This window comes from Streptomyces sp. NPDC058637 (assembly GCF_042717325.1).
Taxonomy (GTDB): domain Bacteria; phylum Actinomycetota; class Actinomycetes; order Streptomycetales; family Streptomycetaceae; genus Streptomyces.
Genome location: NZ_JBHXRD010000004.1, coordinates 113,427 through 168,007, shown reverse-complemented (window position 1 = coordinate 168,007; position 54,581 = coordinate 113,427). Strand labels below are relative to the sequence as shown.

The following is a 54,581-nucleotide window of genomic DNA, read 5'->3' as shown; positions in this document are numbered from 1 at the left end:
GGGGGCGCCCCGCCCCCCGGGGGGCCCCCGGCCCGCCCGCCCCCCGGGGGGGTGCCCCCCCGGGGGCCCGCGGTCCGCCACACCGCGGAGCCTGCGGCGAAGTACCAGGAGCCCTCCTGTTCGTACACGGCGGACTCGTCGTCCAGTCCCGCGTCCGTGAGGCGCACGGCTGCGGCCGACGGGTCCTCGTAGGGGATTTCCATGCTGCTCGTACATCGGAGCTCGGGTACGGATCTCCCCCATTCCTCCCAGTCGTACGCTGAGCCTGTCGTCATGCCGGTGTGCCTTTCCAGTGGTGTTCCGCTTGTCCGCAGGGCGCGGGCGGTGGTCATCGCGTCGTCTCCAGCCGCCAGCCGTGGGCCTGGGTGCGCTGTTCCCAGAAGGAGGCGTAGGTGCCGCCCGCTGTGACCAGCTCGCTGTGGGTGCCGCGCTCGGTGATCCCGCCGTCCTCCAGCACCAGGATCTGATCAGCGGTGACGACCGTGCTGAGCCGGTGGGCGATGACCAGCAGGGTCTTCTCGGCGGCGAGCATGCGGACCGTCTCGGCGAGCAGGGCCTCGTTCTCCTGGTCGAGCGCGGCGGTGGCCTCGTCGAGGATGAGGATCGGGGTGTCCCTGAGGAGGGCACGGGCGATGGACACGCGCTGGCGCTGACCGCCGGAGAGCGCGATGCCGCCCTCCCCCACCCTGGTGGCCCAGCCATCGGGCAGTTCCTCGATCACACGGTCGAGCCCGGAGAGCCTTGCGGCCCTGGCCAACCGCTCGTAGTCGGCGTCCGGGGCGCCGATCCGGACGTTGTCCTCGATCGTGCCCTCGAACAGATAGACGTCCTGGAAGACCAGGGAGACATGAGCGGCGAGCACCTCGGGGGCGATCTGCCGTACGTCGACTCCCCCGATCCGGACGGTGCCGCCCGTGGTGTCCCAGAAGCGGGCAAGCAGCCTGGCGACTGTGGTCTTGCCTGCCCCGGAGGGACCGACGAGAGCGGTCATGCTGCGTGCCGGAAGCCGGAAGCTCACACCGCCGAGCACGGGGCGCGTGGTTCGCGCCTGTTCCCGGGTCGCATCCTTCTCCGCGTAACGGAACTCGACCCCCTCGAAGTCCACCTCGGCCCCGTGGGGTACCTGCGGCTCGGCTGGCTGCGGGAACGGCCGCTCGTCCAGGACTGCGCCGAGCCGCTCCAGGCTGTTACGGGCGATCCGCATCCCGGCGCCCACGTCTGCCGCCCCGGAAAGGCTGTCGATCAGCCGGACCGTCAGGACCAGGAGCGCCAGCAGGGTGGGGACCGTCAGTGAACCGTCCAGGTGCCAGGACACGCCCAGTGCCAGCAGCAGGGCGAACACCAGCCGGGCGGCGAAGGCGAAGGAGACCAGGCCGGGCAGGCCGCGGACGATCAGTCGGCGGTCGGCCCGCGATTCCGCGACCAGGGCGTCGTCCAACGCCCCGTAGCCCTCGGTGGTCCGGCCGAAGGCCCGCAGGACGGGCTGGTTCTGCGCGAACTCCAGGACACGGTCCGAGGCTTCGCCGATCGCACCGTCCCGGCCCTCGTCCAGGCGGCGCATGACGGCGGTGCTCGCCGTGTGTACGGCCAGCAGCACGGGGGCGCAGACGAGCAGCACGAGCGCCGTCCGCCGGTCGAAGAAGAAGGTCGCTGTCACCAGGGTGACCGGGGTCAGCAGCGAGCTGACGAAGGGCCTCAGCAGGTGGGCGGGCATGTTCATCACCTGGATGACGTTCTGCCCGGCGAGGCGGCTGAACTCGGCGGCCCGTCCCGCGGTGAACCAGCCGAGGGGCAGGTCCAGTGCCCGCGTCGCGAGGCGACGGTGCAGGACCCGGGAGAGCTGCGAACCGACGGTGAAGCCACCCCTGAGGGCGGCGCCCTGCAGGGCCGCGTAGCCGAGAGAGATGACGACGAGGGCGGTCAGCCATGGCCACACACCGTCCGGGCGGTCGCCCAGCAGAGCACGCAGCGTGGGCACCAGCAGGGCGAAGGCGACGCCTTGGAGGACGGCCGCGGCACCGAGGAGGACGAGCAGGGCGTTCAGGGGACGGGAGCCCTCACGCCCCAGGACCTTGTACAGCTGGCGGATCATCGTGAGCTTCCCTCTCGGATGTCGTCCTGGGTTCCGTCCGTGCGCGGCACGGCGGCGATCCGGCCGGGTGCGGCGGACTGTGGCTCCTCCCGCTGGGCTTCCCACAGCCGGGCGTACCGGCCGCCCATGGTCACCAGGTCCTCATGGCGGCCCTGCTCGGTGATGCGTCCGCCTTCCAGGACCACGATCCGGTCGGCGGTGCGGACCGTTTCCAGCCGGTGTGCGATGACCAGCAGCGTGCGGCCTCGCGCCAGTTCGGACAGCGCGTCCTGGATCAGCGCCTCGGAGTGCGGATCGGCGTAGGCGGTGGCCTCGTCCAGGACGAGGACGGGGGCGTCGGCGAGCAGTGCCCGTGCGATGGACAGGCGTTGGGCCTCTCCACCGGAGAAGATGACGTCCGTGCCGGCCTCGGTGGCGTACCCGTCGGGCAGGGCCATGATCCGGTCGTGGATGCGTGCGGAGCGGGCGCACCGCTCGACCTCCTCGTCGGTGGCGCCGGGCCGGCCGAGGCGGATGTTGTCGGCGACGCTCGCCCGGAGCAGTCGCACGTCCTGGAGGACGAAGCCGATACGGCGGTAGAGCTCACCGGCGGGGATGTCCCGGATGTCGGCGCCGCCGATGGAGACCGTGCCTGCCGTGACGTCGTGGAAGCGGGGCAGCAGCGAAGCCAGGGTCGACTTGCCGGACCCGGAGGGGCCGACGAGCGCGGTGACGGTGCCAGGGGCGAGATCCAGGTGGATGTCGCTGAGCGCGTCGGTGCGGCCGTCGTAGGAGAAGGACACTCCGCGCAGGGAGACACCGTTGTGCTCGGGCACGCTCGGCGTCCCCGGGTCGGGCAGGACGGGCGTGTCCAGCAGGGCGGAGATGCGGACGGCTGCCGCCTGGCCGGCCCGGATCTGCTGGATGCGGGGGCCGACCACGCCCATGGGGGCGGCGACGGCCGGGCCGAGCAGCAGGAAGGGCACGAGTTCGGCACCGGTCGTCCAGCCGTTGGTCACGGACACCGCGCCCGCCACGGCCAGCAGGAGGAGCACCACGGCCGGGGAGACGACGAGCAGCGCGGCGGTCGAGGTGGCGAGCGTCGCGCGGACCCACCGGGAGAAGAAGTCGGCGAAGCCGTCGGTCGCGCCCAGGAAGCGTTCGTACGCTGTGCGCCCGCGGCCGAACGTCTTGAGGACGGCGATGCCACCGGCGAACTCGACGGCCGCGGAGGAGATGCGGCTCAGCGCGGCTCCGTACTCGGCCATCTGCGCCCCCGCTCCGGACATGGCCCTGCTGAACAGGAACACGCCGAGGGCCAGCGGCAGGACGCTGATCAGGGCCAGGCTCGGGTCAATGGTGAACAGGTAGACCAGGGCGAGCACCGGGGCGGTGAGGACGCCGACGACATCGAGGAGTGTGTGGGCCACCAGGGTGTGCAGGGCCCGTACGTCGTCCTGGACCGCCTGCTTGACCTGGCCGGTTCCCCTCGTGGTGATCCAGCCGAGGGGCAGTCGCCCGATGTGCTGCGCGAGGCGTCGGCGGAGTGCGAGCTGGAGGTCGTTGTCCGCGAGGTGGCTGACGGCGCCGGCCGCCGAACCGCACAGCAGGGCGAGCAGACCCGCCGCGCAGGCGAGTGCGACCAGCGGCCAGAGGTCGTCGCCGCCGACCTGGGAGCCGTCGGTGAGACGGTCCGCGATGCGGGAGACGGCGATGAACGGGACGACTCCGGCGAGGGAGGCGACCGTCTGGAGGCCGACTGCGAGGGCGAGGCGCCCCCGGGCACCGCTCAGCAGGGTACGCAGCGCGGGCTGCGGGGTGGAGGGAGGTGCGGGGTCCGGACCGTGGCCGGACGGGTGCGGCTTCACTTGACGAGGACTCCGATCTCGGGGATGGCCTGTCCGCCGGCCTCGGTGATGCGGCGGCTGGTCATGCCCGCCTCGGCGGCGAGCCGGGCGACGTCGAAGGTGTGCCAGACGTAGCTGTCGGTCACCTCGCGCACGGTGCGGCCGTCGGACAGGACCTTCCAGGTGGTGGTGAACCGCATCGCGTCGCCCTCGGTGGGCTCGCCGCCGATCCACCACTCGTACGTCTGGCGGCCGATGGTCTCCCTGAGGGACATCACCGGCGGGATGACGCGTGGGGAGGAGACGCCCATCAGTTCCACGACGATGGGTGCTCCGTCCGGCAGGCAGGCGGCGAGCCGCTTCCAGAGGGCCACCCGCTCGGGGACCGTGAGGTGGCCCGCGACGCCGAAGATGACCACGGCCGACAGTTTCTCGGGCAGGGGCAGGTCCTGGGCCGCTCCGTCCACCACGGTGACACGGCGGCGCAGATCGGGATTGCGGGCGACCCGTGAGGTGAGCATGGCGCGCATCGTTGCGGAAGGCTCCGCCACGATGATCTCCGCCTGCGGCAGTGCTGATGCGATGACCTCGGTCACGCGTCCGGTCCCCCCGCCGATCTCCAGCACGGGGCCGTATGAGGTGTCGACACCTTCGAGGACACGCCTGAGCGGTGGTCCGCTGCTGGCGGTGTGCCGGGTGGCGACCATTTCGTAGAACTCGGCCGAGGTCGAGTAGTAGTCGATCAAAGGAATCTCCAGGAGAACGGACGGGGACGCGACGGCCGGCTCACGGCGTGCTCGGCCACATGTGTCCGTCCGTGGTCAGCGAGGGGTCCATCCGCCGCAGGACGGTGGCGACGACCTCCCGGCGCCGGGGGGTGAGGTAGAAGTGGTCGCCGGGGAAGGTGCGCACCTCGGTACGGGCGGTCGTGAGATCCGCCCAGCCTCCGGCCCGCTCGCTGATGCGCTCCTGGCCTAGTTCCGGGTCCTCGCTGCCGGTCAGTACGTGGACCGGGCAGTCCAGTCGCGGGCGGACGGAGGGACGGTAGGTCTCGATGAGCCGGTAGTCGTCGCGTACGGTGCCGAGGACCAGGGCACGGAGACCCGGATCGTCGAGCACCTCGCCGCTGGTGCCGCCCAGCCGTCGCAGTTCGGCGCAGAGCACGTCGTCGTCCTGGCGGTGTACGTCACCGACCACGGCCGTACCGGGGGCGGCGCGGCCGGAGACGAACAGGCGGCGCGGGGCCGGTGCCCCGCGGCCGTTCAGCTCGTGGGCCAGTTCCCAGGCGACGGCCGATCCCATGCTGTGCCCGAAGAGGGCGTACGGCCGGTCCAGCAGGGGTGGCAGGACGTCCGCGAGGGCGGTGACCAGCTCGTCCATGCTCGCGGTGGCGGGGTCCTCGTAGCGGTCCTCGCGGCCGGGGTACTGGATGGCGAGCAGTTCGACCTCAGGGGGCAGCAGTGCCGCCCAGGGGCGGTAGAAGCTCGCGCTGCCGCCCGCGTGCGGAAGGCAGATCAGCCGGAGGCGGGGGGCGGCCCCGTCGCTCCAGCGCCTGATCCACGGGCTGTGGGAGGCGTTCGGGAGTGAGAGGGAGGAGGCGGTCACCAGGTCACCATCAGCTCTTCGAGTCCGAAGGTGGCCGAGTCGTGCTTGAAGGTGACCTCCTCGCGGTCACCCGCGAGACGCAGGGTCGGAACCCGGCGCAGGAGTGTCTCCAGGGCGATCTCCAGCTCCAGCCGGGCCAGATGTTGCCCGAGGCACTGGTGGACGCCGTAGCCGAACGCGATGTGGTGGTTCTCCGGCCGGTGGAAGTCGACCTGTTCCGGGTGTTCGAACCGCTCGGGGTCGTGGTTGGCCCCGGCGAGGAGTCCGATGACACCGTCGTCGGCGGGTATCACCCGGCCGGAGAGCTCGATGTCCTCGGCGGCCACCCGCAGCGGGATGGAGTCGGCGATGGACATGACGCGCAGCAGTTCGTCGACGGCGCGGGGCATGAGCGTGGGGTCGGCCAGCAGTTCCTCCTTCAGGTCGGGCCGGTCCAGGAGCAGCAGCGTGCTGAGGGCGATCATGTTGGTACTGGTCTCGCGGCCGGCGTTGATGGTGATGCCGACGGCGGAGAGCAGTTCGTTCAGGGTGACGTTTCCGGTGTTCAGGTGATCGGTGACGAGCTTGGAGAGCAGGTCGTCGCCGGGTTCCTCCTGGCGTTCGGCCACCAGGCCGGCGATGAGGCCGAAGAGACCGCCGAGGGCTTCGGAGACCTGCTCGGCGGTGCTGTGGCGGGAGCCGGAGATCCGGGTGACGTCCCGGAAGAACTCGAGGTTCTCCCGGGGAATGCCGAGCAGTTCGCAGATCACCGATGTGGAGACGGCGTTGGCGTACACGGAGACGAAGTCGACCGGCTGCTCGGCGGCGAGCATGTCGTCCACGAGTTCGTCCACGCGGGCCTGTACGGCGGGCCGCATGGCGCGTACGCGCCGGACGGTGAACTCCGGGAGGAGCATGCGGCGGTAGCGGGTGTGCTCAGGGGCGTCGGTGCGGATGAAGGGGCGGAATTCGGCCCCGGCCTCCTGCTCCCCCTCGCCGAGCGCCGGGAAGTTGGGCCGGCGGATGTCCGCGCTGGCGCGTGGATCGGAGAGCAGGGCGCGCACGTCGTCGTAGCGGGACACCACCCATGCCTCGCGCTTGGTGGGGAGCGTCACGCGGGCCACCGGATCGTCGGTGCGCAGGGTGTCGTACTCCGCGGGCGCGGCAAACGGGCAGCCTCGCCGGATCGGGAAGTCGCGGGGCCGCCCGGCTTCGGACAGCCCGCTCCCGCCGGGGGTGCTGGAGCCGGGAGGGGTGGAAGTGTTCATCGGTGGTCCTCGGTCGGTGTAGACGGAGACGAGTGGGGGTGGGCGGCGGGTACCGGGCCTGGCTCGTGGGTGAGTACGGCCAGCGGCGGCGCACCGGGCCGGGTGGGCAGGGCGCGTACGGTCATGCCGGACTCGGCGGCGACGTCGCTGAGACCGAGGGGGTGCCAGCGGTACGAGTCGTGCACCTCGCGCACCACACCGGGTTCGTCGTCGCGGTGGACGCGCCAGGTGGTGTGCAGGCGCATCGCGACCGTGTCCGTCTCGTCCGGCGCCCCGGAGAACGACCATTCGTAGCGGTGCTGTCCGGCACGAGCGGTGGCGAGCCTCGTCTCGGGCAGAGTCAGCGGCGCGTCGAATCCCATGAGTTCCACGACGACGAACCCGCCGGGGGCCAGCCGTTGTCTCAGCCTCTCCCAGAGCCTGCGGCGCTCTGCGGCGCCGAGGTGGCCGAGGACCCCGCAGAGGAGGACGGCGCCGATGCGGTCGGGCAGTTCGCAGTCAGGAGCGGCGTCGGCCGTGACGGTGACCCGGGAGCGCAGGTCCGGATCGCTGAAGACCCGGCTGGTCAGTACGGCGCGCATGCCGACGGCCGGTTCGCAGGCGAGGATCTCCACGTCGGGCCTGGCGCGAGCGACGGCCTCGGTCAGGAGTCCGGTTCCCGCGCCGATGTCGAGCACAGGGCCGTCACCGAGTTCGGCGTCGGCGAACAGGGCGGCGACGGCGGAGGCACTCGCGGTCGCGGTGTGCTGTGCCGCGACGAGGTCGAAGAACTCCGCCGAGGGAGTGTAGGGAGCCGTTTCTCCGGAGTGCACGGGCGGAGCGGCCCGTCGAGTGGTGAACGCGGCCGGCTCGGGGTCCGGGAACACGTCGCCGGCCGAAAGGGGGCGCGGAGTCCCGGGCCTGACGATCTCGGGCGGCCCCAGCCGGGCCGCGAGGTCGGACCAGATGCGGCAAACCGCGAGGTCGTACTGCCCCGCTCGAAGCGCGTCTCCACCACGCACCGCCGCGTCGCGCAGGCCGTCGAGGGCGCTGCCGATCGCCTGCGGCCACAGGTCGGTGAACACGTTCCGGAAGGTGCCGGTGGTGCCGACGACCGCGGTGGTGCCGAGACCGAGACTCCCCGTGCCCGGGCCGTCGAGGCGAAACCGGCGGTCCTCGTCCCTGGTGATGTGCAGCCGCGGACTCCACAGGACCGGTCCGTGAGTGTCGGCCAGTGCGAGGACGCCGCCCTCGGTACCGATGGAGAGCCGGTGCCAGTGCAGTGCGTGGTTGTCCCGGTCGGACGGATCGAGCTGGTGGTGCACCCGCAAGGTGACAGGTACGCCGCCGATCATGCCGTGCAGGGTGCGGAACGGCTGCGGACCGATGTCCGAGGGCAGCGCGGCCGGGTCGGCGAAGCGCCAGGGGCGCAGGGTTCCCAGCGCCTGACCGAGGATGTCCACCATCGGGTGCAGCAGGTGGACGGGCGTGGCCGCGTCCACGAACAGCGGCTTCTGCAGGGTGGTGAGCCTGCGGGCCGCTCCGATGAAGGAGCGGACGGGGCCCACGTGCGGATAGTGGGTGTTGACGCGGTACTGCACTCCACGGCGACGTGCGTGTCTCAGGCAGTCCGTCAGTTCCGTCAGGTGCACGGGGTGTTCCTGGAGTACGTGGATGCCGCGGTCCATCAGTGCCCTGGCCAGCTCCGTTCCCTCTCCGCCGGAGATCGAGGAGCTGACCGCCACGCACGCGGCGTCGATGTCGTCCGGGAGCTGATCGACGTCCGTGAAGAAGGGCACGCCGGTGCCTTCCGCGTACGCCCGTGAGGCGGCGGAGCCCCGGCTGAGGATGCCGGCCAGGACGTATCCGGGCCGCCTGCGAACGGCTTCGGCGTAGAAGCGGCCGAAGTTGGTGCCGCAGACGAGGACGCGGAAGGGTGCTGCGGCGGTCACAGGACCCCCTCCTCGTCCGGCTCGGTGTCCGCCGGCGCGGCGGTGCCGGTGAGCCGCAGCTCGCCGGCACCGCCCGTACGTAGGTGGCGGACCACGGTGTCGGGGTCGAGCACGTCGCACGCGAGGTGGACACCTGGGGGCACCACGGCGTTCAGGACCGCGTCGACCGCCAGCGCGCCGACGGCGGCCGTCAGCCGGTAGCTGCTCGCGGCACGCAGCGTCAGTCCGGCCGTCGCGGGCCGTCCTGACGCGGCCCCGGCCAGTTCGAAGTCCATGACGTAGTAGGGCTTGCGCCCGGCCAGGTCGAGGTCGGCGGCGAGGATCAGGCGGCGTGCCAGCTCGTCCGGGTCGGCGCCCTCGGCGAGGTGGCCCGGCAGGAGGCTGAGCAGGGAGCGCACCTGGGCACCCGGGTGGACGTTGTACCAGTCGAGCCGGTCGAGTCCCAGGTCGTTCGCGAGGCGTTCGCTCTCCCCACTCAGGTAGGGCTGCACAGCGACCCGGCCGGGGAATCCTGCCCGTTCGGTGTCCTCGGCCGTACGCGACGCGCGCGTGACGCGACGGCCGCCCCGGACGGCCGCGAGCGGCTCGCCGTAGGCGGCGCCGTCCGCGCCCCCGGAGGTGAGCGAGAGCATGAGGTCCTGCGCCACCGTGGGTGAGCAGGTCTCCAGGCCGCCGCAGTGCGCCGTCAGACCGGTGGGCCGGTCGAGGCCCTGCCGGGCCAGCCAGCGCGGCAGCAGGCTGGACAGGCCGGGCAGCGCCCCCGCCGACAGGACCACGGACCGGCCGTCCTGGCCGGGGTCGCCGTCCTTGAGCAGGTCCTCGGCGGCCGGGTCGTCCCCGGCGACGTCCACGCAGTGTGCTCCGGCGGCGAGAGCGGCCGAGGCGACGGTGGCCCGGAGCCGGTAGGTGGGGCCGACGCAGTTGAGGACGACGTCGCATCCGTCGGCGAAGGCGCTCAAACCGCCCGGGGTCTCGGCGTCCGCTCTGACGGTCTCGTCACGGCCATGTGGGTCCTGCTCGGCGATCGCGCGGAGCGCCGACGGGGTGCGACCGCCCAGCCGCAGTCCACCGTGGCCGAGTGCCCGCAGCTCGCGCACGGCGGCCCGGCCCACGGCTCCGGAAGCGCCCAGGACACCGATGAGGGGTCTCTTCGTCATCGGGTGATCGCTCCCTGGGTCAGCTCACTGAGGGTCTTGAGGATGGTGGGGGCGTGTTCGACGGACAGGCAGCTGTAGTGGTCTCCGCCGATGTCGACGATGTCCAGCTCGCCCAGTGCCAGTTCGTGCCAGTACGTGGTGACGGCGTCCTTGCTTCCGGGGAAGGGATACGCGCCGTCGTGACGCAGGAAGGTGATGTCGCCCGCGTACGGCTCGGCGTCGTAGCGGGTGATGGCGAAGACGCTCTGCCGGAAGGCGAGGAACAGCCGTGTCATGTGCTCGGGTTCGTAGGTGCCCGCGGATGCGGGGACGGCCTCGCACATCCGCGCTATGCGGGTCGCGCGGGGTACCTCGGCCAGGGCCCGGAAGCGGTCCGCGACGTCGGCGAACTCGGCAGGGAGCGCGGCGAGCCCGCCGTCGGGCAGGACCCCGGGGCTGCCGGCCAGGACGGCGTCGGCTGCCGCGGCCACCCGGTACTGGTCGCCGGGGAAGCCCAGCGCGGCGGGGTCGATGCCCATCATGACGGCGAAGGAGTACTCGGAGAGCAGCTCGTCGTCCAGACGGAAGCGCGGGCTGTGGCTGCTGATGACGGTGAGGCTCTCCACCTCGGCCCCGGACTCCGCCAGGTTGCGGGCCACTTCGGTGGCGATCAGTCCGCCCAGGCAGTAACCCACGACGTGGAAGCGGCGTCGGCCGCCCGCTGTCAGGGCGCGTGCGTAGTCGGCGGCGAGCTGCTCGATGAGTCCCTCGGGCGGGGAGGCGAGGAAGCCGTTCAGGTCGGGGACCTCCACGCCGACCACCTCGGCGAGTCCTGGGGAGCGTCGCCTGATCTCGGTGATCAGCGCCCGGTACGGCATGATCGTGGCGGTTCCGGCGTGCACGAGCACCGTTGTCGGCTCATCGGCCGACCGCGCACCGTGCAGGTGGATGACGGGATCGGTCCGTATCGCGGTCCCGTTCCCCAGTGCTTCCTCCTCGCTGGTCAGTCCCCGCAGGAAGCCGGCGAGTCCGGCCACCGTGGGGCGGCGGAGCATGTGCCGCAGGACGACTTCCCATTCGAGTTCGGCGGCCTGGGGTACGCGGTCGCGCAGTTGGGCCACCATGCGGGCGACCAGCAGGGAGTCCCCGCCCAGGGCGAAGAAGTCGTCGTTCCTGGTGACGCGCTCGGCCGACAGGAGCTCTGCCCAAAGCCCGGCCAGGCTGGTCTCCAGGTCGTCCATCGGCCGCTCGTCCACCACGGGCCTGGTGGTCTCCCGGGGCAGCCAGGTCCGCAGCAGTGACCGGTCGGTCTTGCCGTTGGCGGTGCGGGGCAGTGTGTCGACCACCTGCCAGACGGTGGGAAGCATGTACTCGGGCAGCCGGGTGGCGGCGCTGCGCGACAGCTCGCCCACAGGTACGTGGTGCCGGTCGCCCTTCATCGTGGCGATGAACACCTCCTGCCCGGTGGCGGCCAGCGGGTCCTCCGGCTCCGGCAGTGACACCACGTCCGTCGCCTCGTGCCGGTCGAGGAGCTCCCGCCACTGCGAGTGGGTGAGGAAGGACTGGCCGGTGTGTGCGCGTACGTCGGTCCAGGTGTGTCCGGCGACCTCGAGGAACTCCATGGAGACCAGCAGAGGGCAGTTCTCGTCACGGGTGTTCTCGACGAACACGAGCTGTCCGCCGGGAACCAGCAGTTCTCGCAGCCGGCCCACTGCCGCGTCGGCGTCGGCGGCGGCGTGCAGGGTGTTGGCGCACACCACGACGTCGAAGGTGTTGGGTACGAGGCCCTGCTCGCGCGGGTCCTCGTCCACGTCGAAGCGCTGGTACCGCACCCAGGCGTGGTCCGCGAAGCGTTCGCGCGCCTCGTTGAGGAAGAAGGCCGAGGCGTCCGTGAAGAGGTAGTCCACCCCGTACTCGGCGAGTACGGGCACCAGTTCGCCCGTGGTGCCGCCGACGCCTCCGCCCACTTCCAGCACCCGCAGCCGGTCCTCGCCGGTGTGTGCGGCGGCGATCTCGGCCAGTGCGGCGACGACGGCACGGTTGAGGTGGCGGATGGCGAGGTTGTCGCGGTAGGCGGCGTCCGCCGCCTCCAGCGCCGCGCCGGGGAAAAGGAGCTCCCTGATCCCTGTTTCTCCGGCGATCAGCTCCGGCAGCCGGTCGGCGCAGGTGCGCATGACGGTGAGCAGCTCGGTGCTCCACCCGACCTCGCGTTCCAGTTCGGCGGCGCGCCGCCATCTCCGTTCCAGCTCGGCCCCGGGGATGGCGGCGAGGCCCCTGTAGGTGTCATCGGCGTCGCGGTGCGTCAGCTGCCCCCGGCCGGCCAGGGCGCGCAGCCAGCGCCGCACGATGTGACGGTGGCGGGGGGTCGAGCGCAGGGCGGTGCCCACCTCGTCCGCCGAGTGTGCGGCGCCGTCCCCGAAGAGCCCGGCCGCCAGGAGCACGCGCGTCATCTCTGCGAGCGCTACGTCGTCGAGAGCGTCGAGGAAGGCCGTCAACTGCGCGGGGTCGACGGCTTCGGACGCTGCGCGTACGGCTTCGGCCGCCGCCTCGTGGACACCTTCGGTGGCCTGCCTCGCCGGCTCGTCGCCTTCGCGGCGGGCCGTCTCCACGAAAGCGGCCAGGCGCCTTCCCCCGGAGCCGGAGTCGTCGACGACGACCGCGCCGGCGGCCACGGCCGGGTGTGCCTGGACGGCTGCTTCGACCTCGGCGAGTTCGACCCGGTAGCCGCGGATCTTCACCTGGGCGTCCTCGCGGCCGAGGAACTCGATGGTTCCGTCGGGGAGGTAGCGCCCTAGGTCGCCTGTGCGGTAGATCCGTTCACCGCTGACGGGGTGCACGAGGAACCGCTCCGCGGTGCGTGCTTCGTCACCGAGGTAGCCCATGGCGACGCCGGCTCCGGCGATGTACAACTCACCCGGGACCCATTCGGGCCGTGGGCGCAGCTGCTGGTCGAGCACGGCGAAGCTCTGGTTGGTCAGGGGCTTGCCGTAGGGGATGCTCGGGCGTGCGGTGTCCACCTGGCCGACGGGGTGCGCGATGGACCAGATGGAGCCTTCGGTCGCGCCGCCGAGGGAGATGACTTCCAGGCCCGGCAGCATGGCACGGGCCTCGTCGGGCAGGGCGACCGGGACCCAGTCGCCGGAGATGAGGGCCAGCCTCAGGGTGCTGTCGTCGTCGGCGGCCGGCTCCGCGCGGAGCCAGTCGCACAGCATGTGCAGCTGTCCGGGCACGGAGTTCCAGACGGTGACGGCGAAGTCCTGGACTAGTTCGGCCCAGTGCGAGGGGTCGCCGCGCCGCTCGGCCTGGGGCAGGACGAGTGTCGCGCCCACCGACAGCGGGCCGAACAGGTCGTAGACGGAGAGGTCGAAGCTCAGCCCCGCGATGCCGAGGACGCGGTCCTGGGCATTGACGGCGTACCGGCGGTTGATGTCCTCGACGGTGTTGAGGGCGGCGCGGTGGCTGATCATCACGCCCTTGGGCGTGCCGGTTGAGCCCGACGTGTAGATGACGTAGGCGAGTTCGTCGGGGTGGCGGGGTACATGGGGCGTCGTGGCCGGGAGGTCCTCAGGCAGCAGGTCGACGGCCAAGGCGGACACGTTCGGGGGGAGGTCGTCGGTCTCGGCGAGCCAGGACTGTGTGAGAACCGTGCGGACAGCGGCGTCCGCCAGGATCGTGTCCCGGCGGGCCGGCGGCTGTGCCGTGTCGACAGGGAGGTACGCGCCGCCCGCGATGAGGACCCCGAGCACGGCGACCGCCTGTTCCCACCCCTTGTCCATCCAGATGGCCACCGGCTCACCCGGCCGCAGCCCGGACTCCTCCAGCGTGCCGGCCAAGGCGCTCGCGCGGTGGACGAGCTGCCGGTACGACAGGGCCAGCTCGGGTGTCCGGACCGCGATCGCGTCCGGTGTGGCCTTCGCCTGGGTGAGCACGGGTGCGTGGAGCAGGGTGTCCGGCAGCGGTCCTTCGGTCGCGTTCACCTCGGACCTGCGGGCGGTCTGGGACACCGGGAGTTCGACGTGGGCCGGCTCGTCCCAGGCCTCCTCACCGACCGCGCCTTCGCCCGACAGCAGGCGTACGAGGCCGGTGTAGGCGGCGAACATGTCCTCGGCGACCGAGCCGCTGAGTGCCCCCTCTCGAATGTCCCACGACAGGCTCAGCGCGTCACCTCGCCGCATGACCTGGCAGTCGAGCCACACCTGCGGCGTCTGGGTGACGGCATACGTCACCTCCGGGGGCACCCCGCCCGACGTGGCACCGGAGCTGAGGGCACTGGTGAAGACGACCGGCATGAGGACCGGTGCTCCGGCTCTGCGGGAAAGCTCGGCCAGCACCTCGGATCCGGTGAACAGGGGGTGGCTCAGGTCTTCGAGGAGCTGGCCGCCCAGGGTCTGGGTCCGTTCGGCGAAGGACACCGGGGCGTCGAGGTCCACGGCCAGCAGTTCGAGTGAGGTGAAGTCACCGACGAGCCGGCCGATGTCCTCGTGCAGCGGGGGGCGGTCCACCGTCGGCACGTTGAGGGTGAACCGGGTGGTGCGTGACCAGCGGCCGACGGTCTCGGCGTAAGCGGTGAGCAGCGCGGCGGACACGGTCAGCCCGCGTCGTGCCGCCCGTTCGGTGAAGCGTTCCCTGGCGGAGGAGGGGAGCAGGTACTCCAGCCTGGCGAAGCTCACGGTGTCACCGGTCGCGGCTTCGCGGCCGGTGACCGTGGCGCCCTCCACCTTCGGCTCCCAGGTTTCCGCGAGGGGAAGTTCGGGAGCGGGCGGAAGCGTGTCGAGCCGGTCCGTCCAGTACGCCCGGTCCCGGGTGTACTCGGTGCTGTCGGCGAGGGCACGCCGGGCCAGGACGTAGTCGCGGAAGGAGATCCGGGGCGCCTCGGACAGTGCGGAGCCGCGGTAGCGGGTCTGGAACTCGGCGAGGAGGATCCGCAGGCTGGCGTGGTCGACGGTGAGCATGTCGAAGGACAGGTGAACGACCGCACGCGTGCCGGTCAGGCTCACGTGCACGTCGAACAGCGGCCAGTGGTCGGTGGGCTTCTGCCGTACGGACATCCGCGCCCGGGTGCGCGCGACGGCCGCGTCGGCCTCTCTCACGTCGGCGATGGCAACCAGGTCGTCGACGGTCACGACCGGTGCGGGGACGTCGGGCAGCACCCGCTGGTAGCCGTCGCTGTGGATGACGGCGCGCAGCATGTCGTGCCGCTGGACCAGCTCGCCCCATACGGTGGCGACGCGCTCCACGTCGAGCTCGGCGTACTCCAGTTCGACGTAGACATGGCAGCCGATGCCGCCGTAGGCGTAGGCATCGGTGCGGCCGATGAGGTAGGCCGCCTGGATGTCCGTCAGCGGAAAGGGGTCGTGGCGGCCGGCTTCGTCGCTCCGCAGGACGGTGTCGTCAGCTTGCAGGTGGTGCAGGATCGCTGCCTTGTGCGTGCGCAGTTCGGTCCGGAGTTCGTCCGTGAGCCGGCCCTGCGGCGCGCGGAAGCGGAGTTGTCCGTCCTGAGCCCACAGGTGCACGCCTTCGTCGGCGCAGCGGGCCAGAAGTTCAGCGGGGTTCACAGTTCTCCAGTTTCGTAAGCGGTCGTGTCGGCGGCGAGCGTGCGGGTGATGTCCGCGCCGAGGGCGGCGATGGTCGGAGCGGCGTAGATGCGCCGGGCGGGCACGGAGACCCCGAGCCGGCGTTCGACCGCGCCGACCAGGCGGAGCGCGGAGAGGCTGTCCCCGCCGAGCGTGAAGAAGTTGGCGTTGCGGTCCGGTGCGTGGCCAGGCACGTACTCCTGCCACAGCTCCGCGAGCACCGTCTCGACCTCGCCCCGTGGCGGCTCGGCACCGGTGGCGGTGGTCTCCTGCTCAGCCGTGCGGACCAGGGTGTTCCGGTCCACCTTCCCGTTGCCGGTCAACGGCAGGGCCGGCATCGGGAGCAGCCGGGACGGCACGGCGTAGGCGGCCAGCCGCTCGGCGAGCCAGGCGGGGAGAACAGCGATGACGTCGTCGGTGGCAGTGACCTCCCGCGGCACGACGAAGGCGACGAGACGCTTGGCTGTGCGCTCTCCCACCGCGACCACCGCGGCACGTACCACGTCCGGGTGCGCTTCGAGGGCGGCCTCTATCTCACCGGCTTCGATGCGGTGGCCCGCGATCTTCAGCTGGCTGTCGAGGCGGCCGAGGAATTCCAGTGTCCCGTCGTCCCGGTATCGTCCGAGGTCTCCCGTGCGGTACCAGCGCCGGCCGTCCCGCACGACGAACTTCTCCGCTGTGCGGTCCGGGTCCGACAGGTAGCCTCGGGCCAGTCCCAGGCCGCCGATCCACAGCTCTCCGGGGGTCCAGTCCGGGCAGTCACGCCCCGCCGGGTCGACGACCCGGTACTCCTGCCCGGTCAGGGGCCGTCCGTACGGGATGGAGACCCATAGGGGGTCCACCTCGTCGACGGTCAATGTGTTCGACCAGATGGATGCCTCCGTGGCTCCGCCCATGGCAACGAACACGCAGGGGCGCGCGGTCCGCTCCTTCAGCCGGCCGGGGAGGTCGAGCCCGATCCAGTCACCGGAGACCAGCGCGGTACGCAGGCCCCGGATGCCGCCGTCGCCTGGCGCACGCCGTTCGTCGGCGTCCAGCAGAAGGTCGAGGAGAGCGGGAACGGTGTTCCATACCGTCACGTCATGACGGGCCACCAGGCCGGTCCAGTGCGCTGGTTCGCGGCGCGACTCCTCGGTGGGCAGCAGCAGGGATCCACCGACGGACAGCAACCCGAAGATGTCGTACACGGACAGGTCGAAGTCCAGGGCCGACAGGGCGAACACGCGGTCGTCCGGACCGATGCCATGGCGGGACCCGATGTCGGCGACGGTGTTCCACGCGGCGGCGTGGGTGATCTCGACACCCTTGGGCTCACCCGTGGACCCCGACGTGAAGATGACGTAGGCGAGCGCGTCGGGGTGGATCTCCCGGGGGGCCGACAGCGGCGGGAACGCCTGCGTGTCCGGGAATGACAACACTGCCGTCGTGCTCTCCTCCTGGCCGGGCAGGGCGGGCCAGCCCCCCACCACGAGCCGGAAGCCGGCCGTGGCGCGTACCCGTTCCAGCCGAGCGGCGGGCTGTTCGAGGCCGAGCGGCACATAAGCGGCACCGGCCGCGACCACACCCAGGACGGCGGCGATCTGTTCCGGGCCCTTGGGCAGGGTGACGGCGACCAGGTCGCCCTCGCCCACCCCGGCGGCCACCAGAGCGGCAGCCGTACGCAGTGCCTGCTCGGCCAGCGGGCCGTAACCGGTCGTCGCACCGTCCGGGGTGACGAGGGCCGTGCGGGCGGGGCTGTTTCCGGCGTGCACGAAGAAGGCTTCATGCAGGGCAGCGGGTACCGGCTGCTCCCGTCGGGCCTCCAGCACCGCCGCACGGCGCCGCTCCCGCTGCACCGCGGGCAGCGGATCGGGCAGGGGGGACGCCCAGTCGCTCGTCACCAGGTGGCGCAGCAGCCGGGCGTGGGCGGTGAACATGGCGTCGAGGACGCCGTCGGCGAAGAGTTCCTCCACCGCGTCCCAGGTGACGACGAGCGCTCCGGACTCCTCGGTGACCTGGTTGTCCAGACAGACCTGGGGGGACTGCGAGATGCCCCAGATCTTCGCCGGGAAGCCGCTGTCTGGATCCGCCAGGGCCGCGACGCCGACCCCCACGGCGCTGGTGAACACGACGGGGGCGGCGGACTCCACCGTCCCGGCGCGGCGGCCGAACTCCCGCAGCAGCCAGTCGATCGGCACGTCCCTGTGGTCGAGGTCCTCGGCCTGGCGCCGTTGGAGGGTGAGGGCGGAAGCCGGCCAGCCCTCGTCCTCCCGGCGGTATCCCGCCAGGGACAGCGAGGTGAAGTCACCCAGCACCCGATGGATATGCGGGTGCGCCTCACGCCGGTTGAACAGCGTGAGGGTGACGGTGACGGCGTCGGTTCCGCTCCAGGCCGCCAGCACCTCGCAGTACAGGGCGAGCAGCACGGTGGAGGGCGTCAGGCCATGGTGGGCGGCGGCCTCCTTGAGTGTCCGCCAGTCCGCCGGGTCCAGCCGCAGCCGGCGCCGGGTGAAGGAGGGAGCGTCGATGGTCGCCGGATCGCGGTCGAAGGGCAGCGAAGGGCTCGGGGGCAGTTCGTCCAGACGGCCCTGCCAGTGCGCGCGGGCACGCTCGGTCGCATCGGGATCGGAGGGCAGTTGGGTGAGGTAGTCGCGGAACGACACGTCGACCGGGAGGAGTGGGCGCTCCGGGTCGGCGTAGAGGGCGTTGAGCTCGGCGTAGAGCGTGGTGATGGACAGCGCGTCGAGGACGAGGTAGTCCAGGCCGATGCCGAGACGGGTCCGGGTCGCACCGGTGGCGTCCGGGTAGCGCACCGCCTCGACCGCGAACAGGGGCCAGCGGGCGGGGTCACGCACCTGGTGGGACAGGCGTTCGCGCAGGCGGGCCAGGGCCTCGGGTGTCTCTTCGAGACCCACGTCCTCGACGGAGATGCGTGGGGCCGGGAGATCGGACAGGACGCGCTGGGTTCCGTCGCTGACGACGGCGCGCAGCATGCCGTGCCGGTTGACGAGCGCCTGCAAGGCCCGCTCCATCCGGTCGAGGTCGACATCCGTGCCGTCGAACTCGCTGTAGTGCCAGGTACCGACGCCGCCCAGGGTGAAGCCCGGGTCGCGGCCGGTGTGGTAGGCGGCCTGGACATCGGTCAGCGGGAACGGGTCGTGGGCGTGGGCGGGGTCGGGCACCAGGGCTTCCCCCGGCCCGTCCTCGTCGGCCGCCGTAGCGGGGCGCAGCGTCGCGCAGAAGTCACGGAGGACGGGGTGGGTGAACAACGCGGCGACGCGCGCGCCGGTGAGCCCGGCCGCGCGCAGCCGGCCGATCATGCGGGTGGCGACGAGCGAGTCACCACCCAGCCGGAAGAAGCTGCTGTCCCGGCCGATGCCGTCGACGCCGAGGAGAGCTGACCACTCACGCGCGACCGCGGTCTCCACCGGGCCGAGCGGCGCTCGTGTCCGGGCAGCCCCCTCACCCGTCGCCGCCTCGGCCAGCAAACGGTGTACCGCGGCTCGGTCGAGCTTGCCGTTGGCGGTCAGGGGCAGATCGGCCAGGGCCAGGATCTGGTCCGGAACCATGTAGGACGGCAACCGTTCGGCGACCCGGTCACGGACCGTGTCCGCGGTGGGCGTGGCGCCCTGGCCGGAGACGGCGGCGGCGAGCCGTCGGACCGGGGTCTCCAGGACCGTGGCGACCGCGTGCAGGACGGTCGGGTCGCCCTCCAGGGCCGCCTCGACCTCGCCCAGTTCGATTCGGTGGCCGCCGATCTTGACCTGGTGGTCGGCGCGGCCGAGGAACTCCAGGATGCCGTCGGGCCGGTAGCGGGCGAGGTCGCCGCTGCGGTACCAGCGTTCGCCGTCGTGCTCGACGAAACGTTCGGCCGTGCGCTCGGGATCCGACCGGTATCCGGCCGCCACCCCTCGCCCGCCGACCCACAGTTCCCCCGGGACGAAGTCCGGGCGGTCGCGTCCTCGGCCGTCGACCACGCGCGCCTTGGTGTTCCGCAGAGGCAGACCGTAAGGGACCGATTTCCAAGCAGGTTCGGGGACGTCCACCTCGAAGACGGTCGAGTGCACCGCCGCTTCCGTCATGCCTCCGAGTGCCACGAAGCGACAGCCGGGAACGAGGGAACGCAGGCGGTCCGGCTGGTCGAGACCGACCCAGTCCCCGCCGAGCAGGACCATACGCAGCGAGTCTCCGAGGCCCGTGTCCTCACCGGCCGTCATCAGCAGGTCCAGCAGGGCCGGAACACACTGCACCAGGGTCACCCGGTGGGTGCGTACGAGCCGGGCCCAGTGGTGGGCGTCCCTGCGGTGCTCCTGACCGACCGCGACCACCTGGCCGCCGAGGGAAAGGGGGGTGAAGATGTCCCATGTGGCGAGGTCGAAGTCCAGGGCGGAGATCGCGAGTGTGCGGTCATCCGGTCCGAGCCCGAGTTCGTCCTCCATCGCCTCGATGGTGTTGACGACGGCACGGTGCGGGATCTCGACGCCTTTGGGCAGCCCGGTGGAGCCGGAGGTGAAGAGCACGTAGGCGGGCAGTTCCGCGTCCGGTTGAGCCACCGGCCCGGGAGTCTCCTCCAGGGCGTCCTCCAGGAGGAGGACGGGGGCGGACGAGACGTCCGCGCTCAGGTGGCGGTGCGCCCGGTCGGTGAGTACGGCGGACGGGCCGGCGACCGCGTGGATGCGCGCACGCCGCACAGCGGGCTGCTCCACTCCCACAGGTGCGTACGCGGCACCGGCGGCCAGCACCCCGAGTACGGCGGTGATCTGGTCGGCGCCCTTGGGCAGGGTCACCGTCACGGTGTCGCCCTCGCGCACGCCGTGGCCGCGCAGGAGGGAAGCCACTCGCCGTGCCGCACGGGCGAGTTGGCCGTAGGTCCGACTGTCGCCGCTCTCGCACACGACGGCGGTCCGTGTCGGCTCGGTCTCGGCGAGGCGGAAGAAGCGGGTGTGCAGAGCCCGGTCCGGCTGGGGTGTGGGCGGCAGCGCCGCGACCGCGCGCCGGGACAGGACGTCGGGGCCGAGCAGGGCGCCCACGGGGCGGGTCCAGGCAGAGGGATCTGTGACCAGCCCGGTGATCAGCCGCTGGTACGCGTCGAAGGCCGCTTCGGGGATGCCCGGCTCGAACAGGCCGTCACGCACGTCCCAGTTGAGGAGGAAGCCACCGTCGAGCTCGGTGACCTGCGCGTCCAGGAAGACCTGAGGGCCCTGCGAGATGATCCAGACAGGTCGGCCGAACGTCTTCTGCACGCTCTGCTCGAAGATCTCACCGAGTCCGATGGCGCTGGTGTAGACGACCGGTGCGAGCACGGGGGCACCTTCGAGGCGTGCGAGGTCGCGCAGAACCTCCACACCGCTGTAGGAGCTGTGGGAGATGCCGGCCTGAAGCCCTTCCTGTACCTGCCGTGCCTGGCGGACGAAGGGCAGCGGGGCGCTCATGTCCGCGTCGAGCAGGACCGAACTGCTGAAGTCACCTACGAGGTGCGCCACTTCGGGGGTGAACATCTCCCGGTCGAAAAGCGGGAGGTTGAGGAGGAACCGCTGGCTGCCGCTCCATGCGGCGATGACTTCGGCGAACGCGGTGGCAAGAGCTGCGGCGGGGGTCACGCCGTGGCGGCGGGCACGGCTGATCAGCGCGGCCTTGGCCTCCGGGTCGAGCCAGTGGTGCAGGCGCCGGGAATGAGTGAGCGAGGCGTCACCGGCCTGTACGGGAGTGAGCGGATCGACAGTGGTCGGCAGTCGTGGCGCGCCGGGCAGTTCGCCCAGCCGCTCCCGCCACCAGGCCGCGTCCTGTTCGCGCTCGGGCCCCCGTCTGCGTTCACGCTCGGCTAGGTACTGACGGTAATCGAGGCCGAGTTCGACGGGTGCCGTGCCGGGGGATTCGTAGAAGTCCCGGAGATCGGACAGCAGGACCCGCAGGCTCAGCGCGTCCCCGGCCATCATGTCGAGGTCGAGCTGCAGCCGTGTCCCACCGCCCGGAAGCAGGCACAGGGCGACGCGGAAGACGTCGCCGGCCGCGAGGTCTCCGCGTGCGTGGGTGTTGCGTTCACGCATACGCTCCAGCTCCGCGCCGGTCTCGTCGGCGGTCAGGGAACGCAGATCATGGACCGTGAGGCCGGCGTGCGCCCCGCCGTGACTCTGGCGCCCCTCCTCGTCGAAGACCGCCCGCAGCATGCCATGGCGCCGTACGAGCGTCTTCAGCGCGGTATCCAGGCGGGCCGGGTCGAGTTCGCCGCCGTCCAACTCGACGTAGAAGTGAGCGGCGACACCACCGAGAGGCTGACCCTCCTGGCGGCCGATCCAGTAGGCGTGCTGCATGGTCGCCAACGGGAACGGTCCGGTCTCTTCCGCGGGCGCCACAGCGGTTGGCGCGGGCCGCCCGCTGGAGGGTGCGCCGTCACGGGCCTTCTCTTCGATCAGGCGCGTCCAGGCGTTCAGGGTGGGCTCGCTGGTGAGCTCCTTGAAGGTGACGACACTGCCACCCCGGCGCCACTCGCCGACGAGTGCCATCAACATCAGCGAATCAAAACCGAGTTCGTAGAGGTCCCGGTCGCCGTCCAGCTCCCAGGGAGCCATCTGTAGCGCGCGTGCCACCGCCTCGCGCACCGCGCTCGGCACGTGGGCGGCACGGTCTACCGGCCCGCCTCGCGAAGCCTGCACGCCGGGGGCTGGTTCATCGCTCACTGATGGGGGTCCTTCCAGGACAAGGGGGGCCAGTGCTCGCCGGCCATGATCGGCGGCTCTCGGCACGAGGTCGGCCATCTACTTGGAAATGATTATCATTTCTGAATATGCATCTTAACCATCCGCCCCCCTGTGCGCCAGCACCTGACGCAGAGTGACGAAAGGTAGGTCCATGAACGAGACACAACCCACCCGGTCCACAGCCGAATCGGAGCGCTACCGCAACGCCGGCCACTGGGAAGGAGTGACCTTCGGTTCCTCCCTGCGCCGCTGGGCCGCCACCCGCCCCGAAAGCGTCGCGCTGGTCGACGGCGACCGCCGGTGGACCTACGCGGAGCTGGACCGCGAGGCGGACCGCGTCGCGCGCGGACTGCGCGGCCTCGGAATGGGGCAAGGAGACCGAGTGGTGGTCCAGCTGCCCAACTGCGCCGAATTCGCGCTGATCTGGTTCGGCCTGCAGCGCCTTGGAGCAGTCCCCGTACACGCCATGCCGGGCCACCGGCGCACGGAGATCAGCCACCTCGTACGCACCTCCCGGGCCACGGCCTGCGTCATAACCGACCGACACGCGCGCTTCGACCACCGCGAGCTACTGCGGGAGGTGCTCGCGGATCATGAGTCGTCAGGCTCCCTGCGCCATGTCGTCGTGGTCGGGGATACGGGCCGGCACGAGGACTTCGTCCGGTTCGACGAACTGCGCGAGGCCGGCGACGGGCAGGAGCCCCTCCCTGCCGACGGCGGGGCCGATTCCGGCGACCTCGCCCTGCTGCTGCTCTCCGGCGGAACCACAGGGCTGCCCAAGCTCATCCCGAGGACACACGACGACTACAGCTACAACGCGCGGGCCAGCGCCGATCTCTGCGCGTTCGACCCCGGCACCGTCTATCTGGCCGTCCTGCCGATCGCCTTCAACTTCACGCTGTCTTGTCCCGGCGTGCTCGGCACCCTCTTCCGTGGCGGGACCGTGGTGGTCTCGCCCGATCCCAGTCCGCAGACCGCGTTCGCGCTCATCGAGCACGAGGGGGTGACCGTCACCTCGCTGAGCCCACCGCTCGTCCCGCACTGGATGGACGAAGCGGCCACCGGCCTGTCGGACATCAGCAGCCTCGCCGTGGTCCAGGTCGGCGGGGCCCGGCTGCCCGACGACCTCGCGCGTCGGCTCGGGCCCGCCCTCGGCGTGACGGTGCAGCAGGTGTTCGGCATGGCGGAGGGGTTGATCAACCTCACACGCCTCGACGATCCGGAAGAGCTCGTCTGCTCCACCCAGGGCCGCCCGATCTCACCCGACGACGAGGTGCTCGTCGTGGACGCGGAGGGCGAGCCGGTGCCCGACGGCGCTCCCGGCGAGCTGCTGACCCGGGGTCCGTACACGCTGCGCGGCTACTACAGGGCCGAGGAGCACAACCGGACGGCGTTCACCGAGGACGGCTACTACCGCACGGGAGATCTCGTACGGCGCCTCCCCTCCGGGCACCTCGTCGTCGTGGGTCGGATCAAGGACCAGATCAATCGCGGGGGCGAGAAGATCGGCGCGACCGAGGTGGAGGAACAGCTGCTGACCCACCCCTCCATCACCTCCGCCGCCCTGATCGGCGTACCCGACGAGCGCTGGGGTGAACGCTCGGTCGCCTTCGTCATGTGCGCGGGGAGCGCGCCGAGCACTCGTGAGCTGGCCGCCTTCCTGAGGGAGCGCGGGCTGGCGGACCACAAGGCCCCGGACGAGGTGGTCGAAGTGGGGCACATGCCTCTCACAGCCGTAGGAAAGATCGACAAGACGGCGCTGGCCCGGCAGTTGCCCCGGGCGTGAAAGCAGGAAGGGGAGGGCTTGCATACCCCTCCCCTTCCGATCCCCTGCCCCTACGCAGCGCGGGACAGCGGCTCCCCGGCGCAGCCGACCAGCTCCCGGGTCACCGGGTGCTCCGGGTGTAGGAGGACACGCTCCGCGGGGCCGGCTTCGACCACCCGCCCCGCGTCCAGGACGACGACCTCGTCGGCGCAGCGGGCGGCAGCCGCCAGGTCGTGCGTCACCATCACGACGGTCAGTCCCAGCGTCCGTCTCAGTGTGTTGAGCAGGGTCAGGACCCCGCTCCCCGTCTCGGGGTCGAGTGCCGAAGTGATCTCGTCACACACCAGAACACGCGGTCCGGCAGCCAGTGCCCGTGCAAGGGAGACCCGTTGACGCTGACCACCCGACAGCTCGCCCGGTCGTCGTCCCAGGATTTCGGGGACCAGACCGACCAGGTCGAGCAGCCTGACGGCCTCGGTCGCCGCCGCCCCAGCCGGCAGCCCTCGATGCCTCGTCAACGGTCGCGTGAGCGCCATACGCACCGATTCGCGCGGGTTGAGCGCGCCACGCGCGTCCTGGGCGACCAACTGGAGGGCGGCGCCCCCATCCGCCGGCGTGTGCTCCTCCCGCCAGGCGACACTCCCTGCGGTGTACCGGTGCAGCCCCACGAGACAGCGGGCCAGGGTGGTCTTTCCGGAACCGGAGGGGCCCACTACGGCCGTACAGCTACCGCCGTCGACCGTGAGGGAAACGTCGTGCAGGACGGTCTCGCGTCCATGAACGGCCAGCAGGCCCTCCACGGACAGCAGCCCGCCGGTCGGACGGCCGGCGGGCGCCCCCGCAAGCCGGGGCGCCGGGGCCGGAGCGGCCGCCGGCATCGGCGAGGTGAGGGGTGACGTGATCAGGCCGCCCTCCAGACGGATCACGTCGTCCGCTACGAAACCGATCCAGGCCGGGTCATGGCTGACCAGTACCGCGGCGCGCTCGCCCCCGCTCAGCACCTCGGCCAGCAGTGCGCGCATCCGCGCCGCCAGCGCCGTGTCCAGGCTGCTGGTCGGTTCGTCCAGGACCAGCAGGTCCGGAGAGCCCGCGAGAGCAAGGGCGAGAGCCACCCGTTGCGCCTGCCCGCCCGAGAGTTGGTGCGGCACCCGCCGCTGGAACGCCCGGTCGGCGGGCAGCCGCACGGATTGGAGCAGCGACTCGGTCTCCGCCGCGACCACTTCCGCGCTCGCCGCGCCCGTCCGCAGCCGCACAGCCTCGGATATCTGCTGACCGATCCGCAGCGCGGGGTTGAGGGATGAGGCGGGGTCCTGGCCCAGAAACGACACGACGCGTCCCCTGAGGCGTCGGGCGCCCTGCCGCGTGAACGGGTCGGCTCCGGCCACCCGGACATCCCCCTCACGCCTTTCCAGGCCGGGCCGGACATGGCCGAGCAGGCCGAACGCAAGGCTGCTCTTTCCGGACCCCGACCTCCCCACCACCCCGAGCACCTGCCCGCGCTCCACGGACAGGCAGGCGTCGAGCAGCACGGGCGGGCCCCCGGCCGTCGGGCCGATGGTCAGTCCCTTGATCTCGGCGAACGTGCTGGTCATGCCACACCTCTTCCTGCGGCGTCCGCGAGCCGGCCGGCCAACAGACCCACGCATACGGACAGCACTACGAGCAACAGGGCCGGAACAAGAAAGGGGGCGAGTGCCAGCGTCGCTCCCGGAAGGTTCTCGTTGACCATGCGTCCCCAGTTGGGCGCTGTACCACCCCGTCCGAGACCGAGGAACCCGGCTGTGGCGGTGAGGTGCAGCGAGGCGACCAGACGCAGGGCGGTGTCCAGGAGGGCCGGCCCGGCGATGTTGGGCAGCACGTCGTGGCGCAACACGGCCGTTCGGCTGTCACCCCGGGCGCGGGCGACCTCAACGTATCCGCTGGTGAGGATGGAATCCGCCGCAGCACGCAGGACCCTGACGGAGAAGGGCGCGGTGGCGAGTGCGACGGCCGCCACGACAGCGGTATCGCTGCCAGGGAAGCCCGCGGCCAGCACCAGGATGAGCAGGAGGGCCGGCAGTACTGCCAGCGCGTCGACGGCCCGGAGCGCGACGTCGCCGAAGCGGGGGGAGACCATGGCGGCCAGTACGCCGGCGGCCACCCCGATGACACCGGCGAGCACTGTCCCGGCGACAGCGATGAGCACGATCGTCCGGCCCCCGCCCAGCACCCGGCTGGCTACGTCCCGGCCGAGGATGTCGGTCCCGAGAAGAAAACCTCCACCCGGCTGCTGGAAGGGCGCCCCAACCTGCTCGGTCGCGCCGTACGGAGCCGCCAGCGGGCCCAGCAGCGCGAGCGCGAGCACGAGGAGCGCGATTCCTCCGGTGAGATACGGCGGTCGGCGTCGGCACGCCCGGGGGCCGGCCGCACGTATGGCGCGGTCCCTCGTCATAACCTTGGTCATGCGTCGCGCCTTCCCTGTGCGCTGAGCCACCGCGCACAGATGTCACCCAGCAGGAGGATCGCCAGCATGACCGCGGCAAGGACGGTGGCGATCCCCTGGACCATCGGTATGTCCCGTGCGGCCACGGCCAGTTGCAGCTCCCGTCCGATCCCCGGATAGTCGAAGACGCTCTCCACCACCACGCCGGACCCGACCAGCGCCCCGGTGGTGAGGGTGAGCGCCTGGATGGCTGGGCCGGCCGCGTTGGGGAGTATGTGGCGCACCGCCAGGCGGGCTCCCCGGACGCCGTTCAGCCGGGCCGATTCCCCGTACGGCGTCGCCGCCACCTCGGCGACGGACACACGGAACAGCCTGGTGGCGACGGCCAGACCGACCGCGCTGAGCGTCAGTACCGGCAGGACGAGTGCGCGTGGCACATCGAGCGGCGTACCGCCGAGGGGAATGAGTGAGACACGCGGCAGGAGCTGGAACTGGACCGCCAGGACTGCGACCAGCAGCGACGCGAGGACGAACTCGGGCACCCCGGCGGCCGCGTGCATGACCTTGGAGACCCAACGGTCCGTAGCCCCGCCGCGCAGCCCGGTCCAGAGACCGAGCAGCGCGGCGAGAGGCGCGGTGAACGCGAGCGTCAGGCCGGCCAGCAGCAGGCTGTTCGGCAGCCGCGTGGCGAGAACGTCCATGACCGGCCGGTGACCGACGAACCCGGTACCCAGGTCTCCCCTGACGGCGTCTGCCGCCCATGACACGTACCGCTCGGTCACGGACCGGTCAAGGCCGAGTTCCGCACGGACCTCGGCGCGTTCCTCCGGCGAAGCGTCCACACCGGCCACCGCGCTGACCGCGTCACCCGGCAGCACAACCGTGATCGCGAAGATCACGGCTGACAACAGGACCAGCAGGACGGCCGCGCCCACGAGCCGGCGGCCGATGAAGGAGAGCTGACTCACGCCAAGGACGCCTGGGAGAAGCCCGGGAACTGCTCGAAGAGATCGTCCCGGATTCCGCCCACGCCCTTGGCCTGTGCGTTGAGGTTCGGCTTGAAGACCGGCAGTACCTGGTTCCCCTCGTCCCAGCGCTTGCGCTGTGCCGCCGTACCCAGCTTCCGGGCCTCGGCCCCGTCGCGCTCGGCACGGGACTTCGCCACCAGGGCATCGACCTCGGCATGCTTCCAGCCGAAGGCTGACGGTGAACCGCCGGCCGTGCTCATCTGGTAGGTCGACAGTGCGGGAATCGGCATCTGGTACGAGGCCGCAAGCGGCAGGCGGCTGTACGCTGCGAAATCTGCGAAGAGCTGGCCCGCGGGCAGTTCGCGGACCGATGCCCGCACACCCGCCTTCTTCAGGTCCTCGACGTACAGCGTGGCCATCTCCGCCATTCCGGGAGTCTCAGGGCCCGTGGTCAGCTCGACCTTCACCCCTTCGGCCCCGGCCGCCTTCAGCAGCTTCCTTGCTTTGTCCGGGTCGTAGGCACGCTGGGGCACGCTCTCCGCGTAGTCCGGGAAGCCGATGGACGGCAGGTCGTTGCCCACCACCGCGTTTCCGTAGAACACCGTCTTGACCATCGCCTCACGGTTCGCCGCGAGCTTGAACGCCTCACGCACCCGGGGGTCGTCGAAGGGCTTGACGCTCATGTTCATCTGGAACGACAGTCCCACGAGGTACGGGCTGCTCGTGGGCGCGAGCTCGACCTTCCCGTTATCTGCGAGCGTGCGTGCGGTGACCGGCGAGAGGTCATGGGCGAAGTCGATCTCGCCGCTGGTGAGCGCCCCGGCGCGGGCCGTCGAGTCCGCGATCGACCGCAGTTCCAGGCCCTCGAGGTGGGGCACCTGCCCGTAGTGGTCGTCGTAGCGTGTGAACGCGGATCCCTGACCGGGCGTGAACTCGCTGAGCCGGAAGGGCCCGCAGCTCGGCATTCCCTGCGCGAAGCGCCGGGTCCCGTCCTTGACGATCAGGAAGTTTCCCTGACACAGGATCATGCGGCCGTCCGCGATGGGCCGGAGCGTGGGCAGTACGACCTTGAGGTCACCATCCGCCTTGGCGGCCGCGAGGTCGAAGTTCAGTGCGGCCAGTCTGTACACCGGCAGCATGCTCTTGCCCGCGAGTGCGGACAGTGAATGCAGAATGTCCGCCGAGGTCAGCTTCGACCCGTCGGTGAAGCGGACGCCGGGCCGGACGTGCAGGGTGTACGTGGACAGGTCCTCGGCTATGTCGATCCCCTTGAGCACTCCGTAGCGCACGCCGTCAGGGGCGGAGGGATCGAGATTTCCCAGGGTGCCGTGCCAGGCTCGGGCCCGGACCAGGTCCAGCGCCGAAGGGCCGTTGAAGAAGTCGAGCGTCTCGGAGGCGCCACCCCCCACGAAGGCCGCACGGAGCGTGCCACCCGTGCGGGGTGAGGAACCGCCGCCGGCCTTCTCCGAGGTGGAGAGATCATCGGTCGAGCACGCCGCCAGCAGGCCGGGCCCAACGGCCAGAGCCATGGCTCCCGTAGCGCTGCGGCGTAGGAAGGCACGGCGGTCGAACTGTCTGGACATGCTTCTCCTTGAAGAAGTGCTGATCGGATCCGAGATGAAAGGAATGCGGACACGGGGGCGGTCACGTGCCGCATACGGGGGGTGCACGCATGCGGCCGGCCGAAGCCGATCGAGCTTCATGATGCGAACTGGGGGCGCACAGCCGTCGGGTCAGCTCCGCGCCGGAATCCGCACAGGTCAGTCGACGGCGCCTTCGCGCAGGGTGACGGCACCTGATGGACAGGCCCACACCGCGTCGCGTACGGCTGACAGTTCGACGGCGGGCGGCGTGTCATCCAGCACGAGCACCAGACCGTCGTCGACCGCCTGGTCGAAGACGGCCGGTGCGGCGAGCACGCACTGCCCTGCCCCTACGCAGAGGTGCCGCTCAGCACGGACCCGCTCCGGTCCGACCGGCCGACTGGTCGCGCTCACGCAGACTCCTCCCCTGTGTTTCAGATGACGTCGGTGACGTCATCACCCACACAGTAGTTGATAACGATATTCATATTCAACACATCTGGATGCGCCCTCTCGACACCAAGGGCGACTCGACCCGCACCAGCCCTTCGTCGGCAGCGAAACCGAGCGGCCAGCACACCTTCAGGGCCCCCGGCTCCACCCAGGGGCCTTCACCCGCGTCCCGCGACCGCAGGAGTCGACCGTCGCCGCCCACCCCACACCCAGGCCGCATCCCTTACGCCAGGGGGACGGACGACGCGCCGCCATTCCGCGACCTCGTCGTCATCAAGATCAGTCATCCGGAAGCGACCCTCGGTGACAAGCCGCTCGATCGGCTCCTGTGCCTTCGCCCGCCGGGCTCGCGCGGCAGGCCGCGCGCCATAGGGCATGCGAGGGTTGACCGGCACCGCCAGCTCACTGCCGTCGGCGGCCGAAGAGTCGTGGTCGATCATCAGGACCCCACGATCCCGCAAGGCATCGGCCGAGCACCAGGCGCTCGACATCCAGGCCCGGTGCTCGGGGCACAGCCTGGGCCTGCCCGACACCAAACCCGGCCCGTTCTCCCAGCTGATGTCAGGGTCGGCCGCGGGCACCAGCTGCACGAACGCGGTCCCGGACGCGACTGAACGATCCCGCGTCGAGTCCGCCTACGCCGGCGGCCTCGCCTCGCTCGTTCCCGCCGACGGCCGCACTCTGGTGGACGCGCCTCAGCCGGCGGGACGACCATCGCGCGAGGTGCCCGGCCCACTCCGTGCGGCCGGACACCTCGCGCGCGTCGGATCACACCGCTGTCGTCCGATCCGGGTCGTCAAGGGGGGTGTTGACCCTCAGCCACCGGTAGCCGTACGGGTCCAGCGCGACATCGACGAGGCCGGCGGCCGCCGACTTGAGGGTGTCACCGGTGAAGACATCGGTGAGCAGTCGGCCGCCCCTCAGCCCCGGGACCTCGACGGAGGCGGTGACGGACCGCTCGGAGAAATTGTGCAGCACGAGCACCGCGCCGCCCTCCAGCGAACTGAGGTGGACCAGCACGCCCGGATCGTCCGCGTCGATGACCCGGTAGTCGCCCCAGGCCAACTCGGGGGTCTCCCGGTAGCGTTCGATCAGCGTCCGCATCCGACTCAGCGGCGAAGCCGGGTCGTGCGCCTGGTCGTGCGCGTTGACCTTCGTAGGGCCGAACGCACCCGTCACGACGGGATTGGGCAGCTCCACTCCCTCCCCCGCGGTGAAACCGCCACCCTTGTCGGGCGTCCACTGCATCGGGGTGCGGACGGCCTGCCGGCCCTCGGCCGCGAGGTTCTCGCCCATGCCTATCTCCTCGCCGTAGAACAGCACCGGTGTGCCGGGCAGGGAGAAGAGCAGGCTGTACGCCAGTTCCACGCGCCGCCGGTCGCCGTCGACCATCGGCGGCAGGCGGCGGCGCAGACCCCGGTCGTAGAGCTGCATGTCCTTGTCGGGGCCGAAGGCGGCGAACACCTCGGCGCGCTCGTCGTCGTCGAGTTTGTCGAGCGTGAGCTCGTCGTGGTTGCGGACGAACGTCGCCCAGTGCGCGTCGCGGGGCGCCGCGGGGCGCTCCCGGAGAGCCGCCGCCAGGGGGGCCGCCTCGCCCCGCGCCATCGACAGGTACATCTGCTGCATACCGATGAAGTCGAAGCACATGGTCAGCTCGTCACCGCGGGAGGACTCCGAGTCGCCGAAGAACTTCGCGGTGTCCGGGTAGGGCAGGTTCACCTCGCCCAGCAGCACCGCGTCACCGCTGCGGCGTCCGAGGAAGGCCCGCAGGTCGGCGAGGTACTCGTGCGGGTCGGGCAGCCGGTCCGCGTCCTCCTGGCCGTCGGTCTCCAGCAGGAACGGCACCGCGTCGACCCGGAATCCCGACAGTCCGAGCTGCGTCCAGAAGCCCATGATGCGCGCTATCTCGTCACGGACCGCCGGGTTGGCGACGTTGAGGTCGGGCTGCTGCTTGTAGAACCGGTGCAGGTAGTACTGCTCGGTGGTCTCGTCGTACTCCCACACGCTCTTCTCGACGTCGGGGAAGACCACACCCTCGGGGCCGTCCTCCGGCGGGCTGTCGCACCAGACGTACCAGTCGCGGTACTTCGACGTGCGGCTGGAGCGGGCGTCCTGGAACCACGGATGGTGGTCGGAGGTGTGGTTGACGACCAGGTCGGCGATGACCCGGATGCCCCGGTCGCGGGCGGTGCGCACGAACTCGGTGAAGTCGCCCAGCGTGCCGAGCCGGGGATCGACGGCGTAGAAGTCGGTGATGTCGTAGCCGTCGTCGCGTTCCCGCGTCGGATAGAACGGCATCAGCCACACGCAGGTGACACCGAGGCGCCCCAGGTGGTCGATGCGCTGGGTCAGGCCCGCGAAGTCTCCGGTGCCGTCGCCGTCGGAGTCCTGGTACGTCTCCACGTCCAGGCAGTAGACGACCGCGTTCTTCCACCACAGGTCGGAGGTACGGGTCAACCTCATCGGACACCCTCCGCGACGGCGGCCGGGGGACGGGTGACGTCCAGCTGCGGCAACACCTTCGCGCCGAACGCGTCGATGAAGGCGCTCTGCTCCTTGCCGACGTGGTGCAGCATGACGGCGTCGAAGCCCAGGTCGGCGTACTCCTGGAGCCAGGCCGCGTGCCGGCCGAGGTCGTCGGAGATGTTGACGGACTCCGCGACCCTGTCCGGTGAGACGTGCTCGCTGACGTTGTCGAACAGCTCGGCCGAGTCCAGGTCCCAGCTCGCCGGCGGCCCGTGGACATTGGTGCGCCACTGGTCGTGGGCGAGTTCCTGGGCGGTCCCCAGGTCGGGGGCCCAGCTGAGGTGCACCTGGAGGTGCAGCCGGCCGGCGCCACCCGCCGAACGGTAGGCGTCCACGATCCGGCGCAGCGTCTCGCGCGGCGCGTTGACCGTGATCAGGCCGTCCGCCCACTCCGCGCACCACCGCGCGGTCGCCTCGCTGCACGCGGCTCCCACCAACGGCGGCACCGTCTCCGGGCGCGTCCACAGCCGGGCCCGGTCCACGGTCACCAGCCCGTCGTGGCTCACCTCCTCGCCGCGCAGCAACGCCCGGATGATGTCGACGCACTCGCGCAGCCGCGCGTTCCGTACGTCCTTGCGCGGCCAACGGTCGCCGGTTATGTGCTCGTTGGACGCCTCACCGCTTCCCAGCGCCGCCCAGAAGCGGCCTGGGTACATCGTGGCGAGGCTGCCGATCGCCTGCGCGACGATCGCCGGGTGGTAGCGCTGGCCCGGGGCGTTCACCACTCCGAAGGGGATCCGGTCGGTGGCCTGGAGCGCCGCGCCGAGCCAGGACCAGGCGAAGCCGGACTCGCCCTGCCGGACGCTCCAGGGCGAGAAGTGATCCGAGCACATCGCGGCGGTGAAGCCCGCGCCTTCCGCGCGTACGACGGCTGCCAACAGGTCGGCGGGAGGTACTTGTTCATGGGAGGCGTGAAGTCCGTAGACGGTCATGAGGTCCGCGTACCCGGTACCGGAGGGATCATCGGTCGCCGTCGCGCCCGCTCGGCTCAGTCGTTGCGCCGGTGCACCCGCGCCTCCCACGGGGCGAGCACGAGGCGGCCGGGCCGCGCGGGGACCGAAGGGCCGTTGCTCATGACGAGTTCGGCGCCGTCCCATCCGGCGGGCATGACGGCGGAGGCCGTGTCGCCGGTGAAATTCCCGACGACCAGGAGCACTGTGCGGCCGTGCCGGCGTGTGAACGCGTAGATCCGCTCGTCGTCCGGCAGCAGCATCGTGAAGTCGCCGTGCACGACGGCCGGTTCCTGGTGCCGGAGGGCGATCAGCCGACGGTAGTGGTGGTAGACGGAGCCGGGGTCCGCGAGGGCCGCTTCGGCGTTGACCTCGGTGTGGTCCGGGTTGACGGGGATCCACGGGGTGCCTGTGGTGAACCCCGCATGCGGGGACGCGTCCCACTGCATGGGTGTACGGGCGTTGTCGCGGCCCATCGCCCGTAGTCCCGGCAGGACGTCTTCGGGTTGCGCCCCCGCGCGCAGCGCCTCCGTGTAGTGGTTCAGGGACTCGATGTCCCTGAAGTCCTCGATGGTGCGCAGAGGCGCGTTGGCCATGCCGAGTTCCTCGCCCTGATAGACGTACGGCGTGCCCCGGTGCAGGTGGAGCACGGTCGCGAGCATCGTCGCGGACCGGGTCCGGTGGCTCGGTCCGTCGTCACCGAACCGGGAGACCACCCGGGGCTGGTCGTGGTTGTTCCAGTACAGGCTGTTCCACCCGACGTCGGCGAGGCCGGACTGCCAGCGGCCGAGCGAGGCCTTGAGGTCGGTGAGCCGCAGCGGGCGGGGATCGAACTTGCCCCGCCCGTGGTCGAGCCCTACGTGCTCGAACTGGAAGACCATGTCGAGCTCGGCACGCGCCGGGTCGGTGAACAGGCGGGCCTGCTCGACCGTCACCCCGGGCATCTCCCCGACGGTCAGCAGCCGGCCCGGGTACCGGGCGATCACCTCGCGGTGCATCTCCTGGAGGTAGTCGTGTATGCGGGGTCCGCAGACGAAGTAGGGCGAGCCGTCACCGTACGGCCCCTGTTCGTGCGCCTCGCCGTCGGGGAGGGCGGGGTCCTTGGAGATGAGGTTGACGACGTCCATCCGGAAGCCGTCCACGCCCCGGTCCAGCCACCAGCGCATCATCGCGTACACGGCCCGACGCATCCGGGGGTTCTCCCAGTTGAGGTCGGGCTGCTTCGGCGAGAAGAGATGGAGGTAGTACGCGTCGCTCGCCGCGTCCAGCTCCCAGGCGGCACCGGAGAAGAAGGAGCCCCAGTTGTTGGGTTCGCGTCCCTCACGTGGCGGACGCCACCAGTACCAGTCGCGCTTCGGGCTCGCCGGGTCGCGTGACTCCTGGAACCACGGATGCTCGTCGGAGGTGTGGTTGACGACCAGGTCCATGACGAGTTTCATCCCGCGCTCGTGCACGGCGCCCACCAGCCGGTCGAAGGACGCCAGGTCACCGAAGACGGGGTCGATGTCCTGGTAGTCGCTGATGTCGTACCCGTTGTCGGCCTGCGGGGACGGGTTGACGGGCGACAGCCAAAGCACGTCGACGCCGAGCCCGGACAGATGGTCCAGGCGTCCGGTGAGGCCGTCCAGGTCGCCGACGCCGTCACCGTCGGAGTCGGCGAAGCTGCGCGGATAGACCTGGTAGACCACCGCGGACCGCCACCACGCGTCCTCGGCGTGCCCTATGTCGTCGGCTGCCATCGGTGGACTCCTCTCGCCCGGGGTGGGGAACGTGAGTCTCCTTACCCCGGGGGCTGAGGTCATACCGCTCAGGGCGGCATCGCCGGCCGGGCGCCCCGGCTCCCCCGGGACGGACCGACCCCGCTGGGGCCCGTCCCCGCGCGCACCGGCCGGCGCCTTCTCGGCGAACTCCCGCGCGAGGTATGTCGGACCTCGCCCCTCAGCGGTCCCGTACCGGAGGGCACAGCGGTCCGCTTCGAATTGGCAGGGGTCCAGGGACCTGATCGCTCCGTGCGCCACGAGTCGGAGCCTCGTACCACGCCCAAGGAGACAGCCCGCCTCACGGTGCGTGCCCGCCCTCCTCCCGCTCAGTCTGGTCGAGCTCGTGGAGCCCCCTCTCCCATCGCAGACGGCGAACCTCGGCAGACTGCTCCCACCAGGGATCACCCCGCTCACCGAGCGCCACCTTCGCGGTGTTCACGCGTTTCCGCGCCCGGCCCTCAGCCTTCGCGTCAGCGGCGCGGCGTGCGGCAGCCACCCCGCGGCGCGCCGCCATCAGATGATGCCGTAGGCGGGAGGCGACGTCCTCGGGGATCTCCGGATCCGTCGCACGCCATCGGCGGTGGTCGACGACCACGTATCTGCCGTCCGGAGTCCGCTCCGGGTCCGCAGGAGGGTTCATCCGGTCGATGCTGTCCTGCGGCTCGGACGGACGGCATCAGGACACGCGGTCAACCGCGATCTTCCCCCAGGTCCAGGACGCCTCGTTCTTGATTCTCCGCGCGTGTCCGTGAGTTTCGGCGCGTACGCGATCCGTCCGCTTTCCTGAGCCGGAGGTCAGGGGCGCCTCATGGCACCCGTCCGGCTGGGTGCCACACCAGCGGGACGGACCTCAGCGGGCGCGACGGATGCGGATCGGGCCGCGGACCTTCGAGGGCTCGACGGGGCTACCACCCTGGGTGATCTCCACCTCACCGGCCTCGGCCAGCCGGTGGGCCGCGCGACGTGTCGGCTCCATCAGCGCGCGCCAGCCGTCGCCCTCCCCTTCGTACACCGCTCGTGCGGCGTCGGAGGGGCAGATCGTGGCTTTCGGGTCACGCCGCTCCAGCAGCTCCAGAATGGTCCGTTCCAAGCGTCGGTCCATCTGCCGCTCGTCGTCCTCCACTCCCCCAGTGTCGCACCCTGGAGCGAACGGCCGGAGGCTGCTCTCGCGCACGCGCACCCGCTGCCGCCCTTGAAGCGTTGGCTGTACCCTCCCCCCGCGCCAGGCTGACGGGCTGCGTCATGCGACCGCATCACTGCGGCGGTGGCTGTGGACCCGGGCCGACGGCGGCAACGTCTGGGACGCAGTACTCAGCCGGTAGCAACCCTGGCCGCGATCGAGGCTCGGCATACCCCCATCTCATGCTGTAACCAGCAGGTGGCGTCGGCCCCGACGGCTGCCCCGCAGGACCCGGCGGCACCTGGCTCGCGAACACCGGCCCCATGCGGGTGCGCCTCGGCCTGAGCAAGTGGAACAAGGTCGCCGGCCGATGCGTGACGTACAGCGCGGGCGAGGTCTGCGTGAACCGGCATGAACGCAGCTACCGCACGAACGGGCACGAGCGCGGGCAGATCGTTGTCAAGCCCGCATCCGGCCAGTGGATCGAGCCGCGGTGGGTCCGGGTCGGCCACGTCCACGACGGCACGGGCAACTCCCAGACCAAAGATCTGTGCGAGCCGTCCTGCACGCGGCGCAGCACGAACTGGTCGGGCACGACCATGCGCGTCGGCAGCGGCGCCGACGAGCACTTCGCCTCTGCCGGCTGGGCCCTCCCCTCCGGCGAGGTCAAGACCATGCGGGTCTCGTATCCCTGACGGACACCGCCGGCGAACACCACTGACGGAGGACCCTGACGCGTACTACTGACGCTTGACCCGCCGAGGGCGTCGCCCATGCGTCCGGCCGCGGACAATCGGCTCGGAACTCATCGTGCCGCCCTCGGCGATGCCGGCTCTACTGGGCCGGTGAACCTGCCGAGGCCGGGCGTCTACGCGAGCGGGTGGCGGGTCCCGTGATCCAGAAGGGCTGGTCGCCCTTTCCAGGGGTCCAGGCCGCGCCGCGTGCGGTCCCCCGGCCCGGCTTCGTCCCGGAGGGGCCCGCTGTTTCGTTGCTCAGGGCAAGGGTGGCGATCCGGTCCGCGCGAGCGGCAGGCGTATCTGCGTCGCCCGCGACGAGCACCAGATCCGCGGATGCCGCGGCGGGCGACCGCCGGCCGAACGAACCCACCGCCGGCGGACAGACCGCGTCGAGCGCTACGGGCGGTCCATCATCCGCATCTGCTCCTCCGTGTGGTGCTCGCCCGCGGCGGGCGGGAGGGCGTCGAGCCGGCCGAGCTGCTCGGGGCTCAGCCGGACCTCGGTGGCCGCCGTGTTCTCCTCGACGCGGGCGGTCCGGCGGCTGCCGGGGATCGGCACGATGTCGTCCCCCCGGGTGAGCAGCCACGCGAGGGCGACCTGCGCCGGGGTGGCTCCGGCCTCGTCGGCGACTGCCGCGATCCCGTCGGCGATGCGCAGGTTCCGCGGCAGGTTCTCCGCGGTGAAGCGGGGACTGTCCGCCCGGAGGTCGGAGGCGTCGAAACGCCCGGCCGAGCGGACCGTGCCGGTGAGGAAGCCGTGTCCGAGCGGCGAGTACGCCACGAATCCGATGCCCAGTTCACGCAGGACGGGAAGCACGTCCTGCTCCGGGTCACGGGTCCATAGCGAATACTCGGACTGGAGCGCGGTGACCGGATGGACGGCGTGCGCGCGGCGGATCGTGGCGGGGCCGGCCTCGGAGAGGCCGATGTGGCGGACCTTGCCCTCGGCGACCAGGTCGGCGAGGGCGCCGACGGTCTCCTCGATGGGGGTGCCGGGGTCGACGCGGTGCTGATAGCAGAGGTCGATGTGGTCCGTCCCGAGCCGCCGCAGTGAGCCCTCCACGGCGGTGCGGACGTTCGCCGGGCTGCTGTCGGGCCGCCCCGGCCCGCCGCCCGCGTGGGAGACCAGACCGAATTTCGTGGCGAGCACCACCTGGTCTCGCCGGCCGACGATCGCCCGGCCGACGAGCCGTTCGTTGGTGTAGGGCCCGTAGATTTCGGCGGTGTCGAGCAGGGTCGTACCGAGGTCGAGGGCGCGGTGCAGGGCGCGGACGGACTCCGCGTCGTCGGAGCCGGAGCCCGTGTAGCCGAAGGACATGCCCATGGTCCCCAGGCCGATCCGGGAGACCTCCAGGTTCCGCATCTTCGTGTATCTCATCGGACTGCCTCCTTCGGGGCGCGAGGGGATGGGGGCGGTGCGGGGGGCGCAGGGCGGCACCGCCCCTTCCGCTCCCACGACAGGAGACGGAGGGGGTGGCGGAGGGGGCGGTGGCCGTGCGCCCGGGGTCAGACCTCGTACTCGACGCCGACGCCGCCGAAGTGGAGCCGGCCCTGGACGAGGACCTTCTCGCCCTGCTTGTCGTAGCCGGTGAGGAGGCCCGCCTCCATCAGCCGGACGATGATCTGGGTGCTCAGCTCCTGCCGGCCGACGTCGCCGAGGCGCTTGACGAGCGCCTTGTAGCCGAACTCCTCCTCGGCGAGGTCCTGGAAGATCTGCCGGGTCTCCTCGTCCATCGGGTACTGCGCCATGTCGAGTCCGTCCCCGTTGGCCAGGACCTCCCGCTGCTCCAGCCGGAAACCGATCGGCTCGACACGGTAGTGCGGCTTGAGCACGGCCTTGCCGCCGGTCCAGCGGAAGCGGCTGATGCTGTTCAGCCGCTTGGTGAGGTCGCTGATCCAGCGGACCCGCGCCGGGTTCAGCTCGGCCTCGCTGAAGTCGTCGCTGAGCCCGGGGCGCTGGTGGCGGCCGATGGAGATCATGGTGGACGCCCGGTCGCGGAAGGACGCCACGGTCCCGCCGGGGTCCTCCAGGCCGTTGCCGACCAGGCTCTCGAACCACGTCCTTCGGGTCAGACGGTCGTCGTCGGACTCGGTGATGCGCCGCTTGCGCCAGAACTCGGAGTCGGGCTCGGTGAAGGAGGCGAAGGTGTAGAAGGAGGCGAGGAACTGGTGGTACTGCTCGTAGGCCTCGCGGTAGGTGCGGTTGTACCAGGCGTGCACCTCGTCCTTCTCGTCCCCGTGGCGGGTGATGCGGTCGATGGCCGCGGCGGCGGAGACCGCCGACTGCGAGGCCAGGTGCACGCCCTGGGAGAACAGCGGGTCGGTGAAGCAGGCGGCGTCGCCGCAGAGGAAGAAGCGGTCGGCGGAGAACAGCTCGGTGTCGTAGGACCAGTCCTGCACGATCCGGACCTCGTCGACCTGCTCCGCGCCGCCGAGGATGTCCATGGCCTTGGCGCACTTGGCGAGGGTCGCCGAGTAGAAGGCGTCGGCGCCCTGCTCGCGCACCTCCGCGGCCTTCGAGCGGTCGACGACCAGCCCGACGCTGTACAGGTCGTCCTTGATGGGGATCATCCAGACCCAGCCGTCCTCGAACGTGATCGAGTACGTGGTGCCCTTCAGGTCCCCGTGGAAGGGGTCCTCCAGCCGGAAGTACGACCAGACCGCGAAGTTCCGGTAGAACTCGTCGTACTGGCGCACGCCGAGCTTGCGGGCGACGGGGCCGCCGGAGCCGCCCGCGTCGATGACGAAGTCACTCTCGACGGTGAGGTTCTCGCCCCCCTGGCGCACCGTCAGGACCACGCGGTCCGGGTCGGACAGGTCCACGTCGGTGACGGGGGTCTCCTCGTGGACGGCTATCCCGCGGCTCCGGGCCTCGTCGAGCAGGAGCTTGTCGAACTCGCCGCGCTTCACCTGGACGGCGTGGTCGAAGACCCAGGGCTTGACCTTGGGGGCCGCGAAGGAAAACGTCCACGGGGCCTGGTCCTGGCCCCAGAGGAAGGTCGCCGAGGGCTTCTTGACGTAGTTCTGCGCGTCGATCTTCTCCTGGAGACCGAGGCGGTTGAGGATCGACATCGTGCCGGGCAGCAGCGACTCACCGATGCGGTACCGGGGAAAGGCGGTCCGCTCGTAGATCGTGACGTCGTGGCCGAGCTTGTGCAGGGTCAGACCCGCGACGCTGCCGGCCGGCCCTCCGCCGATGATCGCCACCTTCGATCGTGCCATCACGTACTCCTTGGGACGGGGACGGGCTGATGGGACTCCGCGCCGGTGCGGCGCGGAGCGGGCTGGGAACGGGGCGCGGCCGGACAGGGCCGGCGCACCGGGACGGGCGGGAGGACGGCCTTCACTCCTCGTCGGCGCCCGGCCGGGACCGCAGCTTCTTCATGCGGTCCGACATCGCGATCGTGTCGACCACGTTGATCTTCGAGGGCACCTTGAACGGCGCGACCCGGCCGGCGAGGAACTCCGTCACGTGCTTGCGCAGCGCCGCGCGGGTGAGTTCGCCCCGGGGCTTGATGTCCACACACACGGACTGGCCGGTGATCGCGTTCGGCTTCCCGTACACGACGCACTCCTCGACGAGGGGGCTGCCCATGAGGACCGACTCCAGTTCGAGCGGGAGGAGTTTCTCGCCGCCGACGTTGATGATCTCCTTGGCCCGGCCCTTGATCCGGAGGTAGCCGTCGGCCGCCTCCTCGACCAGGTCCCCGGTCCTGAACCAGCGGTCCTCGGTCAGCGAGTCGTCGTCGTAGTTCAGATAGCCGAGGAACTGGGTCCGGGTCCTGAGCTGGAGTTCGCCGTCGACGATCCGGTGCTCCACCCCGGCGCCGGAGATCTTGAAGTACGTGCTGCTCGACGACTGGCTGGTGGTGGTGGCGATACCGGTCTCGCTCGTGCCGAAGGTCTGGAGCAGCCGGACGTCGGGAAAGATCCCGCGGACCCGCCGGAGCAGTTCTTCGGACATCGGCTCGGTGCCGTACGTGATCAGGCGCAGGCTGCTGAGGTCGTACGTGCGGTGGTAGTCGCCGACCATGATCAGGTTGAGGTAGGTCGGGCTGGTGGGCAGGACGAGGATGCGGTGGCGTTCGATCAGCGCGCAGATCTCCTCCGGGGTGCGGTGGCGTGGAAGGACCGCGGTGCCCCCGACGAGCAGGGTGCTGAGCAGCGAGTTGATCCCGCCGATGTGGTCGAACATCAGCACCATGAGGATGTTGAGGGCGTTCGGCCGGCGGCGCGGACGCTTCTCGAGTTTCTCACCGACGAGGACGTCGAGGCTGTGGAGGATGACCTTCGGCGCGCCGGTGCTGCCGCTGCTGAGCAGGACGAGTCCTGCGGCGTCCGGGTCACCGAGCCGACCGTGCACGGTGCCGGGCCCTTCGGTGGTGTCCAGGGCCCCCGCGGGATCCGGACCGGCGCCGTCGGCCCGGCCGGCCGCCTGCCCGAGGTCCTCGATCTCGACACCGGCCCCGGTCGTCCTGACCAGATGGCCCGGCCGGCAGTGTTCGAGGAGGGTGTCGAGCGTCGTGTCGGTGAGGGTCACCACCGGCACGACGACGTTCCTGTCCAGGAAGAGCGCGAACAGGGCGGCAACGGAGTCCAGTGAGTGGTCGCCGTGGACGACCACGGTCTCCCGCGGCTTCACCCCGTGGAGCGCCAGCCGTTCCCGCAGGTCGCGGATGCGTTTCAGGAGTTCCGCGTAGGTGACGGCGGTCCCGCGGTCGAAGAGCGCCGTTCGCGTGCCGAAGTCCTCGAACCTTCGCACAAGTTCGTCGCGCATTCAGTGCACACCCCCAAGAAAGAGCGTCTCGCCCGTGATGAACTCCGACTGCCGGCCGATCAGGAACTCCACCGGTCCGACGATGTCGGCCGTCGTGCACTGGCGGGATATCGCCTGGCGCGCGATCAGGGTGTCGATCTTGGGCCGGGGCACGGTCCTCGTCAGTACCGTGTGAACGGGAGGGAGCCCGATTCCGTTCACCCTGATACCGAACGCGGACAACTCCTTGCTCATGACGCGGACGAGTTGTTCGACCGCACTCTTACTGGCCGAATAGGCGAGCTGTCCCTCGATGGCCCAGGGCACAGCGACCGTGGAGACATTCAGGATCGCGGAGCTCTGTTCCGTGGATTTCCGCAGCAGTTTCACGGCTTCCCTGCAGCAGTTCAGCACGGCGAAGAAATTGAGATCGAATATTCTTCGGGAAACCTCGTCGGGGGTCGTCATGAAGTGATTCATCGACGAGGTACCGGCATTGTTCACGAGCGCGTCGAGCCTTCCGTACTCCTGCCGGACGCTCCGGAACATCTTCTTCGTCCCGGCGAGGTCCGCGAGATCCACCTCGTGGTGCCGGTAGCGCGGGTGGTCGATGGCCGCGGATCTTCTGCTGCACCCGACGACCTCGTGCCCGGCCTCCAGGAAGTGCTCCGCGAGGGCCTTGCCGATGCCGGTCCGGGTGCCGGTGATCATGAGGATCATGAGAGCGCCGACCTGCACTAACCGCGCACGCCGACGAGTTCCAGCTCTTCCTCGATGAAGCCGATCAGCCGTCGGACGCTGCTGAACGGACTCACCCGGAGTGACACCGCCTTCTCCGACGTGAGCGAGACCTCGGCACCGAACTCGTCCTCGATGTTCTCCTCGACGAGCGAGAGGAAGGCCACCAGGTACATCGACTCGAAGACACCGGCATCGCCGTAGAGGGACAAGTCGAGCACTTGATCGGTGGGAATCTTCTCCTCACGCGTCAGATTGATTTCGTCGAGCGCCGCCACGACGACTTTCTGGATTCGCTCCGTCATCTTCAGACCTCCGTCCAGCACAAATAGCAAAACAGATCACGCCGGGCGGCCGAGTGGTTCTCCGGGCCGACGTCTGGATTTTTATGTCATACGCCTCCTGCCCACGCAAGGTCGTTCACGCCATCCCGAACACGGAGGACCGGACGACACACCGGCGCCCCGCCGGGTGTGCAACTGTCCCGTTCCTTCAGTTGCACGGGGTGGTGATCTGCACACCCTTGCGGGCGGCGATCGATGTGCACAGACTTCGAAACCGCCGGCCCGGAAAGGGCCGAGCCCGCAAAGGGAAAGAAGGAAGGGGTGGGCCATGCGTGACCATACGGACGAGAAATCCGGCGCGGCCGGGGACGACGAAGGCCACGTCCGGATCGGCGGACTACCGGCGTTCGACCCGGACGACCCCGCCGAGAACGCGGTCATCGACCGGCTTGTCGGGAACTGGCACCGGCGCGCGGCCGTGAAGCGCGAGGAGCCGGACGTCTACGCCCTGTTCGACCCCGGCCGCCCGGACTTCCGGGAGGACATGATCCCCTTCCGGTCCCACCCGATCTGGGATCGCCTCTCCGACGAGACCCGCTCCCGGCTGCTGAGCTGGGGCTGGGTGGCCTACAACCGGAACACGGTGCAGATCGAGCAGCGGATCGCCAACCCGGCCTTCGAACTGGTCATCGGCGGCGCGTACCCCGGTCTTGGCGGTCAACAGCTCGAACTCGCCGTCGCGCAGGCCATGGTGGACGAGCAGTACCACACGCTCATGCACATCAACGGCAGCGCGGTGACGCGGCGGATGCGCCGGAGCGACTTCTCCGACCGCGTCCTGCCCGACTCGCACATCACCACGATCCACCAGGCGCATCTGGACCGGTGCGAGGAGCAGTGGCAGCGCAGCCTCACCACGCTGGGCTTCGCGACGGTCGCCGAGATCTCCATCAACGCCTACCTCGGCCTCCTCGCCGACGACCAGCGGATCCAGGTCGTCAACTCCACCACGGTGAAGCTGCACAATCGCGACGAGTACTGCCACGCCTCGATCTCCGGCGAGATGATGAAGCGGGTGTACGAGGCGCTCCCGGCCGACCGGCGCCGTTTCCTCCTGGAGAAGGTCGTGGCGGGCCTGGAGGCCTTCGTGGCCCCCGACTTCACGACCTGGGAGTCGATCGTCGCATTCGAAGCCGTCCCGGGCTGGGAGAAGGCCGCCGCCGAGGTGCGTGAATCCCAGGGCGGCACCCACCTCGTGCAGGACCACTCGGGGGTGCACACCCTCCTGACGGAGATGGACGTCCTGGACCAGGCCGAGTTCGGCTGGGGCACGACGGTGGCCCGGTGAGCTCCGGCACCCGCGGTGCGGCGGCCCGCGGCGGCCTTCGCCTTCGTCCCGCGGCCGTCGCCGTGCGCGACATCCACGGCTTCCTGGGCGACCTCGGGATGGACTGCGACGTCAACCCGTGCACGGCCTTCGTCGGCGCCGTCGAGCCCGGACGGCTCGACGACCCGGGCGCGTGGCGGGAGTTCGCCGACCGGCTCGGGCTGATCCAGGCGCTCACACACCTGGTCGACGTGGCGCCGGAGGACGTGGGCGTCACCCTCGCCCCGCAGCCGGGACCGGTCGAGGGCGACGTCGACACGCTGGCGGATCTGGTCACCGCCTACCACAACAGTCACCCGCTACGGCTCGACGAGGTGGTGCACCTCGCGTACTGGCCGCACACGAACGGCGAGTACGTCCTCCTCGTCAAGTTCAGCCATCTGGTCGTCGACCTGACCGATGTGGTCGACCTGCTCCGGCACATCCGGGCCTATCTGCGCGACGAGTCCCCGCCGGGCCGCATCGGCTCCCGCTACCGCCACCACGAGCGGACCGTCGAGCGGTACGCCGCCCTGCCGGCCGCCGACCCCGATGAGGTCGCCCGAGTCCTCGGCGACCTGCCCGCACCGGGCCGCAAGGGCATCCCGACGATCTCCGCGTCGGCGGAGCAATGGCTGCCGCTCCGTGAGGGCGTCACCTTCGACGAACTGCTCAGCGCCGTCACCGCCACCCTGCTGCCCGTCCTCGGCGGGGGCCTGGTCCTGCAGTACCCCTTCTCCCGCTGGGAGTTCGCGACGAAGGGGGGCTACTACGTCGAGATCAAACCGCTCGTCGTGCGGGCCGGTTCCCCTGCGGATTACACCCCCGAGTACTTCGCCAGGGCCCGCAGGGCCCAGGAGTCACTGGGCCGGTTCACCATGTCCGACCTCCATGCCTTCGCGCAGGCGTTCACCAGCGGCCGGATGCCCCGCGTCGTCGTCTCCGACACCACGTTCATGCGTCCGGAACCGGACCGGTGGCGCTGGGTGGCGGTGCGCAGCGCGCGCGTCTTCGAAGATCTGAAGTTCCTCGCCGACCGGTCGTGGCCGGGCCCGCCGCTGTTGCGGATGCAGTACAAGCGCGGATTCCTCCCCCCGGGGACCGCGGCCGACATCCTCGGCCGACTCACGCAGAGAATTGGAGCAAGTGGTGGAACTCCCGGACCTGTTGACTGACCTCTTCCGGCGCCATCGCGGACGGACCGCGCTGCGGACCGCCGGGAGGACCTGGACGTACGAGGAGCTCGACCGGGTCACGAGCGTGCTCGCCGGCCTGATCGACCGCGAGTGCCCCGCGGGCCGCCGTGTCCTGGTCTCCGGGGAGCACACGGCGCAGGCCGCGATCTGGGCGCTCGCGGCGATGCGCAGCCACGCGGTGCACACCCCGATGAATCCCGGCCTGCCCGCCGAGCGGTTCGCGGAGTTCGTCCGTGCCGCGGACGCCGCGCTCCTCGTCTGCTTCGACCGCGAGGCCCTGGCGCGGGCCGGGAAGGCCGGTCTGCGTGCCCTGCACGCCGATGACGTGGGCCTGCCCACCGGCCCGGCGGCGCCGGGCGGCGCGTCCGGGGAGCCGGCCCGTTCCCCTGTCGCGTACTCCATCTTCACCTCGGGCTCGACCGGCAGTCCCAAGCTCGTCGACGTCGGGCACGGCGGTCTGCTCAACCTGTGCCGCTCCCTGCGGCGCCTGCTCGACATCACGCCGGACGACGAGGTCCTGCACTTCGCCTCGCTCTCCTTCGACGCCTCCATCAGTGAGCTCCTCGGCACCCTGTACGCCGGGGCGGCCCTCGTCGTACCGGACCGGGACCAGGCCTCCTGGCTGGGTTCCGTCTCGCGGTACCTCACCGCGCACGGCTGCGACCTGGCCATGCTGTCGCCGTCCGTCTACGCGCGGCTCGACGAGGCGGCGCGCCGCCGCATCCGCAAGGTGGAGTTCTGCGGCGAGGCGCTGGGCGAGAGCGAATACCACAAGGCGGCCCGTTACAGCAGGGTGTTCAACGCGTACGGTCCGACGGAGGCCACCGTCTGCTTCTCCCTCGCCGAGCTGAAGGAGTTCACACCGACCATCGGCGCCCCCGTCGACGGCTTCCGGGCCTTCGTGCGCGACCCGGACACCGGCCGGGACGCCACGACGGGCACCGGCGAACTCATCATCGTCGGCGACGGCGTGGCACTCGGCTACGCCGGCGGGAGCGTGGGCGAGAACGCGGTGTTCACCACGGTCGACGGCTCCCCCGCCTACGCCACCGGGGACGTCGTGACCCTCTCCGACGACGGCCTGCTCGCCTACGTCGGACGGATCGACGAGCAGATCAAGCGCCTGGGACACCGGGTGAACCTCGCACACGTCGAGTCCACGCTCTCCCGTCACCTGGACCGGGAGCTGGCTCTCGTACGGCAGGACGCCACGATCCTGCTGGTCACAGCCGCGGACGGCGACGCCACCGAGGAGTCGCTGATGGCCCGGATCAGGAATCTGGTGCCCGTCTGGGAGGCGCCCGACCGCGTCGTGCTGAGCGACGCGCTCCCGCTGACCCCGGGCGGGAAGGTGGACCGCGGCGCTCTGCGGGAGCGGCTCACGTCCCCGGCCGCGGCCCCGGACGGGCAGGCGGCGGAGCTGGGACGGGTGCTCGACGTGGTGGCCGCCGTCCTGGGAAGGGAGATCGGCCCGGACAGGTCGATCTTCGACGCGGGCGGCAGTTCCCTCGCCATGATCCAGATCCAGGTCAAACTCTCCGACGCCTACGGCGAGGAGGCGGTGGAGGCCGCGTTCGCCGCGATGGACTACGACTTCGTCCCGGCCGCCTTCCTGCGCCACCTGCGCGGAGAAGCCGTCGCCCCTTCGGAGTCCGCCGTCGAAACGCTGCTGCGCCGGGTGGAGGGCGAGCGCGACGCGCTGCGCGCCGAGCTGCCGGTCCTGCGCCGTGACACCCGGCACGAGCCGGTGTCCTGGGCCGCGGCCGGCGAGCGGGCCGTGCTCCTCACCGGCGCGTCCGGCTTCATCGGAGGGCACGTACTCGACCGGCTGCTCACCGCCGGCCGGCCCGTCCTCGTCGTCAGTACCGGCGACCCCGAACGGGTCCTGAGCGGGCACCGCGCACGCTTCGGGCGGGAGGCCGCCGACTACGCCGGGGTGCGGGCAATCTCCTACGGGGAACTGGAGGAGTGGATCGACCGGCGGCGCGGCCCCGTCCTCGACGCGGTGGTGCACTGCGGCTACCAGGTCAACCACCTGCTGCCGCTCGAAAGCCACCTGAGCGGCAGCGTGCGCAACACCGCGCTGGTCGTCCGCGGCGCGGCGGCCCTGGGCGCCCGCTCCTTCACCTTCCTCTCGGCCGCCTCGGCCGGAGCCGTCTTCCTGCCCCTGTCGGCCGGGACCCTCACGGCCGTGGGCGACCCCTACTCGCGGTCGAAGCTGATCAGCGAGGAGTACGTGAACACCCTCGCCGTGCTGGGGTGCGCCGTCTCCCACTACCGGTCCGCCCTGGTCTACGGGCACCGGCCCGAGGACCACGGCCACCTTGAGGACGACTGGTTCACCGCTCTGCTCGCGACCGCGCGCCGGGTGGGTGTGTTCCCCCGTCTCAGCGGCTACCTACCGGTCTGCGACGTCGGCGTCCTGACCGACACCCTTCTCGGGAGTCCGGACGCGCGTGCGGGCACGGCGGGCGAGGCGTCCCGGGGCCCGGTATCCCGGTCCGCGGTCGTGGTCCACCGCACGTACGCGCTCGACGAACTGCTGCACCACACCGGGCTCTCGGAGTCGGCCGTCCTGGCCCCCGCCGAGTGGTTCGAGCGGGTGCGGGACGGCGGAGAGGTCCCCGCGCCGCTGCTGGCCGCCATGCAGGCGGCACTGAGCGGTCCGGGCTGGCCCTCCCCCCACCGCGAGGTCGAACACGACATCCTCGGCCGTCTGCTCGGCACACCACCGGGTGCCGGAACCGGGGGCAGCACCGACACGGTGACCGGTTTTCCCGCAGAGGCCCAGAACGGCGCCGCCCCCACGCCGTCGCCGCGCTAGCAGGAACGGAGCCGTTGCCGACATGCGCTACTCGTTACGTCAGGACATCGCGGTCGAGCCGGTCATCGCCGGCTGGTACGGCTGGTCGTACCTGCTGCCGCCCCAGACCCTCGCCCGCTTCGTACGCAACCGGTTCACCCGCATCGTCGAGAGTTACCTCGACGACCCGCAGGTCCACGCTGCGGCCGTCCGGCAGCGCCGGATGCACGGCGGCCCCTGGATCCACGCCCACGAGCACCGGGACGCCATCGAGGCCTGGTACCGGGACACGGCTCCCCGGCGGGCGCGGCTGGACGAACTCTTCGAGGCGATCCGCCGGCTGGAGGAGGACATCCTGCCGCGCCACCACGGCGAGTGCCTCGACTCCGTCTACCAGGAGCTGCCGCAGGCACTGGCCGGTCGGGTGGAGGTGTTCTACGGCAGGGACAACCGCACCGCCGACTACCGCTTCATCGAACCCCTGATGTACGCGTCGGAGTACTACGACACGTCGTGGCAGCAGGTGCGCTTCCGACCGGTCACCGAGGACGCGCGCGAGTTCGCCCTCACGACACCGATGCTGGAGTACGGACCGGAACAGTTGCTGGTCGACGTCCCGCTCGACTCCCCGCTGCTCGACACCGTCTTCCGGGGCGGTCTCACGGGAGAGGAACTCGGCAACCTGGCAGCGGAATTGGGGCTTCGGGACGAACGGGCCGCCCGGTTCGCCGGGTACTTCGAGCCCGTCCCGCCGGCCGCCGCGGAACCGGCCGCCGCGCCGGCCGGCGACGACGTCCTCGAATACGTGGGCCACGCCTGCGTGTTCGCCCGCTACCGCGGCACCACCTTCCTGGTGGACCCGGTCCTGAGCTACGCCGGCTACCCCGGCGGTGCGGAGAACCGGTTCACCTTCGCCGATCTGCCGGAGCGCGTCGACCATCTCCTCATCACCCACAACCACCAGGACCACATGCTGTTCGAGACCCTGCTGCGCATCCGGCACCGGGTCGGCAGGGTCCTGGTACCCAAGTCCGCCAACGCCAGCTTGGTGGACCCCGGGCTCGGCGGCATCCTCCGCCGGCTCGGCTTCACCGACGTCGTCGAGGTCGACGACCTGGAGACCCTGTCCTGCGGCTCCGCCGAAGTCGTGGCCCTGCCCTTCCTGGGCGAACACGGCGATCTGCGGATCCGCAGCAAGACGGGGTGGCTGTTCCGGTTCGGTGAGCGTTCGATACTCTTCGCCGCCGACTCCACGAACATCTCGCCGACGATGTACACGAAGGTCGCCGAGGTGATCGGCCCGGTCGACACCGTCTTCATCGGCATGGAGAGCATCGGGGCGGCGGCGAGCTGGATCTACGGTCCTCTCTACGGCGAGCCGCTGGACCGCAGGACCGACCAGAGCCGGCGGCTCAACGGCTCCAACTTCCCGCAGGCCAGGGAGATCGTCGACGCGCTGGAGCCCGAGGCGGTCTACGTGTACGCGATGGGCCTCGAACCCTGGATGGGCATCGTGATGGCCATCGACTACGACGAGAGCCACCCCGCCATCGTCGACAGCGACCTGCTGGTGCGGCACGTGCGGGACAAGGGCGGGAGCGCCGAGCGGCTGCACCTGCGAAGGACGCTGCCCCTCTGAGTGGCGCCCGCGGTCCCGGCACCCGGCACCCGGCACCCGGCACCCGGGGCATGCTCCCGTCCTTCGCTGTCCGCTCCCCTCCGGCCTTCCCCGCTCCCCCGGCCCGCTCCCCCGGCCCGCTCCCCCGACGCGCGAAGTGCCGTCCACGCGCCTTCGGCGAGCCCCTTGAGACGAGGTGCCCCACCATGCGCACACTCCTGATCGACAACTACGACTCCTTCACCTACAACCTGTTCCAGTACATCGGCGAGGCGACCGGCCGGCCCCCCGTCGTCGTGCCCAACGACGCCGACTGGTCGCGTCTGCGCGTCGAGGACTTCGACGCGATCGTCGTGTCACCGGGCCCCGGCAGCCCGGACCGCGCGAGGGACTTCGGGATCAGCCGGCAGGCGATCACCGAGAGCGGTCTGCCCGTCCTCGGTGTCTGCCTCGGCCACCAGGGCATCGCCCAGCTCTTCGGCGGGACCGTCAGCCTCGCGCCGGAGCCCGTACACGGCCGGGCCTCCGAAGTGCGGCACACCGGAAAGGACGTCTTCAGAGGTCTCCCCTCACCGTTCACCGCCGTGCGCTACCACTCCCTGGCCGCGACCGACCTCCCCGACGAGCTGGAGCCCATCGCCTGGAGCGACGACGGCCTCATCATGGGACTGCGGCACCGCGACAGGCCCCTGTGGGGCGTCCAGTTCCACCCGGAGTCGATCGGCAGCGACTTCGGCCGGGAGATCATGGCCAACTTCCGCGACCTCGCCCTCGCCCACCACCGGGCGCCGCGGGACGTGGCGGCCTCCCCGTACGACGTCCATGTGACCCGGGTGGACGTGCTGCCGGAGGCAGAGGAGGTGCGCCGCACCTGTCTGCCCGGCGACGGCGCCACGTTCTGGCTGGACAGCAGTTCCGTCCTGGAGGGCTCCTCGCGCTTCTCCTTCCTCGGCGACGACCGCGGCCCGCTCGCCGAGTACGTCACCTACCGGGTCGCCGACGGCGTCGTCCAGGTCCGGGGCTCCGACGGCCGGTGGACAAAGACGGCGCAGCCCTTCTTCACCTACCTGGAGGAGCAGCTCGACCGCCGACGCGTACCCGCCGCCCCCGGTCTGCCCTTCGAGTTCAACCTCGGGTACGTCGGCTACCTCGGCTACGAACTGAAGGCCGAGACGCTCGGCGAACCCGCGTACCTCTCCCCGCACCCCGACGCCGCACTCCTCTTCGCCGATCGCGTGATCGCGCTCGACCACCTCGACGGCTGCTGTTACCTGCTGGCCCTCGACCGCCGCGGTAAGGACGACGGGGCACGGGCCTGGCTGCGGGAGACGGCCGAGACCCTCACCGGCCTGGCCGCCCGCGCCCCGGCGGAGCGGACCCCCGCCATGGCCTTCGGCGCACCCGAGGCGGCGGCGGGCTTCGGCCCCGTGGCACGGGCGCGCCACGACAAGGACGCCTACCTCAAGCGCATCGACGCGTGCCTGGAGGAGATCCGCAACGGCGAGTCGTACGAGATCTGTCTGACCAACATGGTCACGGCGCCGACGGAGGCCGCGGCCCTGCCGCTCTACCGCGCGCTGCGCGCGCTCAGCCCCGTTCCCTACGGCGCCCTGCTCGAATTCCCGGAGCTCTCGGTGCTCAGTGCCTCGCCCGAGCGGTTCCTCACGATCGACGCGGACGGTGGTGTGGAGTCCAAGCCCATCAAGGGGACCCGCCCCCGGGGCGGTACGGCCGAGGAGGACGAGCGGCTCCGCGCCGACCTGGCCGGACGGGAGAAGGACCGGGCCGAGAACCTGATGATCGTCGACCTGGTCCGCAACGACCTCAACAGCGTGTGCGCGATCGGCTCCGTCCATGTGCCCCGGCTCTTCGAGGTGGAGACCTACGCGTCCGTGCACCAGTTGGTGTCGACGGTCCGGGGGCGACTGCGGCCCGGCACGAGCACCACCGCGTGTGTGCGTGCGGCCTTCCCCGGCGGCTCCATGACGGGTGCGCCCAAGAAGCGCACCATGGAGATCATCGACCGGCTGGAGGAGGGCCCCCGGGGCGTCTACTCCGGCGCGCTCGGCTGGTTCTCCCTGAGCGGCGCCACCGACCTCAGCATCGTCATCCGCACCATCGTGCTGGCGGCCGGCCAGGCGGAGTTCGGCGTCGGCGGGGCGATCGTCTCCCTCTCCGACCAGGAGGAGGAGTTCACCGAGACGGTGGTGAAGGCCCGTGCCATGGTCTCCGCACTCGACGGTTCGTCCCTCGACGGCACTGCCGTGGCGGGCACGCGATGAGCCCTTTCGCCCGGAGTGTCGTCGTCGGCGGGAGCGGCGCGGTGGGCGACATGTTCGTCGGCCTGCTGCGCGACGCCGGCAGCCGGACGCTCGTCGTGGACCTCGTGACGCCCGCGCGGGAGCACGACTCCTGCCTGGTCGCCGACGTCACCGCGCCGGGTCCCGAACTGGCGGCCGTCCTCGGCCGCGCGGACCTCGTCCTGCTCGCCGTCCACGAGGCGGTGGCGCTCAAGGCCGTGGTCCCCGTGACGCGGCTCATGCGACCGGGCGCGCTGCTCGCCGACACTCTCTCCGTCAAGGCGGGCATGGCCGCGGAACTCGCGGCCCACGCCCCCGGTGTCGAGCACGTGGGGCTCAACCCGATGTTCGCCCCGTCCGCCGGCATGGCGGGCCGGCCCGTGAGCGCCGTGGTCACGAAGGACGGGCCCGGTGTGGCCGCGCTGCTGCGGCTCGTCGAGAACGGCGGCGGGAGGCCCGTACGGCTCTCGGCGCCGGAGCACGACCGGACGACCGCCGCCACCCAGGCCCTGACGCACGCGGTGATCGTCTCCTTCGGGCTCGCGCTGGCCCGGACGGGCATGGACGTCCGCACGCTGACCGCGACGGCGCCGCCACCCCATCAGGTCCTGCTCGCCCTGCTGGCCAGGATGCTCGGCGGCAGCCCGGAGGTCTACGGGGAGATCCAGTGGTCCAACCCTCGGGCCGCGTCGGCGCGTCGGGCACTCGCGGACGCACTACGCTCCTTCGCCTCGCTCGTCGGTGACGACTCCGACGGCGTCGGCCCCGACGGTCTGGACGGCGTCTTCGAGGAGCTCCACCGGTTCATGGGACCCGAGCTCGCGGCGCGGCAGGACCACTGCCGGGAGCTGTTCCGCACCATCCACCGCACCGACGAAGAAGGCGAGACGGACCCATGACCGAGCAGGACGAACTGCACGGGCTGCGCGCGGAACTCGACGCACTCGACGTGACGCTCATGGACACCGTGCGCCGCCGCATCGACTACGGCGTCCGCATCGCACGGTACAAGTCCCGGCACGGCGTCCCGATGATGCAGCCCGGCCGGGTCAGCCTGGTCAAGGAGAGGGCTGCCCGCTACGCCGCCGACCACGGCCTCGACGAGGCGTTCCTGGTGGGCCTCTACGAGGCGATCATCGCGGAGATGTGCCGCGTCGAGGACCTGGTGATGAGCCGGGAGAGCCCGGCGTCCCGGGACGTGCGCTGAGACCGCCCCCCGCGCACCACCGCGCACGACACCCACTACAGCCCCGACGGCACCGTTCCGTGCGGGCGGAGGAGACCATGATGTACGCGACCACGACGCTCACGTCCCTGACCGGGACAGCGGCACAACAGCCCTACTGGCCGGACCCGGACGCCCTCGACGAAGTGGAACGGGAGCTGGCCGGGCTGCCCGTCCTCACCACCGAGAACGAGACCGTCGACCTGATGAGCGGGATGGACCTCGTCGCCCGCGGCTCGGCACTCCTGGTCCAGGGCGGCGACTGCGCCGAACGCTTCCATGAGGCCGTCGCGGGACTGGTCCGGCAGAAGGTGGACAACCTCCAGGGTCTCGCCGCGATCATGCGGGCCGGCAGCGGGCTGCCCGCGGTGGCCGTCGGCCGTATCGCCGGCCAGTACGGGAAGCCGCGCTCCTCGCCGTTCGAGGTGGAGGAATCCGGTCTGGGACGGAAGATGCCCAGCTACTGCGGCGACGCCGTGAACGAGCCCGAGTTCGCGCTGCCGGCCAGGACCCCGGAACCCCGGCGGCTCCTCAGCGCGTACACGTGCTCGCGGCTCGTCCTCGACGAGATCCGGCACTCCTGGTCGGGGCGTCCCGTCCTCGAACGGGTCTACACCTCGCACGAGTTGCTCCTGCTGCCCTATGAACGGCCGCTGGTGCGCCGGGGCGCGCACGGTACGTACAGCGGTTCCGCCCACTTCGGGTGGATCGGCGAGCGGACGCGCCAGGAGGACGGCGCCCACGTCGCCCTCGCCCAGGCCGTGCACAACCCGATCGGCGTCAAGCTCGGGCCGTCGCTGTCGCCGGAGGGCGCCGTCGCCCTGAGCCGGTCGCTGAATCCGCAGGGGCTCCCGGGGCGGCTGACGTTCATCGTGCGCTTCGGCGCGAAGGATGTGGACCGGCTCCTGCCACCCGTCGTCGAAGCGGTCGCCCGCCACGGCGCACCGGTCGTCTGGCTCAGTGACCCCATGCACGGCAACGGGGTGAAGCTGTCCGGCCACAAGACCCGGCTGATCGAGCCGATGCGTGCCGAGGTCGCGTCCTTCACCCGGACGCTGCGGACGTACGGGCAGTGGCCCGCGGGCCTCCACCTGGAACTGACCCCGGACCCGGTCACCGAGTGCGTGTCGGAGCGGGACGAGCCGCCGCGGTTCACCGACTACCGGTCCACGTGCGACCCGCGACTGAACCCCGAGCAGTCGGCGGAGATGGTCTCCCATTTCCTCTCCCTGCTCTGAGGGGTGCCCCCCGCGCTCCGCGCACGCGGCCGGTGGTCCGCCCCCACGAGGGGGACGGGCCACCGGACAGGGGGAGCGGCGATCAGGAACGGGCCTCCACCGGGGGCGCCGCCGGAGCGTTCTCCGTGGCGACGGTGGCGTCCTTGCCGCCGATGACGCCGACGGCCCGTGCCACGGCCGCCACGACCAGGGCGGTGGCGACGAGAATGCCACTCACCACGAGCGGCGAGCGGTAGCCGAAGTCGGCGCCCAGGGCGACACCGCCCAGGGCGGGACCGGCTGCGGCGCCGACGTTCAGCGCGGCAGTGGCGAAGCCGCCGCCCAGGGTGGGGGCGGCCGTGGCCGTGTAGAGGGCCTGCGCGATCAGCGTGGAGCCCACGCCGAACGAGAGCACGCCCTGGACGAAGACGAGGACCATCGCCACGACCGGGTTCCCGGCCGTGAGGGCGAAGACCAGCCAGCCCGCCAGCAGCGCCGCACCGCCGAACGCCAGTACCTGGCCGGGACGGCTGTCCGCCAGCCGGCCGCCCACGTTGACCCCGACGAAGGACCCGATACCGAACAGCGCCAGCGCGGCCGGCACCCAGCCCGAGCTCAGATCCGTCACGTTGGTGATGACGGGCGTGAGATAGGTGAACGAGCAGAACGTCGCTCCGTTGACCAGCGCCCCGAGCACGAGCGTCGTGA

At 71.0% G+C, this 54,581-nt stretch carries 36 protein-coding genes and 1 pseudogene (1 of these 37 only partly in view); 11 read left to right on the top strand and 26 right to left on the bottom strand.

The window, feature by feature from the left end; all coding sequences use genetic code 11:
• Positions 1–328 precede the first annotated feature (328 nt).
• From ACFWVP_RS05710 to ACFWVP_RS05670, 9 genes are read right to left on the bottom strand one after another with little or no spacing between them, the layout of a single operon-like run.
• Positions 329–2,092: an ABC transporter ATP-binding protein gene (locus ACFWVP_RS05710; protein WP_384493878.1), complete on the bottom strand. Its 1,764-nt coding sequence runs from the start codon at positions 2,090–2,092 to the stop codon at positions 329–331.
• Positions 2,089–3,939: an ABC transporter ATP-binding protein gene (locus tag ACFWVP_RS05705; RefSeq protein ID WP_384493876.1), complete on the bottom strand. Its 1,851-nt coding sequence runs from the start codon at positions 3,937–3,939 to the stop codon at positions 2,089–2,091. Before ACFWVP_RS05705 ends, ACFWVP_RS05710 begins: the two co-directional genes overlap by 4 nt.
• Positions 3,936–4,664, bottom strand: a complete 729-nt coding sequence (locus tag ACFWVP_RS05700) for a trans-aconitate 2-methyltransferase (RefSeq protein WP_209471819.1) — start codon at positions 4,662–4,664, stop codon at positions 3,936–3,938. Before ACFWVP_RS05700 ends, ACFWVP_RS05705 begins: the two co-directional genes overlap by 4 nt.
• Positions 4,665–4,704: 40 nt before the next feature.
• On the bottom strand, positions 4,705–5,523 hold the full coding sequence (locus ACFWVP_RS05695; protein ID WP_384493874.1) for a thioesterase II family protein: 819 nt from the start codon (positions 5,521–5,523) through the stop codon (positions 4,705–4,707).
• The gene (locus ACFWVP_RS05690) at positions 5,520–6,770 is read right to left on the bottom strand and encodes a cytochrome P450 (protein ID WP_384493872.1); all 1,251 of its coding nucleotides are present in this window, start codon (positions 6,768–6,770) and stop codon (positions 5,520–5,522) included. Before ACFWVP_RS05690 ends, ACFWVP_RS05695 begins: the two co-directional genes overlap by 4 nt.
• The gene (locus tag ACFWVP_RS05685) at positions 6,767–8,701 is read right to left on the bottom strand and encodes a Gfo/Idh/MocA family oxidoreductase (protein ID WP_384493870.1); all 1,935 of its coding nucleotides are present in this window, start codon (positions 8,699–8,701) and stop codon (positions 6,767–6,769) included. Before ACFWVP_RS05685 ends, ACFWVP_RS05690 begins: the two co-directional genes overlap by 4 nt.
• Positions 8,698–9,858 (bottom strand): saccharopine dehydrogenase NADP-binding domain-containing protein, encoded by a 1,161-nt coding sequence (locus tag ACFWVP_RS05680; protein ID WP_384493868.1) that lies wholly within the window; start codon positions 9,856–9,858, stop codon positions 8,698–8,700. The genes ACFWVP_RS05685 and ACFWVP_RS05680 overlap by 4 nt, the downstream gene beginning before the upstream one ends.
• A complete protein-coding gene (locus ACFWVP_RS05675) occupies positions 9,855–15,392 on the bottom strand; it encodes an amino acid adenylation domain-containing protein (protein ID WP_384493867.1) in 5,538 nt (1,845 codons plus the stop codon). Before ACFWVP_RS05675 ends, ACFWVP_RS05680 begins: the two co-directional genes overlap by 4 nt.
• Positions 15,389–21,958, bottom strand: a complete 6,570-nt coding sequence (locus ACFWVP_RS05670; RefSeq protein WP_384494005.1) for an amino acid adenylation domain-containing protein — start codon at positions 21,956–21,958, stop codon at positions 15,389–15,391. The genes ACFWVP_RS05675 and ACFWVP_RS05670 overlap by 4 nt, the downstream gene beginning before the upstream one ends.
• Before the next feature lie 280 nt (positions 21,959–22,238).
• On the opposite strand from ACFWVP_RS05670, the gene ACFWVP_RS05665 reads away from it, so the two are divergent.
• Positions 22,239–23,873, top strand: coding sequence for a (2,3-dihydroxybenzoyl)adenylate synthase (locus ACFWVP_RS05665; protein ID WP_384493866.1), 1,635 nt, complete (start codon positions 22,239–22,241; stop codon positions 23,871–23,873).
• A 50-nt stretch (positions 23,874–23,923) separates the two neighbouring features.
• Here ACFWVP_RS05665 and ACFWVP_RS05660 read toward each other — a convergent pair whose 3' ends face one another.
• From ACFWVP_RS05660 to ACFWVP_RS05635, 6 genes are all read right to left on the bottom strand, one after another.
• On the bottom strand, positions 23,924–25,444 hold the full coding sequence (locus tag ACFWVP_RS05660; protein WP_384493865.1) for an ABC transporter ATP-binding protein: 1,521 nt from the start codon (positions 25,442–25,444) through the stop codon (positions 23,924–23,926).
• The gene (locus ACFWVP_RS05655; RefSeq protein ID WP_384493863.1) at positions 25,441–26,295 is read right to left on the bottom strand and encodes an ABC transporter permease; all 855 of its coding nucleotides are present in this window, start codon (positions 26,293–26,295) and stop codon (positions 25,441–25,443) included. Before ACFWVP_RS05655 ends, ACFWVP_RS05660 begins: the two co-directional genes overlap by 4 nt.
• Positions 26,292–27,242 carry an ABC transporter permease gene (locus ACFWVP_RS05650; protein WP_384493861.1) on the bottom strand — a complete coding sequence of 317 codons (951 nt, stop codon included), beginning with the start codon at positions 27,240–27,242 and terminating at the stop codon, positions 26,292–26,294. Before ACFWVP_RS05650 ends, ACFWVP_RS05655 begins: the two co-directional genes overlap by 4 nt.
• A complete protein-coding gene (locus tag ACFWVP_RS05645) occupies positions 27,239–28,825 on the bottom strand; it encodes an ABC transporter substrate-binding protein (RefSeq protein WP_384493860.1) in 1,587 nt (528 codons plus the stop codon). Before ACFWVP_RS05645 ends, ACFWVP_RS05650 begins: the two co-directional genes overlap by 4 nt.
• A gap of 177 nt (positions 28,826–29,002) precedes the next feature.
• Entirely contained in the window at positions 29,003–29,239 is a 237-nt protein-coding gene (locus tag ACFWVP_RS05640) for a ferredoxin (RefSeq protein ID WP_384493858.1), read from the bottom strand.
• Between the two features lie 197 nt (positions 29,240–29,436).
• Positions 29,437–29,868, bottom strand: a complete 432-nt coding sequence (locus tag ACFWVP_RS05635; RefSeq protein ID WP_384493857.1) for a hypothetical protein — start codon at positions 29,866–29,868, stop codon at positions 29,437–29,439.
• On the opposite strand from ACFWVP_RS05635, the pseudogene ACFWVP_RS05630 reads away from it, so the two are divergent.
• Positions 29,774–29,974: pseudogene (locus tag ACFWVP_RS05630) on the top strand (snapalysin family zinc-dependent metalloprotease); the annotation flags it as partial. The gene ACFWVP_RS05635 and the pseudogene ACFWVP_RS05630 overlap by 95 nt on opposite strands.
• A 72-nt stretch (positions 29,975–30,046) precedes the next feature.
• Here the strand turns inward: ACFWVP_RS05630 and ACFWVP_RS05625 are convergent.
• The 5 genes from ACFWVP_RS05625 to ACFWVP_RS05605 all read right to left on the bottom strand — a co-directional run bounded on the left by ACFWVP_RS05625 (position 30,047) and on the right by ACFWVP_RS05605 (position 35,616).
• Positions 30,047–31,741 carry an alpha-amylase family protein gene (locus ACFWVP_RS05625; protein ID WP_384493855.1) on the bottom strand — a complete coding sequence of 565 codons (1,695 nt, stop codon included), beginning with the start codon at positions 31,739–31,741 and terminating at the stop codon, positions 30,047–30,049.
• Positions 31,738–32,736: a TIGR03885 family FMN-dependent LLM class oxidoreductase gene (locus ACFWVP_RS05620; protein ID WP_384493854.1), complete on the bottom strand. Its 999-nt coding sequence runs from the start codon at positions 32,734–32,736 to the stop codon at positions 31,738–31,740. Before ACFWVP_RS05620 ends, ACFWVP_RS05625 begins: the two co-directional genes overlap by 4 nt.
• A gap of 56 nt (positions 32,737–32,792) precedes the next feature.
• Complete coding sequence (locus tag ACFWVP_RS05615) at positions 32,793–34,493, bottom strand: alpha-glucosidase (protein ID WP_384493852.1); 1,701 nt, start codon at positions 34,491–34,493, stop codon at positions 32,793–32,795.
• Between the two features lie 319 nt (positions 34,494–34,812).
• Positions 34,813–35,154, bottom strand: coding sequence for a hypothetical protein (locus ACFWVP_RS05610; RefSeq protein WP_384493851.1), 342 nt, complete (start codon positions 35,152–35,154; stop codon positions 34,813–34,815).
• Between the two features lie 210 nt (positions 35,155–35,364).
• A complete protein-coding gene (locus ACFWVP_RS05605) occupies positions 35,365–35,616 on the bottom strand; it encodes a DUF3253 domain-containing protein (RefSeq protein ID WP_384494003.1) in 252 nt (83 codons plus the stop codon).
• 341 nt (positions 35,617–35,957) lie between these two features.
• Here ACFWVP_RS05605 and ACFWVP_RS05600 point away from each other — a divergent pair, with 341 nt between their 5' ends.
• Entirely contained in the window at positions 35,958–36,329 is a 372-nt protein-coding gene (locus ACFWVP_RS05600) for a hypothetical protein (protein ID WP_384493849.1), read from the top strand.
• A 438-nt stretch (positions 36,330–36,767) separates the two neighbouring features.
• Here ACFWVP_RS05600 and ACFWVP_RS05595 read toward each other — a convergent pair whose 3' ends face one another.
• The 5 genes from ACFWVP_RS05595 to ACFWVP_RS05575 form a co-directional block, all read right to left on the bottom strand.
• Entirely contained in the window at positions 36,768–37,748 is a 981-nt protein-coding gene (locus ACFWVP_RS05595; protein WP_384493848.1) for an aldo/keto reductase, read from the bottom strand.
• 128 nt (positions 37,749–37,876) lie between these two features.
• On the bottom strand, positions 37,877–39,592 hold the full coding sequence (gene cmlS, locus ACFWVP_RS05590; protein WP_384493846.1) for a chloramphenicol-biosynthetic FADH2-dependent halogenase CmlS: 1,716 nt from the start codon (positions 39,590–39,592) through the stop codon (positions 37,877–37,879).
• 121 nt (positions 39,593–39,713) lie between these two features.
• Positions 39,714–41,147, bottom strand: a complete 1,434-nt coding sequence (locus ACFWVP_RS05585; protein ID WP_384493844.1) for a class I adenylate-forming enzyme family protein — start codon at positions 41,145–41,147, stop codon at positions 39,714–39,716.
• A complete protein-coding gene (locus ACFWVP_RS05580; protein WP_384493842.1) occupies positions 41,148–41,846 on the bottom strand; it encodes an SDR family NAD(P)-dependent oxidoreductase in 699 nt (232 codons plus the stop codon).
• Positions 41,847–41,863: 17 nt separating this feature from the next.
• Positions 41,864–42,169 carry a hypothetical protein gene (locus tag ACFWVP_RS05575; protein WP_384493840.1) on the bottom strand — a complete coding sequence of 102 codons (306 nt, stop codon included), beginning with the start codon at positions 42,167–42,169 and terminating at the stop codon, positions 41,864–41,866.
• A gap of 307 nt (positions 42,170–42,476) precedes the next feature.
• Here ACFWVP_RS05575 and ACFWVP_RS05570 point away from each other — a divergent pair, with 307 nt between their 5' ends.
• From ACFWVP_RS05570 to ACFWVP_RS05535, 8 genes are all read left to right on the top strand, one after another.
• Positions 42,477–43,496, top strand: coding sequence for a diiron oxygenase (locus ACFWVP_RS05570; protein ID WP_384493839.1), 1,020 nt, complete (start codon positions 42,477–42,479; stop codon positions 43,494–43,496).
• Positions 43,493–44,689, top strand: coding sequence for a hypothetical protein (locus ACFWVP_RS05565; protein ID WP_384493837.1), 1,197 nt, complete (start codon positions 43,493–43,495; stop codon positions 44,687–44,689). The genes ACFWVP_RS05570 and ACFWVP_RS05565 overlap by 4 nt, the downstream gene beginning before the upstream one ends.
• The gene (locus ACFWVP_RS05560) at positions 44,661–47,534 is read left to right on the top strand and encodes an AMP-binding protein (protein WP_384493835.1); all 2,874 of its coding nucleotides are present in this window, start codon (positions 44,661–44,663) and stop codon (positions 47,532–47,534) included. The genes ACFWVP_RS05565 and ACFWVP_RS05560 overlap by 29 nt, the downstream gene beginning before the upstream one ends.
• A 22-nt stretch (positions 47,535–47,556) precedes the next feature.
• Positions 47,557–49,152 (top strand): MBL fold metallo-hydrolase, encoded by a 1,596-nt coding sequence (locus ACFWVP_RS05555; protein ID WP_384493833.1) that lies wholly within the window; start codon positions 47,557–47,559, stop codon positions 49,150–49,152.
• A 185-nt stretch (positions 49,153–49,337) separates the two neighbouring features.
• Positions 49,338–51,413, top strand: coding sequence for an aminodeoxychorismate synthase component I (gene pabB, locus ACFWVP_RS05550; RefSeq protein WP_384493832.1), 2,076 nt, complete (start codon positions 49,338–49,340; stop codon positions 51,411–51,413).
• Complete coding sequence (locus tag ACFWVP_RS05545; protein WP_384493831.1) at positions 51,410–52,330, top strand: prephenate dehydrogenase dimerization domain-containing protein; 921 nt, start codon at positions 51,410–51,412, stop codon at positions 52,328–52,330. The genes pabB and ACFWVP_RS05545 overlap by 4 nt, the downstream gene beginning before the upstream one ends.
• A complete protein-coding gene (gene cmlD / locus ACFWVP_RS05540) occupies positions 52,327–52,638 on the top strand; it encodes a 4-amino-4-deoxychorismate mutase CmlD (RefSeq protein WP_384493830.1) in 312 nt (103 codons plus the stop codon). Before ACFWVP_RS05545 ends, cmlD begins: the two co-directional genes overlap by 4 nt.
• A gap of 77 nt (positions 52,639–52,715) precedes the next feature.
• On the top strand, positions 52,716–53,894 hold the full coding sequence (locus tag ACFWVP_RS05535; RefSeq protein WP_384493828.1) for a 3-deoxy-7-phosphoheptulonate synthase: 1,179 nt from the start codon (positions 52,716–52,718) through the stop codon (positions 53,892–53,894).
• A gap of 82 nt (positions 53,895–53,976) precedes the next feature.
• Here ACFWVP_RS05535 and ACFWVP_RS05530 read toward each other — a convergent pair whose 3' ends face one another.
• Positions 53,977–54,581, bottom strand: partial view of a Cmx/CmrA family chloramphenicol efflux MFS transporter gene (locus ACFWVP_RS05530; protein ID WP_384493826.1) — the 3' end only. It continues 607 nt past the right edge of the window; only the last 605 of its 1,212 coding nucleotides appear in the window; its start codon lies off the right edge, out of view — the gene reads right to left on this strand; its stop codon occupies positions 53,977–53,979.

Coding starts and splice junctions, on each gene's coding strand:
- ACFWVP_RS05710 (WP_384493878.1), bottom strand. CDS start 2,092: ATGATCCGCCAGCTGTACAAGGTCCTGGGGCGTGAGGGCTCCCGTCCC.
- ACFWVP_RS05690 (WP_384493872.1), bottom strand. CDS start 6,770: ATGAACACTTCCACCCCTCCCGGCTCCAGCACCCCCGGCGGGAGCGGG.
- ACFWVP_RS05680 (WP_384493868.1), bottom strand. CDS start 9,858: ATGACGAAGAGACCCCTCATCGGTGTCCTGGGCGCTTCCGGAGCCGTG.
- ACFWVP_RS05670 (WP_384494005.1), bottom strand. CDS start 21,958: ATGGCTCCCTGGGAGCTGGACGGCGACCGGGACCTCTACGAACTCGGT.
- ACFWVP_RS05665 (WP_384493866.1), top strand. CDS start 22,239: ATGAACGAGACACAACCCACCCGGTCCACAGCCGAATCGGAGCGCTAC.
- ACFWVP_RS05660 (WP_384493865.1), bottom strand. CDS start 25,444: ATGACCAGCACGTTCGCCGAGATCAAGGGACTGACCATCGGCCCGACG.
- ACFWVP_RS05655 (WP_384493863.1), bottom strand. CDS start 26,295: ATGACCAAGGTTATGACGAGGGACCGCGCCATACGTGCGGCCGGCCCC.
- ACFWVP_RS05645 (WP_384493860.1), bottom strand. CDS start 28,825: ATGTCCAGACAGTTCGACCGCCGTGCCTTCCTACGCCGCAGCGCTACG.
- ACFWVP_RS05625 (WP_384493855.1), bottom strand. CDS start 31,741: ATGAGGTTGACCCGTACCTCCGACCTGTGGTGGAAGAACGCGGTCGTC.
- ACFWVP_RS05620 (WP_384493854.1), bottom strand. CDS start 32,736: ATGACCGTCTACGGACTTCACGCCTCCCATGAACAAGTACCTCCCGCC.
- ACFWVP_RS05615 (WP_384493852.1), bottom strand. CDS start 34,493: ATGGCAGCCGACGACATAGGGCACGCCGAGGACGCGTGGTGGCGGTCC.
- ACFWVP_RS05610 (WP_384493851.1), bottom strand. CDS start 35,154: ATGAACCCTCCTGCGGACCCGGAGCGGACTCCGGACGGCAGATACGTG.
- ACFWVP_RS05605 (WP_384494003.1), bottom strand. CDS start 35,616: ATGGACCGACGCTTGGAACGGACCATTCTGGAGCTGCTGGAGCGGCGT.
- ACFWVP_RS05600 (WP_384493849.1), top strand. CDS start 35,958: ATGCGGGTGCGCCTCGGCCTGAGCAAGTGGAACAAGGTCGCCGGCCGA.
- ACFWVP_RS05595 (WP_384493848.1), bottom strand. CDS start 37,748: ATGAGATACACGAAGATGCGGAACCTGGAGGTCTCCCGGATCGGCCTG.
- cmlS (WP_384493846.1), bottom strand. CDS start 39,592: ATGGCACGATCGAAGGTGGCGATCATCGGCGGAGGGCCGGCCGGCAGC.
- ACFWVP_RS05585 (WP_384493844.1), bottom strand. CDS start 41,147: ATGCGCGACGAACTTGTGCGAAGGTTCGAGGACTTCGGCACGCGAACG.
- ACFWVP_RS05580 (WP_384493842.1), bottom strand. CDS start 41,846: ATGATCCTCATGATCACCGGCACCCGGACCGGCATCGGCAAGGCCCTC.
- ACFWVP_RS05575 (WP_384493840.1), bottom strand. CDS start 42,169: ATGACGGAGCGAATCCAGAAAGTCGTCGTGGCGGCGCTCGACGAAATC.
- ACFWVP_RS05570 (WP_384493839.1), top strand. CDS start 42,477: ATGCGTGACCATACGGACGAGAAATCCGGCGCGGCCGGGGACGACGAA.
- ACFWVP_RS05555 (WP_384493833.1), top strand. CDS start 47,557: ATGCGCTACTCGTTACGTCAGGACATCGCGGTCGAGCCGGTCATCGCC.
- pabB (WP_384493832.1), top strand. CDS start 49,338: ATGCGCACACTCCTGATCGACAACTACGACTCCTTCACCTACAACCTG.
- ACFWVP_RS05545 (WP_384493831.1), top strand. CDS start 51,410: ATGAGCCCTTTCGCCCGGAGTGTCGTCGTCGGCGGGAGCGGCGCGGTG.
- cmlD (WP_384493830.1), top strand. CDS start 52,327: ATGACCGAGCAGGACGAACTGCACGGGCTGCGCGCGGAACTCGACGCA.
- ACFWVP_RS05535 (WP_384493828.1), top strand. CDS start 52,716: ATGATGTACGCGACCACGACGCTCACGTCCCTGACCGGGACAGCGGCA.